Raw genomic sequence first — 56,219 nt, forward strand, 5'->3', positions numbered from 1 at the left:
GATGCGCCGGTCGAGGCGCCGATCGTGGTCAGCGAACCGCTGACCGCCGTGATCGGCACATACGTCACGAACACCCCCAAAACGGCCAGCGTGATCGTCAACGCGACGGTCCGCGTGCTGGCAGCGCCAGCCTCTCCGCCTTGCCGCTGCGAGTGCGCGGGGGCGATTCGTCCCGCTCTACTTGCGTTCGTCGCCATAGTTGGTTCCCTTCGCCTTCATTACCTGAACGTGAAGATAAATTTACCACGACGTTGAGATTCTTCAAGCTGCTATATTTGTGGGCATGGCCACAGCAAGCACTCGACGCGACCGGGTCGACTCGATGCTGGCGTTCCTCGCCACGCTTGAGCCCGAGCGTGATGCCTCCGCGAAGGCGATCGCCTGGCGACTACGGCGGGCCGCCCGCAAGTTGGACACCGAGGTACGCCGGCGGCTAGCCCCCCTCGGCATGGAGCTATGGGAGCTGGAGATCCTCAGCGGACTGCGCCGCGCGGGCGGCACGCTGACCGTCGGCGAACTGCTGGACGTGGCCCAGCTCACCTCCGGCGCGATCACCAACCGCGTCGGACGCCTCGAGCGCAACGGCTACGTCCGACGCGACGTCGACCCCGCCGACCGCCGCCAGGTTCTCGTCACGCTCACCCCCAGTGGCCTCGAACGCCAGCAACAAGCGGTCGAGGCCAACGACGCCGCGGAACAGGAAGTCTTCTCCGCCATCGACCCCGCACTACAACAGCGGCTGTCCGGCGACCTGCGTGAACTGCTACTCGCCATCGAAGGACCAGACCCCAACGCCTGAGGCCTGACAGCACCGCGCCAGCCGGGCCGTGCCGACGGCCCACGTCCTCGACGCCTGGTCGACGCGGGATACGCGAGCGACTCGCTCACAAGTCCGTCAGTAGCGTTGACGGTAGGGCCCGGCTGTTTCTCTGGCGTACGCGGACTCCATCGCGATGCTGGACCTGGCGGGCGAGCTCCTATGGTGTCTGTCTGAGGTCGAATAGGGCGGCGGCCGCGTTGCGCGCCACCTTCGCCGGTGAAGGGTCGTGGTCGGCGCGAGCTGCCACGGCTGCTGCGTCGTAGAGCAGGTGCAGTTCGCGTCCGGCCGCGTCGTGATCCGGTACGTCGGCCTCGGCGGCCAGTCCGGTGAGCAGAGCTCGAACCCATGCGCGGTAGTCGGCGTGGGCACGCTCGATGAGACTTCCGCGGGCCGCCTCCGCGCTGGCGGCCAGGAAGGGACAGCCGTTGTAATCCGGTGCGGCGAAGATTTCGCCCTGGATCTCGAAGACCCCGAGCAGTCGCTCGCGGGGGGTGTTGAAGCGGGCCAGCCCCTGGGTGATGGCCTGTTCGATGGAGGTCCGTCGTACGTCGAGGTAGGCGACGACGAGCGCTTCCTTGCTGCCGAAGACGGTGTAGAGCGACTTCTTGGACGCCCCGGCTCGCTTGGAGATGCGGTCGACGCCGACAGTCTGCACGCCCTCGCGGTAGAAGAGCTCGTCAGCAGCGGCGAGGAGGCGTTCTCGCGCACTTGTGCTGTGCATGCCGGTCTCAGCGCGAGACATCGAGCGGCTCGCCGGGGCCGGAGAGTGCGGGCGGACGGTCGCTCCGCTGCCGGTCGTCATGTCGTCGTACTCCGTTCGTGATGCGTGACTGATATGTAAGCCGGTTTACCTCTGTCGCAGCATGATCGCGTCGATGACTGAAGTCAAGTAGACTTTGGTTATGTCATGGATGGCGACGGCGAGATTCGAGGCCCGCTCCGCACCGGCTGGGCTCGCGCTGGTGCAGGAATTGGTCAACACGCACGCCGTCGAACGTGACGGAGCGGACCTGCTCGCCGATCACGCGACGACACAGCAGTGGCTGGAGGAGGCCAGCCGCCAGTGGGCCGGCGAGCGCGGGCTGAAACCACCCGACCCGGCCCTGTCCGAGACAGACCTGCAGGCGCTGCGCGAGCTGCGGGCGAGCGTGCAGGACATGCTCGCGATCCCGCCGGACGAGCGGCCGACCGACCCGGTCGCCGTACCGTCCGCCGTCACCCACCGCGCCCAGGTCTACCTGGTCACCGACGAACAGAACCGGGTGGCCATGGTCCCGGTCGGCGCAGGTGCCGGCTGGCTCGCGTCAGCCATCTGGTCGGAGATCCTGCTGGCCCAGCGCACCGGCACCTGGTCCCGGCTCAAACTGTGCCGCGAGCCCGGGTGCGTCTCCGCCTTCTACGATGCCTCCCGCAACGGCAGCGGCGTCTGGCACAACGTCCGCAGCTGCGGCAACATCGCGAACCTGCGCGCCTCCCGCACCCGCAAGAAGAAACACTCCGCAGCCGACGGCACCGTCACCAGCGCGGGAAATGTTGCCTCGACGAACTAGGCGTGACCGCGCGCCCGAGCGCGCGAACCCCACGAGTTGGTCGGCAGCCGCCTGGCCAGCAGGGAACCGCTCAAGTTCGAAACCCGTCAGGGTCCGTCCGGGATCGACTGCAGGGCTGTTCTGAGGACGGCGTCGAGTATCGCCTGGGCCTGGTCGCCTGAGGGGAGGGCTCGCGCGATCGTGATGGCGCCCACGATCGAGGCGACGAGGGCCCACGCCTGCTGCGCCTGTTCCTCCTCGGTGCCGGGCATGGCGGGGGCCAGGGTGGCGATCACATCGACCATCCGGCGGCGGTATACCTCGCGGACGGAGTCGCCCGCCCGTGCCACGTCCGCGCTCAGTGACGGCATCACGCAGCCGTGTCCGGGGTCCACGCGGTGCAGGTCGCTGAGGTAGACGCGGAGAACATCGCCGAGCATGCGTCGCCGCTCGGCCGGCTCCTTGTCGGCGAGGCCGGCGAACTCGATGCCCAGTTGCGTGGCCACGACCTCTTCGAGGACGGCTTCCTTGTTGGCGAAGTTGGAGTAGACGGCCCCCGAGGTGACCTGGGCCGACGCGGCCAAGCCGTCGACCCCGACGCCGTGGAAGCCGTTCTCCTTGAGCGTACGGCCCGCCTCCTGCACGATCGCGGCCTTGGCCTGCGCTCTGTGCTCCTTCGTGTACCTCATCCCGGCCTCCTTCATGTCTCCGGGCGCCTGGACTTTAGCGTAGCGCTCGCTATATAACGAGCGCTACACCAAGTGCGTCGATCACGCGCGTCCAGGTGAAGGCGGCAGAACGGTGTCGTGCGTCGAGAGCAACCCGAGCATGCGTTCGTCAATTCGCTCGGGTCCCCAGGGCTGCACCTGGACGCCGGGCTGCGGCTCGTCGCCGCCCTCCACGAACATTGCCTCCGCGCCACCGGGTAGATGAACACGAGCGTGGCGGGGCGGATGCCCGGGTTGTGGAAGCGGTGGACGTTGCCGCGCGGCAGGAACACCACATCACCGCTCGACGCGGTGAAGGTCTCGTCACCGCTCAGGAACTCCAACTCGCCGTTGACCATGTAAAACGTCTCGTCGGTCCGCTCGTGGATATGCGGTGGCGGCCCGCCACCAGGCGGCACCATCGCCTCTACCAGACCGATCTGCCCGCCGGTCTGCTCACCGGAGAGCATGACCGCGTAGAGGTCTCCGTTGAACCAGGTCGTCGCCCCGTCCCTGTTCGGGACGCACAGTCCGCCCTTCTTTGCGTACTCCAGGTCACGCTGCCTTCTGGCACGCTAAAAGTCATCTCGGATCCAATCAACCGTTGATGCGTCGCCGGGTTGCAGCACTGGGGACGCGTTCGGAATGGGAAGTCACCGCCGACCCGGCTCCTGCGCGGCAGCTCACGTTTCAGGCGCCGGGCCGGAGCGGGTCGTGGATGACTTCCGGGTGTTCAGTGGCGCAGGAACCCCAAGGTCTGCTGCACGAACAGGGCGTGGTGCTGGAAGATGCCGCCGTGCCCGGCATCGGGGTAGATGCTCAGTTCGGCGTTGGGGAGTAGCTGTGCCAGCTCGAAGGAGTTGATCGTCGGCAGCATGATGTCCTCGTCGCCGTTCACGACCAGGGCGGGCTGGGTGACGGTCGCCAGTCCGCCGGGTGAGGTGCCCTGCTCCCACTTGGCGAGCGCGGCGATCTGGGCGCCGATCGACTCGTTCGTCATTGGCGTGTCCCGGTCTTGCAGGGTGCGCTCGTCGAGGCGGGCCAGGAAGGCGTCGGCGGCTGCCTGACTGGTCGGCGTAGGCGAGAAGAACAGGATGTGCTTGGGGTGCTTGCCCTGGTTCGTGGCCTGCTGAATGGCGCTCTGGAGCAGGGGGCCGGCGTTCGCCCCGCCCTTGCCGCCGGCGGGGCCGGTTCCGGCCAGAATGAGGCGCCGGACGAGGTCGGGACGCTTTTGGGCGACGACCTGGGCGACCATGCCGCCCAGGGAGAAGCCCAGCAGGTCGACTGTGCTCAGTCCGAGGGCCTCGAGGAACGCCACGGCGTCGTCGGCCATGGCCTCGACGTTGTCGGGGGTCGTACCTCCGGATCGGCCGACGCCGCGGTTGTCGAAGGCGATCACGTGCCGCTCGGAGGCTACGCCATCGATCACCGCGGGGTCCCAGTCGTCCAGCACGGCCGTGAGGTGGTGCAGGAATACGACCGGTACGCCGCCTTCGGTGCCCACCTGCCGATAGGCGAAGGGGACTCCGTTGACATCGACCGTGACGGTCGACGCGTCCTTGTAGCTCACTGTCATCTCTTCACTCTCCAACTTGTGCCCTCGTGTCGGCGGCATGCTCGATGTCGTAGGATAACGACCGCTATATAACGAACGCTATCCTATGGGGGAGGCGTACACCAGCAGGAGAGTGAAGGGTCACAGATGCGATACACCTACGAACGCGAAGTCACCGGTTCGACGAAGGTCCAGGTACTGGTAGTGGGAGCCGGGCCCGTGGGGTTGGTCGCCGCCTGCGATCTGGCGCGCAGGGGCGTCGAGGTGCGTGTCATCGACGCCGCCGACGGATCGTCGTCGGGCTCTCGCGCCAAAGGGCTACAGCCCCGCAGCCTCGAAGTGCTTGATGACCTCGGTGTGGTCGGACGGATCATGGCGTCTGGACGCTCCCGGACGCCGATTCGCAAGTACAAGGGCACGACTGTCCTGGGAACGAGCGAGGTGAACCCTGATGCCCAGGAACCGAGCTGCTCCACCCCCTACACCCGCACCATGCTGATCCCGCAGTGGCGCGTGGAGGAGGTGCTGCGCGAGCGGCTCGGGGAACTGGGCGTGACCGTGGAGTACGGGTCGCGGCTTGAGGGACTCGAGCAGGACGGCGAATACGCCCATGCCACCATCCAGAAGGGGGGCGAGCGTGAGAACGTCTCCGTCCCCTATGTCGTGGGCAGCGACGGGGCGTTCAGTGAGGTGCGAAAGCTTGTCGGCGTCGGCTTCCTGGGGCAGACGGACGAGACAGTCAGAATGCTGACCGGCGATGTCGAACTGAGCGGCTTGGACCGCGACTTCTGGCACTGGTGGCCCAGCCCCGACGGGAAGCTCCTGGCGCTGTGCCCGCTGGCGTCGACGGACACCTTCCAGATCCAGATCGGTGTGTCCGCCGATGCCGCGGAGGAGTTCTCGCGGGAGCAGATTCAGAGCCTGATCGACCAGCGGAGCGGGCGAAACGATATCCACGTCCGGCGCGTGGTGTCCCAATCCATCTGGCGTTTCAACGTGCGGATGGTCGACCGGTACAGGGTGGGCCGGGTCTTCCTCGCCGGTGATTCGGCCCACGTCCACTCGCCGGCAGGGGGCCTGGGCATGAACACCGGTATCCAGGACGCATACAACCTCGGCTGGAAGATCGCTCACGTGCTGGGCGGAGCCCCCGAAGCACTCCTCGATACCTACGAGGAGGAACGGCTCCCCATCGCCGCCGACATTCTGAGTCTCTCCTCGAAGCTCATCTCCGAACGCCTCCAAGGGGGCGTGCCGAGTGAGGGGCGAAGCACCGACACCTTGCAACTGCATCTGAACTACCCCGCCAGCGCACTCAACGACGGCCCCGCGCGATCTGATGCGGTCGTGAACCCTGGGGACCGCGCACCTGACTCGCTGGGCCAGACAGCCGACGGCACCGCCGCCCGGTTCTTCGACCTCTTCCGCGGTCAGCACCTGACCGCGCTCGCCTTCGGGCCGCAGAGCCGCAAGACCGCCCAGGTTCTCGCCGAACGCTTTCCCCGGGAACTGCGGTCGTTCGCTGTCCTTCCGCCCGATTCCCCCCACGCCGGCCTGGATGCGACCTCGATGATCGACCACGAGGGCCACGCCCACCGCGACTACGGCATCGACGGCGACACTCTCCTGATCGTGCGGCCTGACGGTTACGTCGGCATGCGTGTCACCGACCCGGACCAAGTCCACGCCTTGGACTACCTCGGACGAATGCTCCCTCCAGGAAGACCAGTCAGCAGCTGAACCAACCGGGTTGATGCGATCGTCTTCGTTGGGACGGTGGCACTCATGCCAGGGAAGTAATACGAGCGGGCCAGGGCCAAGGCGGTCCAGTTCGTACCGAGCAACGGGGCGACTACGCCAATGAGTGGGAAGGCGATGAACACGGTGGGCGGCCGGCTGGGGATGATACCGGCAGCTACAGTAACCGCTGCGGCAGCGTGGAGTCATTCGTGGAGCGAACTGCCCGGTACGGATGAGAAATCCGGGCACCGGAGATAGGTTCCTTGCAACGCATCACGCCTGAAGACGGCAGATGTGACGGTGACCTTCCTCCTCGTAATGAGAAGGTCGTCGGTTCGATTCCGACAGGCGGCTCCACCCAAACCCCCAGGTCAGAGGCCAGTTCCTCCGCCCGGGGGTTTCTTCATTCCAAGGCGCGTGGCATGGTTCGTGGCACGAAGCTGCTTACCATGTGCGGCATGGCTAAGGGCGATGGCAAGAAGAAGCGCCAGCCTGGCAACGATGAGTCGCTGCCGTCGGGGTCTATCAGGGTGCGTGTCTACGCCGGGGTAGATCCGGTGCAGGTCATCGACCACCAGCACGGTTGGCGCCCGGCCGGCGAGCCGGTTGAACACCGAGTCGATCAACGGCAGCAGCCGCCCCGGTTCACTGCTGCGCTCGTTACCCAGTGCCGGGAGCAGCGTGCCCAGCTCGCCGGCCCCGGACAACACCTCAGCGCGGATCGCGGCATCGGTCTGCGCCAACCAGCCCTGCAGGGCACCAATCACCGGCGCGAACGGGACAGACGCCTCGCCAAAGTGCACGCATGTGCCCCACAGGACCTGGGCCTCGTCGCCCAGACCGGTGCATACATCGCGGACCATCCGGGTCTTACCGGCGCCGGCCTCACCGTGCACCATTACCGCGCATGGGTGACCGCTCGCGGCGCTCTCCAGCGCCGCCGCGAGCAGTTGCTGCTCGACTCCCCGGCCGGCGAGCCGAAGACTCGGCCGTACCCTAGCGGCCCCCACGTACCCAGTTTCGCCCCCGCCGCCCACCTCACGCTACCGCCCGTGACCACGAGGTCCGTCGCGCTTGAAGACTTCGGCCGAAGGCACCCGGCCAGAAGCCTCCAAAATCATGATATGCGGGGGGCAGAACCGGCCCAACGAACGACGTCACGAGCGCGTCGACAAGCATCAGCCGCCACGCGGACGAATACAGTCAACTAGTCGGGTCGCGATCGTCCGGTCCGGTGACCGGGCGCGGCTGTGGACCAGCTCCGATACGCGGTGGCCGGGAGCGGCCCCGCGGTGGTGATGCCGAAGAAGGACCGCGGCTCGTATGTCCCGTTCGAGCGACTCGCGGACCAGTACCACGGTGTGAGGCTCACCCGTCCGACGAACTCGTCCCTCCAGGTGATCAGGTAGTCCACCTCACCCGCCTGCTCCATCGCGAACCGTTCCAGATGGTGACGGCCATCCAGCAGCCGGGTCACTGCCTCTGGCGGGTTAGAAACCCGTATCGCCGCAGGCCCCTGACGAATAGGCTCGCGCTCGTGACCGACGGCGACTGGAGGGATGGCGGGTTCAGGCAGCGTCGGCCCTCGGTGGAGACTCTCGCCTGGGTTGCGGCGTCGATGGGTCGGGGCAGTCGCATCGTTGGCTATCGCCGATTGACCGGTGGCGTCTGCTCCGCCGTGAATCGGCTGACTGTCGAGCGACGTGGAATGCGAACGTTCGTCGTACTGCGGCAGTACCCGGGCGGGCTTGGCCTGCAGGGGAGCTTGGAGAAGGAGATCGCCAACCTTGGTGTGGTGGCGGGAAGCGGGCTCCCGGTTCCGAGCATCCTGGCTACTGATGTTGCTGGTGCTTCGACGGGGGGCGCGCCATCGTTGCTGATGACACGGTTGCAGGGGCATGTTCACCTCAATCCGGCGGAACCTCGGTCGTGGATGACGAGGATCGCGGAGATTGCTGTATTGCTGCATTCCCTCGATCTCCCCGCGAAGATGTTCAGACCTTGGACGGATTCTTGGATCGCTCCTCTAGACGGGTTTCAGGTGCCGGTCGACGCACAGAAGCCGGCTGTGTGGAAGGCGGCGTTTGGTGTCATGGCGCCGCCGCCGCCAAAGGACACTGCCGTCTTTCTGCACTGCGATCTCCTGCCTGTCAACATGCTGTGGTCGCGCGGGAGGATTACTGGACTGACCGACTGGAACTCCATCCATCGGGGGGCGCGCGCGATTGACGTCGGGCACTGTCGGCGATACTTGGCGGCGCTCTACTCGCCGGAGTGGTCGGAGCAGCTTCGGTCGCTCTATGAGTCGATCGCCGGGGTGACTCTCGATCCGTGGTGGGACCTGTATGCCCTGCTGCACTATGACGATAGCGGGCCGAAGTGGATCCGTAGTCAGGTCGCTGGGCGCCGTCCCGTCGATGTGCCCGGCATGACTTCCCGGGTCGAGGTCGCTATCGAGACAGCGCTACGGCGCCTCGGATAACTGCGGGTTCCCTGCTGGTCGCCCTTCCGGTTCTGGCATGCCGCACAGACCCCTGCACGAAGGCCGGTCGCACTCGCATCAATCACCGGCTAATAATGGCGAGCAAGCGGGCCCGCAGCAACGGCGGCGGTGGCGCCGCCACTGGCCGTGGCGGTACGGGCGCCGGGTGCTGTGGGCAACGATCGGAGGCTCGTCCGCAGTACCGATCAAAGCGCGGTGAACGGATGGCCGGAGACAATCAGTCTCCGGCCATCCATCTCCAGTCCACCAGCCGCGGTGCGCGGCTATCGCGCAAGTGCGTTAGCTTTCGCAGGCCGCGGCCGCCGCCGGGAACGCCGCGTCGATGGCGTCGAAGTCAAGGTGCGAAATCGCCGGTGTCCCGGCCTCCTCGCCCTTGCGCAGGGTCCCGCCGGCCATAGTGCCGTGGCCGTTGATCAAGGTGTCCGGCGTGACCCCACCCGCCTCGGCCAGGACCTCGATTCCGGCGTCGCACAGCCCGGTGAACTCGAACGCCAGGTCGTGGAACGACACCCAGTTGGCCGACCCGGCCATCCCCAGGGCCGCCCGGTCGTTGAGTGCGGTCTTGAAACAGAAGTGTGCGTTGGCCGGTCCAGCCGCCAGCGCGACAGCCGCCACGGTCGCGATCGCGGCGGTCACCAACCGCCGTGCAAGTCTCATCCCCATCCGAGCCTCCCCTTCCCGGTAGCGGGCCAGTTGCCCACAACCTAGAAGACACCGTAGCCGCGGTCGGCGTCGTATGGCGAGAGTCCGCACTGTTGGCTTGTTGACGCCCACCTCGTGAGTTCGTCGCGCTTCGCGACCTCGGGTCCGCGGCACTGCTAGCGGCGGACCCGCATCATTCGAGGCGAGCGATGAATCGATCGGCCGGCCAGTGGCCGACTGTGTCATCTCTATCAGCCCTGCCTTGGGTGGATTGCCATCGAGTCGTACAGCAGGTCGAGGTCGATGCCGACCACAGCGTCCGCGTTTCGTGACGCGCGATGGCTCAGCCAATGGTCACGACCTCGGGCGGCGAAGGCCTCTAGGTTGTAGACGGCGCGGTCCTTCTCCCCGCCGGCACGGCCAGGTGCGCTTCGGTGATCGCGCCCCCGTACTCAGAGCACTCGGCGTTCGAGGGGAGTCGCCGACCCCCGCCTCGAATGCGACCTGCCTGGGGATGTGCGGGTGCCGACACCGAAACCGCGACTCCGCATGGACGTCCCACCGAAGGACCGGCGGAGTGGGGGGTATCGCCAGGCCAGGTCCTTCGGCTTCGCCCCAGCTGGTCAGGCTATTCCAAACGCGCCAGTCCGATACCCGGCGGAGCTATAGCCGTAGCTGCCAACATCCTGGCCGGGACTTGACACCAATCGGCGAGCCTCAAGTGAACGACGTTGGACCAGTCCCGGGCGAACCTCGGCACCGGCCTCGGCCAAGATGATCCGAACACGCCGGTGATCCCGGGAAACGCGGTAAGCGCCTTGTTCGGACCGGCGCCCGATCGCGCGACGACGGTGGGCGGAGGTCTGGTTCCGCCCGCCGTCGTCCCGGGTGATCAGTTTCCGCGCGGCGCGATCCTACGGTCGCGGTCGCCGTTGCCGATCATGAGTTGACCGCGTGGCTTGATGGGTCACGGGCCTGTCAGGTGGACCGGAGGCAGGTCGTCGCCGGTGAGCGCCAGGTCAAACGCGGCGGACTAGATGACGACCACCTGGTTGCCGGTGCACGTGAGCGTGGAGATCGGCGCGATCGTCAAACGAGCCGGTCGTCTGCCCGTTGCAGGTATCACCGGGCACCTTCGGGCGCGGCCGATCACCGCGCACGAAGGTCGCCGGCGCTTCGACTCAGCCGGTCGCCAGTCTCGGACAGCGTTGGAAGGCTGGGAAGTTCGGGTCCGGGGTGATCAGCTCGAGGTAGAGCGGACCGTCCGGCGTCTGGTCGATCACGACGAAGGCACCGGTGCCCACCACCTTCGCCGCCGGGTGGTCATAGTCGAAATTGATCAGCAGGCCAGGTCCCGCCGGACCGTCGAACGGCACGACGCCCTGGATGAACTCAGTCGAGTTCAGCGGTTGAGCGAAGTTGTTCGCATTGCTGCCGCCGGAGATGCCGGGCGGTTCCAGCGGGTCTTGGCCGGAGCACCACTGGCCGACGATCTCATGGACCGTCGCCGAGGCCGGTGCGCTGGGCAGCGCCACCGCTGCGGTGGCGACCAGGCCGATCGCGAGAAGACGTGAGATGGCGCGTCGCAGGTGTGTTCCCCATTGCGGTCTCTACGAGGCCGGTGTGCGAGGGGCCGGGCGATTGACCCGGTCCCTCGCGTTGACTCGGCGGGCGGTTGTCCGCCGCTGTTGTCAGGTGTTCGTCAGGGATCTGTCAGGAGGTGACAGGCACCGTGATCGTGTCGGAGACCACGCCATCCTCAAGCAGCGGGCGACTGGCCGCTACTCCCACCTCGCCAATCCCGGGCCGACGCGCGCCTGGAGCCGCCCCGCGTAAGGCAGCCTGCTTCGCAGGAGCGGCCACCGCGACTAGAACATATGTTCCCTTGAGCTTAGATAGTGGGATGTGGTCGCCATCTGGCGTCTGCGTTGTGGACGGTGTCGATCACGTGCTGCCGAGGGCGCTGCGCGAGGCCAGGCCGATCTACCCCGCGACTAACGAGCAGGTTGCAGGAGTGTCCTGACCGCATGTGTCGGGATGGCCGATGGGCGGCCGTGATTCTCGCCGAACCAGTCCCAGGGGTTCAGCCGCCGGCTATGCGACCAATTCGTCGTTGAGGCGGGAGTTAGGTCGGCTAGGGCTGGTTCGGATGATGAGCCTTGCTGTACCTGGGCTGCACCGTGACTCGCCTCGAATTCGCTATCGGCATCGGATGAAGCCTTGATCGAATTCGACGGTTGGGGTCCCATCGACGATCGTCGTCCGGAAGCGAGCATGGAACATCTCGTTGCCAATGATGTTTCCGGCGGCGTCATAGAGGGTTCCGCGTTCCAGCAGCGTCCCACCGAAGGTGAAGACCCCCACGAGCGGGTTCTCGTTGACCGTCATGGGCTCGCGTTGTGACGCAACCAGGTATGACCCATCCGGGAAGTCGACCCGATACAGGAACGTGATTACGACCCGGAAGTGTGTTCCGGAATCCGTCTCGACCCGTTGTCCGGCGAAGGTGCCGGTTCCGGTGAGGATCCCGACGACGCCCTCCCCGGCGCATGTGTCGCTTACCTCGTCGGGCCCTGCTTCGAATGAGATTGCGAACCGCTCTACCGTGGCCTGAGCAGCTGCAGATGCTGGGACGACAAACAGGGCCCCGACGGCGACAGCGCAGCCGGCGATAAGACTGATGAAGCGTTGGTTGCGCACGACAGACCCCCCACGGGTCGATTGCCGACCGAGGCTCCATCAACGCACACGCGATGCGGCGGGTCAACAAGTTGGCTGATGCTCCCCCGTATGCCGTCACCAAGGTCGACTTCCACAAGGACGATCGAGCTCCTCTCCTGGTGATGGGAAACACCGAGGACCCTGCGGGCCACGCCGTCATGCACGATGATCCGACAGAACGCGCAGTCTGACTGCGCGTTCTGTCCAATGGCCATGGACGCAACGGCCGCCGGCCTACGTCGCCATGTCAGTCGTCGGGCTCCACGGTGAACCACCAGTCACCGCTGACGTGGACCTGCAGCCTGACGCCAAGTCCTGTCTCCGTGCGCACCTCTTCTGGGGCGTCGGCTGGGGTGCCGGGAACGTAGGAGTAGTACCAGTTCCACCTCCAGGAGCTGTCGCGGAGGTGGAACGACGTGCCGGGGCCCCAGCCGCCCTTCTCAATCCGGTGCACATTCACGCCAGAGTGCTCGATCGCGTCGGACACCCGTGTGAACGCACCCTCGCTCTCAGCGTCGAACGGCAGCCCGGGGTCGTCGGGATTCGCACAACCCGAGTCGCGGTCCAGGAACGCTCCGTGCGACCAGGTGAACACGCGGCACGCCGGACGACCCCACGCCGCTTTCTCGTCGATATACCTGGTGAGCCCCAAGTCGTCTGCCACCGGCAGAACCTGACCCTCCAGGTCCTCCACGTCGTCAAGCTGCCTTTGGCGCGGGAACACCGGCGGCTCACCCTGGTTGATAAGCGAATGGACGTCGTACCCGCCAGGCATGACGAACCTGCCGCCGCCGGGCAGCTCGATTGGGCCTGCCGCGGTGAGTCCGACGACCGCGGCCACGACCGCGGCCACGCTGCGAAGCGCCCGCCGGCCCCGGCTGCGGCGCAGCGCTCGCCGGGCGGCGGCGAGGGTACGCCCGGCGTCGGGACCGGCATCCGGGTAGCCCGGGGCGCCCGCCCGCAGCCGGGCGACGACGTCGTCATCATGAAGCTGGACGCTCATCGCAGATCCCCCTCCGCGAAGATCTCGCGCAGCCGGGCGATCCCGCGCGCGTGGTGGGACTTAACCGTGCCGACCGAGATCTCCAGCTCGTGGGCAACCTCGGTCTCGGTGAGGTCGAGCAGGTGTCGCAGCACCACGACACGCCGCTGCGCCAGCGGCAGCCGGGCCAGAGCCTGCACCACGGCGTTACGGGCGACGACGGCACCCGTGTTGTCAGGCCCGGCCGGTTCGGGCAGCGCGCCCGGGTCGACGACGACCTCGCGACGCGTGCGCCGCCACCCATCCACCCGCAGGTTGACCAGCACCCGACGCGCGTACGCCTGCGGGTCGCCGTCGCGCGCCACGCGTCGCCAGGATCGATACATGCGCTCGTAGGTGGCCTGGACCAACTCCTCCGCACGGACCGGGTCACCACACAGCAGCACAGCAGTGCGTAACAAATATCGACCGGACGCGACCACGAACTCGGCGAACTCCTGATCACGCGTGCCCGCTGTCCCGACGCGGACGGGGGCATCCCCGGGCACATCAACCACCGTGGGCACCACGGAGGCGGGGCCCACGGCAGATGGTTCGCTGTGCATGCTCACACTAATCACCACGCAGCATTATTGCTGAACGTTGTCAACGGGCTGAGAAAGATCTACCCCAAGCCACGCCCACAGGAGCCATCCGCGCATCGCTGGCGCCAGCAAGGTCAAGCGACCGATTCCGCCGCTGTCCGGTGCACTCACGATGAGTGGACTCCGACCTGAGCTAGCGTGTCGGCGTGCTCCTCACAAGCGACAACATCCGAGAGGAGTTCGTAAGGACCTTTCCGCAGGCAGCCGCCGCTCTTGAGGCCGACGACGGCGCAGATCCCGCGGGGCGCGTCGACTGGGTGTTCCGCCACGATGTGATGCCCCACGCGATTGGCGACCCGGCTGCCCTGCGCGATGTCTTCGCCTGGATTGAGCGATTGCTGCACAGCCGACATGGGTCAGAGCGATGCTGCAAGTTGGGTCAGTACAGCCTGGAGGAGTGGGGAGCCTTGGGCGCCTTCTTGTACTGCGGCGAACAGATGCCGGCGCGGCTGTTGCCCGGCGACCGGGTGAACTGTCAGGGCGGGTGGCAGGTTCTGCTGGGCCAGCCGGGGAAGGAGCGTGACTCCCTGGCCGAGCGCGACCAGTTGTGTCACAGCCAGCCAGTCGTCGACCTGGTGGCGAATGTCCGGGGTGAACCCGGCCGCGGCGCAGGCGGTGGCCGTGATGGAGGCGCAGCAACCACCAGGAGACCCAGTGATCCATGGGTCCTTGGCGAGCTCTCGTAGGTCGATCGCGGAGTCTCCGGCACGTGGATGATCAGCTGGTACTGCGATGTCCAGCACATCGGCGCCCAACTCGACCCGGTGGTAGCGCGGGTCGCCGACGGTCGGGGAGCCGTCGAAGGCGACCGCGATTGCGACGTCCAGGCGGCCGGCGTCCACCGCGTCGAACAGTTGTGGCGGCTCGCTCTGGCGGACCGTGACGACCAGGTCGGGATGATTGGTGGCGAGGCTGCACAAGGTCGCCGGCAACAGGCCTGCCAGGGCGGTGGAGAAGGCGCCGATGCGTACGGTGCCGCGGAGCGTCTCATCGAAGGTCTGTAGGTCGTGGCGGGCGTGCTCGAGCTGGGCGAAGACCGCGTCGGCGTGGGCCAGCAGGGCCTCGCCGCGGGGCGTCAGCGCGATCCGGCGGCCGTCCTTGCGCGTGACCGGGAACCCGAGGTCGTGGGACAGACCGGCGAGTTGCTGGGACACCGCCGACGGGGTCAGGTGCAACGCCCCGGCGGTCGCGGTGACCGTGCCACGTTCGCGAAACTCCCGGAGTACGCGGAGTCTCCGCAGATCATCCATGAAGTCGTGGCTTAACGGTTTCATGTACAAAGAGTAGATGGACCGGAAGGTCTTTGCCGCAACAGACTGGTCGGCATGACCACACCACCGATCCGCCTCGGCATTGTCGGCCTCGGCGCGATGGGGCGGCATTTGCTGGCCGACGCGCTCGGCCACCCGGATTTCACCGTCACTCACGCGGTAGATCTCGCGCCGGAGACCATCGCCTTACTCCAGGCCGAACACCTGGGCGTCAGCTTCAGTACTTCGATCGCTGACGTGATCGGTGCCGACGATGTCGACGCGGTCTATCTCGCGACGCCACCCGCGACCCACGCGGCGCTGGCAGTGCCGGCGTTCGAGGCCGGTCAGGCGGTGTTCTGTGAGAAACCGCTGGCCGTGTCAGACGCCGATGCGGCGGCGATGCTCGCGGCGGCAGCCAAGGCGGGGCAGGCGGCGGGGGTGAACTTCGTGTTGTCCGATCGGCTGTCGACCCGGTACGTCGAACAGGCGATTGCCGACGGCCAGGTCGGCGAAGTACTCGGAGTCGAGATCAGGTTGGCGTTTCCGGTCTGGCCGCGAGGCTTCCAGGCGGAGGCGACCTGGGTCGGCGAGCGGGCGCAGGGCGGGTTCGTGCGCGAGGTGTTCTCGCACTTCGCCTATCTCACCGACCGGCTGATCGGCCCGCTGCGCGCGGTGCACACGGAGTTGGAGCACCGGAGCGTGGCGAGCGAGACAGCTGCTTACGGGCTGCTGAAGGCAGGGAAAGTCCCGGTCCAGCTGAGCGGGATCGTCGGGGCTGCCGGCCCGGAGACCTACGAGTGGATCCTGCGCGGAACCAAGCAGTCCTACAAGCTCACCGCCTGGCGCGACCTGTTCGTTGCCGAGGGCAATACTTGGCGTCCGGTCGAGCTGAGCGGCGCGCCCGGCTCCGAAACCACCCGGCTGACGCTGTTCGCGCAGGCCATCCGTGGTGACCACTCGCCGGACCTGGCAGGCTTCGCGGCGGCCGAACGCGTCCGGCAGGCCGTCGAAGCGTTCCACCGGTGAAGGTGATCGAGGCGGTCGACCGGGACACCCTGCGTCTGGTCGAGCGGGCGTCGATCCCTTTGCAAGCAGGCGAAGTGCGGATCGCGGTGGTGGCGGCCGGCGTCAACTACCTCGACATCCAGGAGCGTACTGGCGCCTATCCGCGCGAGTTCCCGTACGTCCCCGGCGGCGAGGGCAGCGGCGTGGTCACCGAGGTCGCGCCGGACGTATCCACGCCGATGGTCGGCCAACGCGTCTGCTGGCAAGGTGTCCAGGCGTCGTACGCCGACGAGGCGGTGGCGCCGGCCTGGAAGGTGATCCCGCTGCCGGCCGAGGTCAGCCATCAGCAGGCCGCTGCGATCTTGCTGCAGGGGCTGACCGCGCAGTACCTGACCACAGACTCGTATGCCGTCCAGCCAGGCGACCTGATCGTCGTCCACGCGGGCGCCGGTGGTGTCGGCCTGCTCCTCACCCAACTGGCCAAATCCCTTGGCGCAAAGGTCATCACCACCGTCTCCACCCAGCAGAAGGCAGCCCTGTCCCAGGCCGCCGGTGCCGACCAGGCAGTCGCCTACGAAGACCTCCGGTCCACGGTCGCCGGCCGAGCCGCAGCCGTCTACGACAGCGTCGGCCGGACCACCTTCGAAGACTCCCTCCACGCCCTCGCCCCGAGAGGCACCCTCATCCTCTACGGCCAATCCAGCGGCCCAGTCCCACCCTTCGATCTGTCCCGCCTAGGCCCCATCGGCTCCCTGACCATCACCCGCCCCACCCTCCGCCACTTCGTCAGCACCCCCGCCTCCCTCCACAGCCAAGCCGCCCTCCTGTTCGACCACCTGAAAACCGGCACCCTCACCCCACCCATCACCACCACCTACCCACTGGCTGACGCGGCCGAAGCCCACGAGGCGCTCCAGTCCCGCAGCACCACCGGCAAGCTCCTCCTGCTGCCAGCCCCCACAACTCTTGCCGCTCCGGATCGGGCTCCCAGACCAGCCCCCGAATAGACGAGAGGGCGCACACGCACACCCCCCGACTCGCGTGTGCGCCCTCTCTTTCCAACCCGTTCACCGCCGAGCCCACACCCAGGCCATCGGCTCGCCGCCCCTGCCCGCCTGACCAGCTCGACCCCACCACCGGAGATCATCATGGAACTCACACCGTCATCCACCGCGGTCATCGCGGTCCACCTGCAGCACGACATCATCGGTACCGACGGGGCTTTCGGCGGAGTCTTCGCCGCCCAGGCCGCTGAACGTGGAGTCGTCGCAGTCACCGCGGAACTGCTCGACGCGGTGCGCAGGCCCAAAGCCACCGTCGTCTACCTGAGGGTCGCGAGTTGTAGCGGCGGCGTGGAGCCATTCGTGGAGCGAACTGCCCGATACGGATGAAAATACGGGCACCGGAGACAGGTTCCTTGCAACGAATCACGCCTGAGGACGGCAGATGTGACGGTGAGCTTCCTCCTCGTAATGAGAAGGTCGTCGGTTCGATTCCGACGGGGGTCCCCGCCTCGCCCGACTGCAAGCCGGACTCAACACGCGGGCCGAGACAGCGTTGGGTGGCGCGAAGCGCTTGCCTAGGGCAACACGGCAGGGTGGGCAAGCTGGCACCGGACCTGCTCGGGCCGGTCGGACTGGAGCTGGCCCGGGCCGTCGAACAGTTGCCCGGCCAGCACGGCATGCCCGGCGGATCCCGCTAGGAATTGAAGTGGGACGGGTTCCTTCACTGAACAAGTCAACCGTTGGCCTGCGGACGCCTGAGGTACCGATGGTCGGCCGATACCGCGGATCAGGTCCTTGAGGGCACGGCCCATCCGGCAGTCCTGGACCGTCACGACTTTGTCGAGGCTCCTCCCACCTACCCGGCGATCCCGGATCGGCTGCCTCCAGCTCCACCCCCACCGCTACGACGGCAGGGAGATGGACGGTCTCTCACTTCCATCCGAACCAACAGCGCCTCGTGGCGCACCGAAATACGGCCAGAACCACTTCAGGTTGATACAGCCGCTTCAGGACCCGGAGGTGCGGAACTGGGCGACCAGGACCTCGATGCGGTCGGCGTCATGCCCAGGCCGTAGCCGATTGTTGCGGGCGAGCATGGCCATTCCGTGCAGCGCTGCCCAAAGGACCTCGGTGAGAGTGTCGACGTCGCGCGCAGTAGCAACGGTGGCGACTGCCTCGCGCAGCTCGCTGAATGCCTCGTGCAGCGGCGTCGGGGTGTCCTGTGCACCGAAGTGCAGTCGCGTGGGCCGGGTAAACATCGCGTCGTAGAGCGCAGGGCTCTTCGCGGCGAAGCCGCTGTAAGCGGCGGCAACCCGGCCGATCTCGTCGTCGTGCTCGGCGCTACGACGACGGGCCGCGCGCAGTGTCTCGGCGAGTTCGCCAAAGCCGTCCAGTGCAACAGCCTCGACGATGTCGTCCATCGACCCGAAATGCTTGTAGAGCACCGGCTGGCTGTACTCGATCTCGGCGGACAACCTGCGCGTGGTGACAGCATCCCAGCCTTCGCTCTCGGCCAAGTTACGCGCTGTCGTCGTGATGAGCCGGCGACGGGCGATGCGCTCGCGCTGCCGGCGGTCCTCGATAGCCATACCTCACCGTAGCACTGATAGATGTTCTAGCAGTGCTATTGACGTAAGCGCATCGCGGGGTTAGCGTTGCTAGCGCTAGCGATGCTAACCACATGAGGAGACCGACATGACCACACCCGAACACCAGCTCGCCGACCTCTTCGTCGAGATGCTCAACACCCACAACCCGGACCTGGTGGACCGATTCGTCGCCGAGGATTACATCAACCACAACGACTTCGTCGCCGACGGACGCGAGGCCAACCGTCAGTTCTGGACTGCCTTCTTCACCGGCCTGCCCGACGTGAACGTCACGATGGACGACCTGATCATCTCCGGTGACCGCGCCGTGGGCCGCTTCATCTACCGCGGCACCCACACCGGGCAGTTCCTGGGCGTCCCCGCCAGCGGCAAACCCGTCGAAATGCGCAGCATCGACATCTGGCGCGTCCAGGACGGCATGTTCGTCGAGCACTGGGACGAGCTGAACCTGATGCAGATGTTCCAGCAGATCGGCGCCCTGCCGCCGCTCGGCAGCCCCGAGGCCCAGGCATGACACTGCTCTCGCAACTCGCCGCGCTGTTGGCGATCGTCAGCACCGGCATTGTCTACGGCACCGACGCTTTCTGCGCCCTCGTCCTACGATCCGCGCTCGCGCGAGTCGACGACGCCACCCTCACCGCGAGCGTGGGCAACGTGCACCGGTTCGCCGACCGGCGAATGCCCGCTCCCGGAATCCTCGGCATCATCGCGGCCGCCGCCGCATCCGTGCTCGCCGCGGCGGCCGGCCGGCCCGCCGAATCAGCGGTCGCGGGAGCAGCATTTCTGCTGCTGGTGGTCTGGGTGTTGCTCTACCTGCGCATCAGCGCACCCATCAACCGCAGACTCACCGCGGCCGCCGACGCTCACGAAACTCCCGCCAACGCCCGCACCCTGCAACGGGACTGGGACCGCATCGTCGTCCCCAGAGCCGTCCTGCAGGGCTTAGCCGTCCTCGCCCTGGGTGTAAGCCTCATCGGCTGACCCGGCGCTCCGCTCCATGCTGCACCCCACACAGGCCATACCGAGAGGATTCTGACGATCGTGTACCAGCTCAGGATTTACACACTGGGCACGGCCGAAGCGCTCCGGGACTACGCGACCGTGCACTGGCCGCGGCACATCCCGAGCCTGCGCGCCTACGGCGTTACCACGGACGGGATCTGGACCGACCACGACGCCGGCGCGAACCGCCTGGTCGCCCTGATCGCGTACCCCGACGGCGCCGAACCCGGCGAGGTCACCGCCGCGTACCTGGCCAGCCCTAGGTTCGCAGCAGACATGCAGGGCTTCACAAAGTCATCTCCGGGTCCCCCACGTTCTCGGTGCTGTCGGCGAACGCCTCCGCTCCAGCGAGCCGAGGGGCCACCTGGCCGTACTTCCTGCCGGGGGCCGCGTTGCTCGCTCAACTCGTCCGCTGCCTGCAGATCTTGAACTCGAATACCGTCCTGCCACGCATGAAGGCAGCGTTCGACCAGACGCACTGCCGGGCGCGCGGTGGGTTGGTCTGGATGCCTCTGGAGCTGACCTGCGACCTGAACGTGCCGCCGCAGCACTACGGGATGCTCCTGCACTTCTTCATTGCCCTCACCGCTGAGGAGAGGCTCAACTTCGACCCCTTTTACCGGCAGTGGCAGGCCGACGTCGAGGCGGCGCTAGAGAACTGGATCGGAGCGGTGCTGGAGGAGCAGGACCGGGAGGAACGGTGGTTCGCCGATCCGAACGACCGGCACTCTCAAACGTATGCGGCAATGGTGAGGCTCTGGAACACCCTCGCGGAACGGCCGAAGGAGCCTGACCCGATCTCAGGGAACATGGAGATCGAATCCCTCGACGCGCTCCTGGCAAGCCCATGGTGGGAAGACCTACTCGCTGCGGACGCAGCGTTGGGCAGCAATCACGATGTGCCCACGACCCTCGGGAAGCTGGACGCGGACGTCGTCCACTGGCTGCTCCTGCGCGGTTACATGCACACCTACGTCTCCTCGCTTGCGGTCAAGCCTTGGTCACCCGAGGAGGCATCCGGCCCGGCCAACGAGGCGCTGGCGCGACTGGAACGCGTGGCACATCCCGCGCGCTGATCAGTGATCGAGTCTTCTAGCTGCTCGTCTGCGCCGGCGGAGGCGGGCTCGGCTGCTATCCCGCACACTGGGAAGAGTTCAGTCAACTAGCCGGGTCGCGATCGTCCGGTCCGGTGACCAGGCGCGGCTGTGACCCGCAACCGTCACGACATCAGCGACCGGTTCCCCGACATCGTCACCGCCGCCGTCGGCCGGTTGAGCTTCGACGCGCTCCAGCAGCGACTCGTCACCAGCCCCGCCAAGGCGCGCGGCAAGGCCGCCGAGCTGCCCGCCTCGTTTGCCGCGTTCGACCTGCTCGCCGCCGGTGGGATTGATCTGCGCACCCAGCGCTGGACGGTACGCAGGCAGCGCCTCGAGCAACTGGCGCAGCGGTGGGCCCCACCGCTGCAACTGACTCCCGTTACGGCCGATCTCGACGAAGCCACCGAATGGTTCGAGGGGCTTCCCGCCGCGATGGGCGTGGAGGGACTGGTCGTGAAAGGTGCAGGCACGCGCTACACCCCGGGCCGCCGCGACGCCTGGGGCAAGGTCAAACACCGCCAGACCCGCGAGGTCATCGTCGGCGGGGTGTTGGGCTCGATCACCCACCCCGAGGTCGTCATCGTCGGCCTCTACAACGCCGAGGCCGAGCTGGTCGTGGTCGGACGAACCGTCCCGCTCAAGCCCGAGCAGTCGGCCCAGCTCGCCGCCGTACTCGCCCCCGCGCGGCCGGGACACCCCTGGCCGGACCAGATCACGTCGTACCGGTGGGGTCGCCCCGACTCGAAGAAACCATTGACCAAGGTCGAACCAACCGTCGTGGCCGAGGTCACCGCCGACGCCGCAACACAGGCCGGACAAGCCTGTCACCGGATGCGCTACGTCCGGCTGCGACCGGACCTGCGGCCCGACGACCTACCCACCGTTGCAGGCGAGGTTGGCGGCGGCTGATCGGCCGTGGATCGTGGCTGGAACTCGAAGAGCAGTAGCGTCTGCTGACTCCAGGCCTCACAGCCACCTCGATGTCCTAGGCAACTAATCTGGCGCCGGTCACTGGGTGTGTAGTGGGACGCCTGCTTCGAGGTGGGTTATGGCTTGGTCGAGGAGGGCGAGGAACTCGTGCAGGTGGGTGTTTCCGGTGGCGCGGTAGGTGGCCATGACGATGCCGACGACCGCGCCGGCCCAGGCTCGTACGGCGAAGTCGTCGGGTGAGCGGCCGATGCGTTCGGCGGCGAGTTCCGCGAGCAGGTCGATGCTGTCGTACAGCTGGTCCATCATCCTGGCCCGCAGCTCGGGGGCGTTCAGGATCAGTTCCTGGCGCTGGGACTCCAGCTCCCACTCCTCTTCGCTCATCAAGGTGATGCTGTCGCGCACCGTGCCGCGCAGAGCCTCGGTCGGGCCGAATTCGGCCGGCTGGGACCGGAAGAGGTCGATCATCACCGGGTCCAGCCGGTCGAACAGAACCGTCTCCTCCTTGGTCGGGAAGTACCGGAAGAAGGTCGCGGGAGACACCTCGGCAGCGGCGGCGATTTCCTGCACGGTCGTCTCGGCGTACCCCTGCTGTCGGAACAGTCGGAGTGCGTGCTCCTGGATGGCCGCCCGGGTCTTCGCCTTCTTGCGTTCGCGCAGCCCGGTCGGCTTCTCCTTGGTCATGACTTGATTGTGACAACTTCCGCCGGGCCCTCATCGACTGACACGGCCGATCGACGCGGCAGGTAGGCAACGGCGAGCAGCAGGCCGAGGACGGAGACCGCGCAACAGGTCCAGAGAGTGGCGTTCATGCCGTGTACGAACGCCTCCCGGGCCGACTGAGCGAGCGAAGACGAGCCGGTCTTGGCAGCGATGGCAACGGCGCCGGATGCGCTGTCGCGTGCCGCGTCAGCGACCGCGGGCGGTAGGCCCGCAACGTCCAGCTTGTCGCGGTACGCCGAGTTCAGCACTGTGCCGAGGAGCGCGACACCGATCGTGCCGCCGACCTGGCGCAGCGCCTGGATCAAACCTGAGCCCGCGCCACTGCGTTCCGCGCTCAACGCTCCAGTCGCCATTTCCATCACCGGCGGCAGCGTGAAGCCGATACTGAGCCCGACCACGCTCACCCAGATCGCCGCATAGCCGTAGCTGTCACCCACACCGGTGAACGCTCCCGCCACGAGACCGCCGAACATCAGCACGAATCCCACCGCGACGGTCACCCGAGCGCCCACAGCGACGACGAGCCGCTCGGCCACCTTGGCCCCGACCAGCAGACCGCCAATGATCGGCAGCAATCGCAGCCCCGTCTGCAAAGCGTCGGCACCCTGGACCGCCTGGAACAGTTGCGGCAACACGAACAGCAACCCCATCAGCGCAAAGGACGCGACAGTCGCCAGCACTGTGCCCCAGGTGAACTCGCGCGACTTGAACAGACCCAGGTCGACCAACGGATCCACGGCACGCGTCTGCCAGGTCCCGAACGCCGCCAAAAGCACCAGCCCGAGCGCGATCCCCCCGAGCGTCAACGGATCACCCCACCCACGCTCACCGGCCGACACGAACCCGTAGGTGAGCGCCACCAGCCCCGCGCCGGACAAGCCGATGCCGAGTACGTCGATCCGTCCGGAGCGGTGACCACGGATCGCCGGGACGAGCAGCGCGACGGCTACCACACCGATCAGCACCAGCGGCACGTTGATCAGGAAAATCGATCCCCACCGGTAGTGATCCAGCAGCCAGCCGCCGAGCACCGGCCCCAGCGGGATGCCGAGCGAGTTGGCCATCACCCACAGCGTGATCGCCCGACCTCGCTCCTCCGGCGCGAACAGAATGTTGATCAACGACATCGACAGCGGGATCAGGAACGCCGCGCCGATGCCGAGCGCCGCCCGGAACACGATCAGCTCCCCCGGCGACGACGCGAACGCGCACGCCGCCGACGCGGCCCCGAACATCACCAGTGCCCCGATCAGCAACCGCTTCTGCCCGAACCGGTCCCCCAGTAGCCCGGCCGGTAGCAACAGCGCGGCCAGCACCAGCGTGTACGCGTTCGCGAACCACTGCAGCTGACTGATCGAGGCATCCAGCTCGGTCGCCAGCGTCGGCAGCGCCACGTTGAGCACGGTCAGGTCCAGCCCGACCACGATCAAGCTGACTGACATCGCCCCGAGCGCCCACCACCGGCGCGGGTCGAGTGCGGTCTCCATCGCAGCTCCTTTCTGAGATCAACTCTCAAATTAGAGTAGGTCTCAGAATCTGCAATATCCAGCCCGCACAAAGAAGCGCCGCAGGGCCGGGGCTTTGGGCCGCAGGACGCGGCCGATGGGGTGTGGCATCACTCGTGGCACGAAACCGCGGATACCTATGGGGAATTTCGCGCGCAGTGCGGGCGGCCGCGTGGACAAGAACGCTGGCAGAGAGCGGATGTGACGCTGTAGGTAGGTCCTCCTCGTAATGAGAAGGTCGTCGGTTCGATTCCGACAGGCGGCTCCACCCAAACCCCCAGGTCAGAGGTCAGTTCCTCCGCCCGGGGGTTTCTTCATTCCGGCACTCGTGGTGCGGGTCGTGGTGCGAGTGGGTTCTATCATCCACCGCATCGCCAAGGAGAAGGCGAAGTCCAAGCGGTCTGCGGGCCAGATCGAGACCCTGCCGTCCGGCTCCCTGAGGGTCAAGCTTTACGCCGGGGTAGACCCGATCTCCAAGACCCGCGTGTACCTACGCGAGACCATTCCAGCCGGCCCAAATGCCGAGAAGGAAGCCGAGAAGGTGCGTGAGGTCGTCGAGGTGTCCCCAGTGCGGTACCGGGGAAGGTGCGTTCACGATCTGCGCCGACCCGTGGCCGGTATCGAACCGGACGCCATAGACGACCACCTGTCCGGCCGTCTCCAGAGCGAACCGCCGCGGGAGCTCGAGAGCGTCCACTTCCGCAAGCTATCCGGCCGTACCGACGGAACCCTGAAGATCCCCAGGGGACTGTCTCGGATCCACTACGCCTTGAAGGGGATCAGGTCAGGGATCACGACGTCGTTAACCAGATCGGTCCGGGTCCGCTCATCGTGCTGTGCTTCGCTGCGGAATCTCACCGTCGCCTTGGCGGCCCGGTCCATGTCGGATGTCCACAGCACGACTCTGCGGGCGCCGCCGGCAGGCATCGCTGGCAGCTGGAGCACGGAGCTCAGTGTCCCGATCGGGCCGGGAGCGGTCGCCTCGGTGAGGCGGATGATGCTGCTGTCGGCCGCCTCGTCGAAGTCGCGGACGATCGCCAAGGTCAGTGAGTCGACGGCCCGGTCGACGCTAAGCGTGTATTCCACGCCCCACCCGGCACCGCGCCCCTGAGGTTGAAGGCGAGCCGCGGCGCCAAACGATCATGTTCGGCCGCCTGCTCGATCTGAACCAGCTTCTTGTTGTCCAGGGCGGCCTGTTCGGCGATCTCGTTCGCTCGCTTGGCGGCCGTCGTCGCTTTCCGGGCCCATACCAACGCCAGCACTGCCGGCGGCACCGCGCAGACAGCACCACCCGCGGCGACCGCGCTCCACACATCACTCATGGCTGCACTCTGAGCCATGCCACCGACAAGGACGAGATCCACCGCCGCACGGAGGCATCAGCTGGCGAGCCTTACTGCTCGGGAGCGGGAGAGATCCTGACTTTCCTGCACGCCGGACGTTCGAACGGTGAGATCGCCAAGGAACTCGTGATCAGCGACAGGCCGTCAGCGTGCATGTCTCCAACATCCTCCGGAAGATCGGCACCGCGATTCGCTACGAAGCAGCGGCTCTCGCCACGCGCGTGGCCGTCCACCCTGCCATCTGACGATCGGGCCAGCTACCGACACGGATCCGCCGTACCTGCAGGGGCGCGCAGGTACGACGACCCGCCTAGATGTCCGGCGCATGACGACGCCGGTACAGCCATATGCCGGCGAACGCGAGGGCGGCGCCACCGAGTGCGGATGCGCCTGCCTGCCGGGCCTCGGCCGCGTTGTCGGCCGACGGACCCGGGTCGAGCGCCGCCTCCGCGGGTGGCACCGACACGGGGACCTCCTCGCAGGCAGGGTGGTAGGCCCAGTGGCAATCCGGCGTTGTTGTGGAACCGGACGCCGGCTCCGGGGCTAGTAGTGCCGACGCTTCGGTAGCGGTGAGCGTGGCAGCGCCCAGCGCAAGCGCGGACACTGCGGCGGCCCAGTACTTGCGGTTCATGATTTCTCCTTTTCGGTTGGTCGCGGCGTGCGGATTCAGGTCGGGTGCGGCGCCGAGTGGTCGCGGCGTCGCTGTACGCCGAGGGTGATGCCGAGCGCGGCTCCGCCGAGGGCGATACCGCCGAGTGCGCCGAGGGCGATCGAGGTTGTGTGGAGTGCAGTCGCTTGATTGACCGGTTCGACTGGTGCCGGTCGTGTGGCCGGCTGGTCGGCGTACCCGGGATAGCCGGATCCCTCGTCCGGCCACGGCTCGACTTGCTGCGTCGGCTGGGGATCCCCCGGACTCGCCGTCGCCGGTACGACGGTTGCGAAGGCGAAGGCGAAGGGGATGACCGCGATCGCCGTGATGCGGTGGTTCATGATTCGGTCTCCTGTCCTCGAGTCCGGCGGGGCCGCTCGCTGCGGTCCGGGTACGCCGGTCGCTCGGTGTTCCTGTTGTCGCGCAAGGCGGTATCGCGACGCCTGAGCGCGGTATCACGGCGGTAACTCGGCCGTTGACGACCTGCTTTGGGAGGTCGACAGTCGAGGGGTGGGCATCGATGTACTGGGCCCGATCACGATCGAGGGGGATCAGAAGGCTCTCGGGCGACGTGACCGGGTCGTGGTCGCAGCGCTGGCGGTGAACCCTGGGGAGGTCGTCAGTGCAGAGCAGCTCGCCGACGTGTTATGGGGCGGCGAGCGGCTGCCGCCGTCATGGCAGAAAGTCGTGCAGGGCTGTGTGGTCCGGCTTCGTAAGGTTCTCGGCGCGCATGCGATCGAGACGTTGCCGCTGGGGTACCGGCTCGTCGTTCCGCTCGATGAGATCGATGCCCAGCGATTCGATCGCGCGGTGGTACGGGCTCGTGAGCTGCTGGCGGCCGGCGAACCTGAGCGATCGGCCGTGGTACTCGCGGATGCGCTCACGCTGTGGCGCGGCCGGCCGCTGACGGAGCTGGAGGGCTGGGCTCCGGCCCGGATTGAGGCTTCGCGACTGGTCGAGTTGCGGCATATCGCCGATGAGTTGTATGTCGAGTCGGCGCTGCGGTCGGGCCAGCACGACAAGGTTCTGGCTAAGGCGCAGTCCCTTGTGATGGAGGCTCCGCTGCGCGAACGTCGCTGGGTCCTGCTTGCGACGGCGCAGTACCAGGCGGGTCGTCAGGGCGAGGCGTTGCGGACAATCCAGCGCCTGCGGACCGTGCTGAACCGAGACCTCGGCCTCGACCCGAACGAGGATGTCGACGCGTTGGAGCAGGCGATCCTGCGCCAGGACCCGTCTCTCGTCGCGGAGAGTGCCCTGCCGGAACCGAGCCCGATCTGCCCGTACCCGGGCCTGAAGCCGTACGACGTCGATGACGCGGCCACGTTCTTCGGTCGCGATTCCGACATCGCGGCCTGCCTGCGCAAGTTGACTGATGCCTCGGTACTGGCGGTCGCTGGACCGTCCGGGTGTGGCAAGTCCTCGCTGGTCCGGGCCGGGGTGGCGGCAGGGTTGCGTCGCGACGGCAAGCAGGTCGTGGTGATGACTCCGGGTCCGCATCCGGTCGCCGCGCTGGCGGCTGCGATGTCTGGTACGACGGCGCCGGTGCTGCTCGTGGATCAGTTCGAGGAGGTGTTCTCGCTGTGCCGGGACACTGCCGAGCGGGAGAGTTTCCTGGCTGCGTTGCATGCCCACCAAGCGCCGCTCGTGATGTCGATCCGCGCCGATCGGCTCGCTGACGTTTCTGCCCATCCGGCCTTCGCGCGAACGGTCGAGCGCGGTCTTTACCTGCTGTCGGGCATGACGCGGGACGACTTGCGGGCAGCGATCGAGGAGCCTGCCCGGCTGTCTTCGCTGGTTGTTGAGCCGGGGTTGGTCGATCTGCTGGTCAATGAGGTCGCCGACCAGCCGGGCGCGCTGCCGTTGATGTCGCACGCCCTGCGCGAGACCTGGCAACGCCGCGAGGGTCGCACGCTCACGGTCGCGGGTTATAACGCCTCGGGCGGTATCCGGAGTGCTGTCGCTCAGTCCGCCGAAGAGGTCCACGAACGGATCTCGCCGGAGCAGCGCGCGGTCCTGCACGACCTGTTGCTGCGCCTGGTCGCACCTGGCCCGGAGGGTGAACCGATCCGCAGCCGCCTTCCGCGCCGGCTCGTCGTGACTCGCCCCGAGGACAACAAGATGATCGACCTGCTCGTGGCGTCGAGGCTGCTCACCAGCGACGCCGGCGTCGTCGAGATCGCGCACGAGTCACTGGTTCGCGCCTGGCCCCGGCTCCGAGGCTGGCTCGAGGACGACCTCGAGGGCCAGCGCATCCTGCACCACCTCGCGGTCGCCGCTGACTCGTGGAACAACCTCGACCGGCCCGACAGCGAGCTCTACCGCGGCGTCCGCCTCGCCAAGGCATTCGACTGGCGAGAACGTACAACGCCCACGCTGACCGCGACCGAGGAAGACTTCCTTGCCGCAAGCAAACGATTGTCAGAGACCGAGCTACGTGCGGCCGAAACCCGTGAACGCTTACAGTTGAGAGTCAACCGCCGCCTCCGCGCCGCCCTCGCCACCGCGGCCATCCTGCTGGTCGGCGCACTTATCGCCGGCCTTGTCGCCGTTCGCCAAGCCGACCGCGCCGAGCTAGCAGCCAGCCGCGAACTGGCCCGCCAGGTCGGTGCCCGCGCCCTGGTGACCGAGGACATCAGCCAGTCGCTCCTCCTCGCGGCCCAGGGCGTCCGCCTTGACGACGCCCCGGACACGCGAGCCAACCTGGTTGCCGCCATCAACAAACACCCAACCCTGGTCCGCTCTATCCGCGCGCCGCTCGGCCGGACCGAGAACATCGATGTCTCACCCGACGGCACCCGGATCGTCTCCGGCGATGAGAAGGCGACTTTCCACCTGTATGACGCGCAGTCAGGAGAGGTGCTCAAGTCGTACACCTTCGCGCCGGTCGCGGAGGATGCGGTCATCTTCACCCGGCCCCGCTTCAGTCCCGACGGGCGCCTGATCGCTGCGATTGCCAGCGACAACTATGGCAACCCGGTCGACCCGGCGTGGCCGGTCCGGTTGCTGGACGCCGGCACTCTCCAGCCGGTGAACCCGCAGCCCGTCGTCCCGCCGCCCGACGTACCGCGGCTGAACAGCGTGGTGTTCAGCAAAGACGGCCGGTACCTCGCGCTCGGCGCGCAGAAAGAAGGCGTCGAGGCGGAGATCGCGCGGGCGTTCGCGCTGGTATGGAACCTCGGCGCGCTCGATCAGCCACCACGAAGGGTCGACCTGGGGTGGGCGTGGCAGAGGGCGGCGCTCAGTTCTGACGGCCGGACGGTGTACCGGTCCTGGCCGCTCACCGCGTTCGACGTGGCCACCGGCCGGGAGCGATGGGCGCGGCCCGACCTTGTCGGCGACGACCCTGTCGCTCCCAGCATCGGTCTGCCGATCGTCGAGGTCTCCGACAGCGGCGACCTGCTCGCCTTCCTGCATCCCGGCCCGGTCCGGAACGACCGAACCATGACGACGATCGTCGATGCGCGGACTGGGAAGACCGTCAGGAACTTGCGCAGTACGGCGGATCCACCGCGCGCTGCCGATTTCTCGGCTGACGGCAAGTTGCTGGCCACGGCTCACTACGGTGGCGAGGTCGTCATCTGGGAACTGGCCACCGGCCGTGCACTGCAACGCTTGCGCACCGTGGAGGTGTCCTGGGCGGTCGCGTTCAGCCCGGACCAGCGGACGGTCTACACGGCCGGCGACCAGGGTATCGTCCGTGCTTACGATCTCGGCGGGCAGCGGCGGTACCTTCGCTGGACCCAGGCCGCCCCGCCACGCCGGTACCTCCACGTTCTTGCCTCAGGCAACGGACAGCGGACCGCCTATCTGTGGAACGAGGCCGGCACATCCTGGCTGAGCATTGCCGATGCGGCCACCGGCCGGATGACGCCGCCGACCCGCCTCGACCTCGAACTCCGGCAGCAGTCGCACCCACCGGCCTCCTGGCACCCGAACGGAGAGCGCCTGCTGATCAACGACCAACAGGTGGTCGTGATGGTCGACGCCCGGACCGGCAAGATTTTGAAGGAACATCGCGGGGGTGTGGGGTCGGCCCTGTACTTCGGCGACGGCAACCGGATCGTCGGCGGCAGTCCCCAGGGCAGCATCTTCTTCGACGGCGACTTGACGCCGACGGGAGGTCTGAACGGCTTCACCGCAGACTGCTGTACAGCATCGTCCCCGGACGGCAAGACCGCCGTGCTCTTCGAGGAGGGCATCAGTGGCGCCACGATGTCCTGGCGCATCGTCGAGGTCGCCACCGGCAAGGTCGTCCACCAGGGCAAGCTGCCGACCTGGGTCAACGCAGTTGCCTACTCACCTGACGGTCGACTGATAGCAGTCACCGGGACCGAAGGTGTCGTCACCATCGACCCCCGATCGGGTGCGGTCAAGCCCGCCCCGACGATCGCCCAGAAGGCTGAGGGCGTGACCATCCGCTTCTCCCCGGACGGCACCCGCCTCGTCTCCGGAGCAGCGGACGGCACTGTCACGATCTGGGACCCGCACACCCTAGAGAGCCAGCTCACCATCACCACGGCGACCGAAGGGAACCCGATCCCCGTTGCGCCGATCTTCACGCAAGGCAGCGACGTTCTTACGATTCCGGCGTACGACGGCAAGACCTACCGGTGGAACATCAGCACCGGCCATTCCCTCGCCTGGGCCTGCACCATGGCCGGCCGCAACCTGACCCCCACCGAATGGACCCAGTCCTTCCCCAAACTCCCCTACCAAAGAACCTGCCCCTGACGCCAACCTCGACGCCGAACCGAGGACACACTCGCCCGGTGGCGGTCGGCGCGTCGCGTCCAATTGTGGCCGACGCGCGACGAAGTCCCGGCGTGTCGACGACACCCCAGATAACGACACGGTGATCACGGGCAGGCGACGTGTCCCCTACAGTGACGACGTCGTGGACTTCGTTATCGAGGCTTAAGGGAACACATGTTCTATCGTCGCCTCATGGGCGGCAATAAGCGGTACCCGCGATACCCCGGGCCGGACGCCACGCGCCGGCACTGCTGGGTGCTGGCCACGACGACCGCGCGCGGCCCGTGGCCGGCCCTGATCTTGGAGTGGCGCCGGACGAACTCCGACGACTGGCAGGCCCGCGTCGTCTACGTCCCGGATCCGCGCAACACCCGCGCGGTCGAGATGTGGGTCGCGCAGCAAATGTTCCGGCCTCTGGAACCGTCGGCCCCGTCGCGGGCAGCCCAGGACGCGGCCGGTACGCCGCGGCCGAAGACGCGTCGCTGTCCAGGGAGGCGTTCTGATGGCTGGTCCGACGATCACGCTCGACGGTGGCCCCGGCCATGGCCAGATCTACATCGAGGAAGAGTTCCGCGACCGGATCAAGGCCGCGCAACGGATAGGCCGTACCCAGCCTGGCGCGGCCGGGTGGGCACTCGGCTACGTACCAGGCGGGATCGGTCTCAGCGGCGGCAAGCTCTGGAGCTGGCAGGGCGTCAACTGCCACCCCGCGAACCCGCCGACCCGGAGCTCGCCCCGTTCGGCGCCGCCTTCGCTGTCGAGGTCCATCGCGGATCGGTCACCACCTAGTCGGCCGGGGTGAGGGTGCCACCACCGACCAGCGAATAGGCATGAGTGGTTCAGCTACCTCGAACGCGGCCCAACCGAAGGTGGGCGCTGGGTCGCGGCGAAGTCGCTCAGCCGTGATGTCTGATGCCGCGTGGTGCAGGACGTGGTGCGAACTCTTGAAAACTCATAGTGGAATTCGAGTGGGCTGGGTTCGTGTTGCTAGAAGCGCTGCTAGAGGGCGAATGCGACGCTGAGCGTCCTCCTCGTAATGAGAAGGTCGTCGGTTCGATTCCGACAGGCGGCTCCGCCCAAACCCCCAGGTCAGGACCCAGTTTCCTCGCCCGGGGGTTCTTCGTTCCCCGCCTCGATCGCCCAAGCTTCTTGGCCGCGTCCCAGAGGTTCTGGTCGATCAGGTGCCCGTAGAGGTCCATCGTCATGCCCGCCGACGCGTGCCCCAGGATGCGCTGAACGACTTTCGGGTCAGCGCCGGAGCCGAGCCACACCGAGGCGGCCGTGTGCCGCAGATCTCGACACCCGGAGCGTCGGCACACCGACCGCTTTGATCGCAGCCGACCAGCGAACCGACCGCTTCCAGTTGCCCTCGCTCAGAGGGCCGCCTTGAGGAGGCTCGACGGTAAACTCCGGGTTCGACCTGTGCAGGGTCAAACTGGAACGGAAGGATCTGGTAGACGTGCGTGAAGCGGATGCCGACATTCCGGACGTGTCGCTCTCGGATGGCGTGGTCACTCTCCGGCCTTGGTCGAGAGATGACGCCGGGTTCATGGCGGAAGCATTCGCCGATCCAGCGATCCGACGCTACAACGGGGCCCACGACCGCCTCGGACGACCGGCTCCGCCGCTCTCGATCGAAGACGCTGAAGCGACCATCGACGAGTTCGCGTCGAGTTGGCGGGCGTTCGTCGCGACGGAGCCACCATCTGGTGTTGCATTCGCGATCACGGACGCAGCCTCTGGTGGCCTGGTCGGCTGCTGTGGCGTCGATGACTGGTCGAAGGCAGACGTAGCGCAGTTCGGCTACTGGATCGGGCCGAGCGCGCGAGGGCGCGGGTACGCGACTCGGGCGGTGGTTCTGCTCACACGGTGGTTGTTCGAGCTCGGCGCAGCTCGCGCCTTCCTGACGGTCGAGGCGGACAATGAAGCGTCAGCTGCTGTGGCGCGCCGAGCGGGGTTCGTGCACGAGGGAACGATGCGCGCACACAGCGTGTGGCAGGGCGAGCGCTGCGACGTGATGTGGTTCGCGGCGCTGCCGCTCGAATGGACGATGCGCAAGCCGGACGAACCAACGTGATGTGCAAGGCGATCGGAGCCGGGCTTGTCGAATCCTTCGGCGAGGGCAACGAGTCGGTGATGTACGCCATGGCCGAAGGCAATACCTGACCCCAGCCTGACCCCAACGACCTGCACCGGCGAGCGACGATGAGCACCTGGCCGACGACCTCCGGAGCGCAGACGAGCGGGTCGCGATCAGAGTGCCCGCCTCTACGGATCAGAAGGTAGTGCCCCCGAAAGGCCCCCGATAGGCCCTGAACAGCCGTCAACGACCCCCGGCCACTGAGCACGATCACTGCTCAAGGCCGGGGGTCGTGGCGTGGTTGGGGCTCAGGGCAACGGACTTTTAATGAGAAGGTCGTCGGTTCGATTCCGACAGGCGGCTCCACCGACAACCCCAGGTCAGACGGCAAATCCGACCCGGGTTTCATCGTGTCTGGGGCTCATCACCAGCACTTTGCTAACGGCTTTGTTAACGCAGTGCTGCCGCCGGGCGAACGGTCGCCGACGACGCTTGCGTGTCATTTCGAGCGCATGGGTGTAACGCAACGCCGACGCGGGACGCGCGAGGCGTGGCGGTCACGGGACGGTGCCGCGTTGAGCGCTCGACTGCTCGTAATCTGAGGCGTAGGTCTGCTCGGTCAGACGATCAGCGAAGCGTTCAGCAGCCATCTGTGAATGGTCCCGAGTCCCTGCGGAGTGCCAACCGACACGCTGTCACTGGCGTGAGGCCGCGGAACGAGGCATGTGCGAGCATTCCGTTTCATGCCAGCGCCTGGAACTCGCGAGCTGACCGGGTGCTACCGCAAAGTGCCGGTGGCGATGGACTCGCGCAGGACCTTCTAGAGGACTGCTTAGCTCGGCATTGCAGCTATGGGGGGACTATCCGCCGCCGGGTCACCGACAGACCGGAGGGACGCGCTCTTGCAAACGATTCGCGGCCTCCGGGTACTTCCCCGGCTCGCTGCGACGGCATACTCATCGACATGGAGCCTTGGGATGCACTCGACGCTGCGACGGAGCTCCACATAGCGCAGCGTCGCGTGACTCCGCGGCTGGACCTGTTGGGGGGCCGGTAGGGTGCGCGGCCGTGGCGCCCGATCCGGGTTTGACGCCCTTCAGCAGGTCCTCAATTCCCACGCTGTTCCCTTCCGGACCGAGCGCATCCCGGCGGTCTCGGTGGCTGATGTTGTTTCTGACCTGAACCTGCCGGCGGTCTTGGAACTCCTGTACACACAAGGTGGGCCGGTGCCGAGCAGCTCCGTTCCGTGGGTCGTCGAGGAGCTGTTCTTGTTCTCGATCAGAGAACTGGACACTGCCCAGGATGGCTACCGATGGGCGGGCCCACAGAGACGGAGGTTGCCAACGTGGCAGTCGAACTGGGTTGTGATCGCCGAATTGAGCACTATTACTCAGTCCGCGCAGGGCTCTCCGCGCGCAGACTGAGCTGAAACAGCACTGCGTGCGCCCCAGGGGCAGGTCTGGGGTGCACCACGGGATCACGGCCGGTCGCCTCCGCCGGTCCCTGGAGCATCACCGACAGGGGAGGAGCGCAGTCGGCATGACTGTGCGGGGGAAGCAAGCAAAGATGTTCATCGTCGCGATCGCGCTCGCCGTCGCGGCAGCAGGTGGCTGTGGCGGGCAACAATCAGGGAGCGGGTCCGCGTTGCCTTCGGCAACGTCAACGGTATCGCCTGATCTGGTCAGGGTTCGAGGCGTGTCCACGGACGACGACGGCGGTTCGGAGTCGTTCGAGGTGATCGCGGACGGAAACAGGCGATTCCGGCTGACGGTGCTCACCGGCTCGGAAGCGGGGTACTACCAGGTCTGGGACGGCAAGGCACTGCTGCTCTACAACCCCGACGAGGACCCGCAATACCGGCGGATCGAGAATCCAGGCGAAGACGAGTCCCCCGACCTCACCTTCTTCTACCGGACGGACACCGAGGAGTTCGAACAGCTGTGTCCAGCGGCGAAGCGGCTCGGCACGCGGACGTTGTTCGGGCGGAAGGCGGTCCGCTACCACTGCGACAAGGTGGAATCCAGTGACCAGATGCCGGACATGGACGCCAGAGAGATCGCGCTGGACGAGAAGACCGGCCTGGTGATGGTGTACGGCAGCTCGGATGTCATCACCGAGGTGACCTTCGACCCGGTGATCGCGGCCGACACTTTCTCAACCGAGTTGCCGCCGGGCGCGGACTCGTCCGTGGCGACCCCGGAAGGCGAGTCGACCGACGTGCCGCCGGATGCCGAGTCGACTGAGGTGCCGCCGGATGGCGGTGACGTCGAGCCCAACGAGATCGGCAGCTTCCGGCTCAACGCGGTCGGTGGCGGGTTCGTCAACAGCACGTCGTACCGCGGAAAGCCGTTCGTGATCGTGGCAGGATCGGCGGACGGGATCCGGACTGCGCTCGGCCGTCTGCTGCCGATGACGCGAGCCGGTAAGCCTCCGGTCGTGGGCTTCCTGCTGGTCATGCCGCCGGAGGACTGGAAGGGCTCGTTGTTGAACCCCAAGGACGTGGACCAACTGGCGGCTTCGATCTCGAAGTCGGCGGGAACGTTCGCCGCTCCGGTCGGCCTCGACTTCAAGGGCGCCGCCAGTTGGGTGTTCTCGGGTGACATGACGGTCCCGCCGGATCTCACGCAGGTGACGATCGCGCTGGTCGCCTCGGACGGAACGTTCGCACACGTGACGCCGGCCCGCGAAGTGACCGACGCGAACCTGCGCAACTGGATCGCCGCGCTCTCCTGAGAGCGCAAAGCCAGACCTCCGCCTAGACCTTCAACTCGGTGTTGCCCAGGGCTCAGCGTGTTCGCTACACACCGGCAGCTTCAGGCGCAGTAGCGCGCCGCTATGACATGGCACGACTTCGGCCGTCCCGCCATGAGCCTCGGCGACCTGTCGGACGATGGCCAGGCCCAATCCGGATCCGGGATGCGCGCGGGCAGCGGGTGAGCGGTAGAAGCGGTCGAAGACGAATTTGAGGTCGCTGTCGGGGATCCCAGGGCCGGTGTCCGCGACGTCGAGAGTGCCCTCCTTGACGCTGATCAGGACCCGGCCGCCGGACGGGCTCCATTTCACGGCGTTGTCGACCAGGTTCGCAACGGCGCGTTCCAGGGCGTCGGGGTCTCCGTGGACGAGGGTGGGCGCGCAGGTCAGGTCGAATCCGATCTGTGCTGCCCGACGTGTCGCGCGGGCCGCGACGCGCTCGGCGACGAGGTCCAGGCGGACGTCTTCAGTGTGGAAAGCGGGCTGGCCGTAGCGGGCCAGGTCGACCAGGTCGTTGATCAGTGCTCTGAGTTCGCCGGCCTGATCGAGCGCTTCGGCGGCGAGGTGTGGGGCCTGCCGGTCGGCCAGGTCTTCCGCCAGCAGTTCGAGGTTCACGGTCAGGCTCGTCAGTGGTGTGCGCAGTTCGTGCGAGGCGTCGGCCACCAGGCGCCGTTGGGCGCCGACGGACTCGTCCAGCGCGGCGGTCATCCCGGCGAACGCGGAGCCGAGCCGGCCAATCTCATCCTGGCTGTCGGCGGGGATCGGGATGGCCAGGTCGCCGGTCGTGCGGATCATTTCGACGGTCTCGGTGAGCCGACGTACGGGTCGCAGGACGCGGCGTGCGGCCAGGCGCGAGGCAAGTGCCGCCAGGAGTCCGGCGGCCACCGTCGATGCGGCGAGCAGCCAGGCGAGTTGGCGCAGGGTGGGTGCGGGATCAGATTGCGGGATCGCTGTGCGCACGAGCGTGCCTGGTGCTCCTGGGAATGGGGCGGTGTAGACGCGGTAGGCGACACCGTCGTACACCGCGTTACGGAAGTAGGCAGCGGCGGTTCCGTTCGCGACGGTGACGTCGCGGTCTGTGAGGTCGACGAACTGCGCCGATGGCCCGGCCCGGACCGGGTCCGGCACGATTTGCAGCTGGGTGCTCCCTATCCCCAGTGGAACGGCTGGGAAGGCCCCCTCGTTGGACGTCCCCCTGAACTTCTCCTTGATGGCTTTCGCCACGTCCGGTGCCTGGCCGGCGGCCGCCACCAGGGACCTGTCGATCTGGCCACGGAGGCTGGCTTCCACGGCCGGATACAGGACCACTGAAACGAGCACCAATGCGCCGGCGGCTATGGACCCTCCGGCGATCGCCAGCCGGGTGCGCAGGTTCATGGCTCCTCGCGCAGGACATACCCCAGGCCGCGCACCGTCTGGATCAGTCTGCTGCCGCCGTCCGCTTCGAGCTTGCTTCGCAGGTAGCTGATGTAGACCCACAGCGCGTTCGACTCCGGGCCGAAGTCGTAGCCCCAGACGGACTCGAAGATCTGGGTCCGGCTCAGCACCCGGCGGGGGTTGCGCAGGAACAGCTCCAGCAGTGACATCTCCGTCTTGGTCAGATCCAGGCGTCGGCCGGCGCGTTCGGCCCGGCGGCCGCTCAAGTCCAGGTCGACGTCGCTGAAGTGCAGCACCTCGGCCCTTGCGCCGCTGCGCCGCAGCAGGGCTCGAAGTCGTGCCCGCAGCTCCTCCAGGGCGAAGGGCTTGGCCAGGTAGTCGTCGGCCCCCGCGTCGAGCCCGGCGACCCGGTCGGTGACCAGGTCCCGGGCCGTGAGCATCAGGATCGGCGTGTCGTACCCGCCCGAACGCAGCGTCCGGCATACCTCAAGCCCGTTCGGTTCGGGCATGAGGACGTCGAGCACCACCGCGTCCGGGCGGAACGCGCCGTGCTCCGCGAGGGCGGACGCCCCATCAGCGGCGGATGCCACGTCGTAGCCGTCGCGGCCCAACGCATGCTCCAAGGACCGCCGAACAGCCGGGTCATCGTCCACGACAAGTATCCGCATGGTCGTCCATCCTCGCCGTCGATCATGAAGTTGTGATGATGATGTGAGACTCGGCGGCTGTCAGCCGTTGGCCAGTGACTGCTTCAGATCCCCCAACGCGGTCGTGAACCGATCGGCGCTGACCCCGAGCGAGTGAGCGATATCACCGAAGGCCTTGGACGTCGGAACGATTCCGCCGGGAGCCGATACCACGGCGACCAGGGCGGCCTTGGCCTTGGCTTGACTGACGCCGAGCGCCGCGGCCAACCGTGCCGCTGCGGCGTTGCTCGCGAACGGCGAGTTCCGTGGGTCGTCCGCCCCTTTCTTGTCCTTACCGGCCTGCTTGCCATCCTTCTCCGCCTTGCCGGCCCGCTTGCCGTCGTCGGCACGAGTGCGCCCAGGCTTGAGGAACAACGGTTCCACGGCGGTCTTGACCCGCGAGGCCGGCAGCCCCAGCTTTGCCGCGACCGCCCTGACGAATGCCTCCGGCGTAACGTTGTTCGAGCCGGCCAGCGACTTCTTGGCCGCGACCAGCGCGGCGTTGAGCCGGTCGGTCGTCACCCCGAGCTTCGCCGCGATCTTGGCGAGGTCGGCATCCTTGGCCGGCTTGGACTTTCCCTCCACCTTCACCGCGGCACCGGATTTCGCGGCGCCGGCTTTCGGATGAGAACCGGACGTCGCCCCCGACGCAGTACCGGTTGTGGCCAGCGCGACGAGCGTTACCGCGGCCGCGACCAGCCGTGTGCGTTTGATCATCGTGATTCCCTTTCGTCCACTGAGCGCGCCGGACGAGAACCGGCGCCGTGGCGACAACACAAACAGCGCGGCCTCAGGTGTGGTTTCAGCCAGCTTTAGAGCTTCCTTAGAAGGGGCCGGCAAGAATGTCTGCGTTTCTTGGTCGCGTGAGAGTCGGCGGGCCTCATTGCGGTGGCAGGTCGGTCCCCCGCCACGTCCATGACCTTGCGGCCGACCTCAAGCGGGTCCAGCACCTTTGCCACAGACTGCGTCGGATATCCACGCCTTCCGATCCTTGCCTCCTGAAGTCCAGGTGGCATAAGAATCCACTAACCCCTGCCCCGCGAGAGGCGGGGCGGACCACCCGATCGGAGCGTGATGCTGGTCGCTGGGCTGGCGGCAGCGGACGGCCAGCAGGCTGGACTTGACCATGGTGCGTTCGGGCTCTCTGGACAGCAGGTGTTGTCGAACGTCGGTCGTATTGTCGGCGCACGGTATTTACGTCGCCTGTGGAGCGGGCCATGCCGAATCGTCTGGCTGACGAGCGCGACGCGCTGACACAGCAGCTCGACTTCCACCGCGCCACCCTGCTTCGCAAGCTGGACGGGCTCGATGGCGAGCTGCTGCGCCGGCCGATGACGGCGTCTGGACTCAGCCTGCTGGGGTTGGTGAAACACGTGGCCGAGACGGAGCATGGCTGGTTCCTCAAGATCTACGGAGGGTTGTCCGAGCCAGATCTGTTCTCGACCGACAGTGACCCAGATGCGGAGTTTCGCGTCGGTCCCGATGAGACGGCCGACGCTCTGGTCGGGCAGTACCTACGGACCTGCGAGCGGGCCCGGGCGATCGTGGCCGCCGGCGGGCTCGACGACGTGGTCACGACGCCGTGGGGAGCGGAGGTCAACTTGCGGGCGATCCTGGTCCATATGGTCCAGGAAACCGCGCGGCACAATGGTCACGCCGACATCATCCGAGAGGCTATCGACGGCACAACAGGCCATTGAAGCCCCGTCTCACAATCTGCCAGCCCTGCCTTGAAGACCTCAACGCCCAGTTCCAGTGGAACGTCGTGTCAGGCCCGACCGATCCGTAAACTGCTCACCGACTTTCGAAACAAGGCCTAGGCGTCTGATCGCGCGTTGGCCCCCGTCCCCCTGGCCGCTCGATTGTCCGGTCTCACGAAGCTACGCCGGCTCGCCTGGTCAACAGTCGCGAGGCGGCGAGAAGGCTTGGGCTGGAGTGCCTCGTACGAGCGCGAGCGTCTTGGCTCCGCTGACCCCGATGTCCAGGTATCTCCTCAGGTCTGCTGCTCCGCGCCGGACTTCGGGGATGGTCGGATCGCCTGCTTCCCAGGCGCAAGAGGCAATGGGCGGTCTCGCGCCGATGGAGTCAGCCGGTCCTGGTCGAAGAATGTCGCCAGACGGACATGCAGCCGTCGTGCCGGGGAGCTGCGATGGCCGGTGTCGGGAAGTGGCGCCGGCGCAGCGGGGGCGAAGCCGGCTAGGCGCCAGCGTCGATAGGCGTTGACCGGGCGGTGGTCCTCGATGTACCCGCCGTCCGGCAGCCGGACGACCCGGCCGGTCTCGATCCCGTGCACCGCAATCTCCAGATCCCGTCCCTGCAGCCCCACGCAGATGCGACGGGTCAGGACCAGGGCGGCCGGCGGACCGACGATCAAAAGCACCTGGAACAGGTGGATGAGCGAGTTGACCGAGAGGTGGAACAGGACGGCCATGGTGTCGGCGCCGGCCGCGGCCCACAGGACGCCGTAGAAGACGATGCCGGCAGCGCCGATGCCAGTTCGGGTCGGGTTGTTGCGAGGTCGTTCGAGGAGGTTCTGATCAGTCCGGTCGCCGATGATCCAGCTCTCGATGAACGGGTAGACGGCGACCAGTACGAGGAACAGCGTGCAGAGTGTGACCGGTAGCAGGATGGCGAGGGTGACGGTTCTGCCCCACCAGACGACCTCCCATCCCGGCGCCAGCCGAAGCGCGCCGTCCAGGAACGCGAGATACCACGCCGGGCCGATTCCTGCCGAGGCGTTCGCCGGGTCGGCCGGGCCGTACATCCAGACCGGGTTGATGGTCGCCGTGGCGCCCATCAACAACGCGACGCCGACCACGAAACAGAACAGGCCGGCGCCCTTGACCGCGGCAACAACCGCCGGGCGACCCACGACATTGTCGTTCGTTCGCCCGGGTCCGGCGAACTGTGCGGGCCCGTGCTTGAGGGCGAGGACCGCGAGGGCGATGAAGAGCGCGACGAGTACGGCGGGCAGGACGTACACGTGCAACGGATAGAAGCGGGCGATCACGTTGCCCGGGAACTCCCCGCCGAACAGGAGGGCCGAGAGGTCGGAGCCGACGATCGGGATAGCCTTCACGACGCCATCGGTGACAGCGAGGCTCGAGCCCGAGAGCATGTCGTCCGGAAGCGAAGTACCGGTGAGGCAGGCGCCAAGCGTGACGATGAGCAGCCCGAAGGCGACCAGCCAGCTCAGCCGCCGTGGTCGACGGAACCCGCCGGTGAAGAACAACCGCAGCAGATGCAGCATGATGGCTGCCACCATCAGCAGTGACGCCCAGTGATGGACTTGGCGCACCAGCAAGCCGGCGCGAACCTCGAAGCTGATCGCCAGGGTCGAATCCAGTGCCCGCGACATCGACACGCCGCGAAGGGGCGCGTACGGGCCGTCGTAGACGACGTGGTCGACCGACGGTTCGTAGGGGACCATCAGGACCACGCCGGTGACCAGCACCACGACGAAGCTGTAGAACGCGATTTGGCCGAACAACAGCGACCAGTGGTCGGGGAACACCCTTCCCCGCAGGTTTCTCATCGAGCGGTGCATCGGCTCCTCCTCTCGCCATCACTGTCCACTCCGGCCGCGAATCCGCGGCTACCTGTAAGACTGCGCAGCCCCCCGTTTCGTGACATCGCCGTCCCAGATCACCTTGCAGACAAGGCCGCAGTCAGGCTTGTAGGCGGCAAGAACCGCGGCCACCTATGAGCCAAATCACAACCAGAACGGGAGGAAAGTGTCGACGACGCCAGAGCGCACGGGCTGATCTTGCAGCCCGGGGGATCCCAGGCGGTCCCACCGACTGGCGGAGGTCCGGCGCAAAACCTTGAGCTGATTCGACGGCTGCACCAGGAACGCGATTGAAAGCGCTCCACAGACACGCGGTCCGGTTGGTCAGCTCGGTGACCTGGTTGAACACCCTGCGTCCGATGTCGCCGGCTAGACGCGAGTTCATGGCACAAACCATGGCACGCGCGTCGGCTGCCTACGGCCACCGGTAGGCCAGTTGGACTGGCATCTGACCGCCTTGGAAGTAGGCGGCATCAGCCGCAGGCGGTGACCAGTGCCGAATCCATCTCTATCAGCATCGCGGGCGCCTTCGGCGTGCCTCCCACGCGGGGCCAGCCGCATTGATGTGCCGATCATCGCGCTTCCGTCGACAAGCGCGGCACCGGTAGGGTCATTGTGTGGACCTGAGGAAGGTTGATGAGGTCGCAGTCTCGCCGCAGAGCGAGGATCGGGTGCTGATCTGGTGGCGGCAGGCCGGCGGCTGGTCGTCCTTCGCTTACGTTGACGAAGACTCCGGCTGGGTGGACCCGGGGGATGTGCTCTGGTGGCTGCTCAGTCAGGGTGCTCGGCTCGAGTTGGTGCGTCCTGCATTATCTGCTGCTTACCCTGCCTTCGATGTTGACGCGGAGGTCGACCGCGTAACGATGCCTGATCGCGCCGAGAAGCGGGCGAAGGACGAGCAGCGGAGGCGCGACGCCCGGGCCGAGTTCATGCGTGCGCGGCGCCAGCGCTGATTGTCCGGATCTGCCGCGTTTGGTGGATCGGTGACGTCTCACTGCGTCTCCTAGGTGTTTGCGGTGGCCTCCCACAGGTCGGCCAGGACCTCTGGCTCGGTCAACGGATCGAGCGGGCATCCAGGCGTTCTCGCGCCACTGTGGCAACGCCGATTGGCCTCAGCGAACCCGTGGGCGGCCGTGATGCGAGGGCATGTCGAGGACCGGTTGCGCCACCGACACCGGTTACATCAGAGTTGGTGCGTGATCACGAGCCCGGGAGACACCGTCGCGTTCGATAATCTTGGCTGGGTTGACGGAGGCGCTGTCTGGCGCTTCGACGGTGCGACTGGGACGCAGGATCGTGTTCCGGTTGGCGGCGCCACCCACCTTCGACTGTCAGCCGCGCCGGCGGCCGATTCCGTCGTTGTGGAACATGGCTTTCGTGGCCGTTTCGCGGTGTCGGTTCGCTCGTGGTCTTCGCTGGCTGAGCCTTTGGTGCGTGTTGACGTCAGCGGCTGGACTTCGAGCGTCGCTGGAGATCTCGACGCGTTTGAGGGTCATCAGCGGGTGTTCGTCAGCTACCTGGATGATGTTGCTACCGGCGCGCCCGGGTATTTCCTTGCAGAGGTGGGTGATCGGGACGTTCGGGTTCGTCGCCTCGACTGGTTCGATCACGACAGGTACGACCCTGTGTGGCAATCGGTCATGTCCGTGGTTGCGCTTCCCGGCGGGGAGTATGTGTTCGGGGTCCAGCGGTCGTCGGACCTTGTCGTGTGCGACCCGACCGATCTATCGGTGATCCGCGACGTTCCACTCGCGGGGCGTTTCGGCAATCCGGCTCCGTTCCTGCGGGCTGGCGGATCAGAGCTGTGGGCTGTCGACTACGACACCGTTGTAAGACTCGACACCGATTCGCTGACGGTTGAGGATCGCTGGCTTGGTCAGCCGCCGCAGACCCGTGGAGTATGGATGTTCCTCGGAGATGTCTGGATGCCGCGGCACGAGCGAGAACTGATGATCGCGCGGCCTGGAGCGGGCGACGTGGTGGCGATCGACGCTGAGAGCCTGCGGGTTGTGCGAAGGTGGCTAACCGGGAGGGAACCCCTGACAGTTGCCCTGCTCGACGGCCGGCTGGTAGCTCGCGACCGGAAGACGGGCGATCTGCTCACTGCCGAGACTGCGGCGTAGCCGAGGCGCCGCAGCGGGTGAGTCCCCCGCGAAGCGCAGGCTCATGCCGTGAGCGAAGCGCGACCTTGCCGATGGAGCGTGCTGTCAGTCCCCGGTTTTTGGATCGCGCGGCCGGTGTGGTGCCGCCGGCGGCGTCCCGTGCCGACGAGACGAATCGATCAGCTGGCACCGCCATCGGTGTCCGCACTGGGAACGGCTGCACTACCTGCCCCTGTGCCCGGTTGCAGCGGATTAAAAGGCTGCGCGTTGGCGTGTCATCTGCTCTCCTAAGACGTCACTGGTATCGCTGACGACCCCCGCTGACCAACTTCTCCCGCGCCAGTTGACTCCAGTTCGCGTCACGAACCGTGTCATGCCGTTGAGCGCAAACCGCAAGTCCTGCACGGTGTCGGGTTCGCCCGTCGGCGAGCGCGGCTTACGGGGTAAGCACTAATGCCCACCCGGGACGCGCCGGTCACGATATCCGGCGCTGTCGTCCGACGAGGCCGAATCCTGGTCACTTTCGGCGCCGATCGGTCGGAAACGGGTACGTCGACACCGCCTGACGGCTCAGCGAGCCAGGTACGTGGCGGTGCTCCCGGCGGGGTAGATGCCCTGCACCTTCTCGGTCGAAACAAAGCGCCGTATGGAGAGCGGCGACGCGGACGAGATCGCCCTTTGGGCGGTTCGCGCCGCGACAGCTTGGTCGATGTTGGTCTTCCACCGCGATCTTGAGAACCACGTCTGGGCGGGATACCAGCACAACACTGCGATCTACGGCATCGCCGCAGGCCAGCGCCCAAACGAGCGCCGAAGCCGAGGCGATAAGTGCGGTAAGGCCGATCTTTGAGAAGCTGGATGAAGAGGTTCTCCATGCGTGGGTCGAGGCTGGTGCCGACATTGGGCCCCGTATCGGCGTTCAGACGGTGGATGAGAACCTGCTGAAAGCCTTGGCCAAATTCCACCTCACCCAGTTCGAACGGCGCCGCAGCGAGAAACAGCTGGCCCACGAGAACCGCATGCGAGTTTGGACTTTCGTCCTCGGTGGGTTCACTGCAGGTGCTGCTGTCACCACTGCCGTAGGCGGGCTATTGAAGCTGCTCGGTGTGCTCTGACCCATCCGTCTCAGCTCGACGCCAGAGACCGGCCCCTGCATCGGACGGAAGCATCACCGTAGGGTGCTCGGCCCCGGCTGCGTGCGTCTGCCGAATTTGGCTCTTTTGGATCAAGGCGCGCCTTCGGCGCGCGGCGCGGACGTGCGCATGCGGCCTCCGGCCGTTCACCGCCCGCGCCCGCTCTCGGAGTTCTTCACCAGAGCCAAGAGCATTTGCCTCCGGCGGGGGCCTCACGACTCCGGGATGACGGGTCGATTTGGCCGGCTAGGTCGGAGTGGAGATCGGGGTGTGTCTTCCCGCCTGCCGCTCAGCCCAGTCAGGACCTCTCAGGAGCCACCAGAGGGGCCAAGGTCGTTCGTCCAGTGGGGCGCTCCACCTTGCTTGGCCCCTCTGGCGTCTCCTGATCGCGCTACGCGTGGGCTGAACGGCAGACGGGAAGACGCAGGCTCGATCATGCGCTGAGGCAGCGCCAGTATCCGGATCTGTGCCGATGGCGCCCGCCGAGCGGAGGGATCGTCCGAGGTCTCCTGTAAGGACGAGATCGTGTGATCATCCAGCAGGGGCCAAGCCAGCTGTAGCCAGTTCCGGCAGTAGAGGTCGTTGGGTGTACTCGTCGACCAGATCCTCGTAGCCTCGCTCGACCTCGCTTTCGAGCGAGTCCCACGCGCCTACCATCTCGGCGACAGTGAACGTCTTCCGCCAGCCGCGCTGGTGCAGAAGTTCGCCGACCTCGGCTTCGCTGGAAGGGTTCATTGCAGCAACTGTCTCATCTCCCGCCCGCGTCTACCGGAGGGTGTCCCTGGACCGGGGGTGAGGAGTTCGCGACGGCGGGGTTGCTACGTTAATCGGTTGCACGCCACCGAGACGGGGGTGTCAGATCCCGGCTATGACGATTGTGCTGAGTACGCCGACGGCCGACGGGGTGCGCGAGGCTATTGCGGCGCTGCGGGAGTGGCAGCACGACGAAGCGCCGATGCAGCTGCATCCCGGGGACATCGGCTGGAACTACCGGTTCGGAACGGCCGAGACGGCCGCGGTGGTCCGGACCTGGAGCCGGAACGGACGGATCCTCGCTGTCGGGATGCTGGATTCGCCGACGCTGGTGCGGATGACGGTCGCTCCTGACGCTTTCCAGGACGAGGACTTGGCGCGGCGGCTCGTCGAGGACTTCTCGCTGCCTGAGCGCGGCGTGCTGCCGGAAGGAGCGGTGTCCATCGAGGCGCCGCAGGGCCTGCTGCTCCACGACCTGTTGACCAAGGAGGGCTGGGGTGTCGGCGAGCCGTGGACGCCGCTCTTCCGCGACCTCGCCGAAGCGGTGGAGAACCCCGACGTGTGGATCAAGGCGATCGGCTTGGAGCAGGCACAGGACTTCGCCGACGTCCTGCGGTCCGCGTTCAACACCACGAGGCCCACGCGCGAGTACCGGCACGAGATGTCCGCGGGACCGTTCTACGCCGACGCCCGATGCCTGGGTGCTTACGACGACCAGGGCAACCCCGCGGCGGTGGTGACGGTCTGGTCGGCCGGCCCGGGGAAGCCGGGACTGGTCGAGCCGATGGGCGTCCATGCGGACCACCGCGGCTGCGGCTATGGCCGGGCGATCACGGTCGCCGGGGCGGCCGCACTGCGGGAGATGGGCTCGTCGAGCGTGCGCGTGTGCACGCCGAGCTCTAACGTCGGCGGCGTCGCGACGTACAAGGCGGCCGGGTTCGCGGCGAGGCCGGAGATCGCCGACCGGATCCGGAAGGTCTGACGTCGGGGTCTCCCGGACCATCTCACCATGCGGCAGCACCACGTACGGCGGCCGTGCGCGGCAGAGCCTCGTGCGGCAGCCGTACGAGGTGCTCTGCTCTCGACTCGATCGAACGTCCACTGCTCCAACTCCGAGGGAGTCCGGCCGACGAGGGCGGTTCCATCCGTCATCCGCATAGCGCATACCAACGACGTACTGCGCAAATGACCGTCCGTCAGCCGTACAAACCAGCCAACCACCTCGAAGCGCCGAAATCAGTAACAGACGGCATGGACTGCCGTGGACGGCCGGAGCGAGTTCGGGTCGGGTTCACGCTCAGCGCTCGATAGCAGGTACCCCCGCGTGGACCGCCAGAGATGGCCGGTCAGCAACTTTGAATCTTAGGGTTCGTGCCCCCGAGGTGCCCTGAAGGCCCTGAACAGCCGTCAACGACCCCCGGCCACTGAGCACGATCAATGCTCAAGGTCGGGGGTCGTCGCGGGGTTGGGGCTGAGGGCAACGGACTCGTCATGAGAAGTCGTGAGTTCTAATCCGTCTGTTCCAGTCAGAGGCATAGGGGGATCGGCAGGTCGGCGGTTACATATTCGCCTGACTTCACCCGAACGGGGATCGGCGCAATCCCTGGGCCTTTGATGTCGTAATTGCCCGGTGCCAGTTCGAACTCGTATTGCTGATGATCCTTGTCGCTACGGAAGGTTTGGCGCCTCACCAGGTTGCCGTTCTGATACACCTCCACTACCCGACTCGGCGTGAGATTGTGATCTGGCCCTGGGCCGTAACACGATGGCAGCAAGCCGCCGGCTGTGCCGGGACCGCTGGGCTGGGCGGCGCACGCCGCGAGCGTGAGAGCGGCCACACCGGCAAATACCGATGCTGCCAGACGTGACCGCCGTCCTTCGTGCCTCATGTCGCCGCCCCGATCCTGGAACCAGTGCTTTCTCCCTATACGCTGCCATGCTCAGTCTCGTTGTCCCATAGCGCAGTACCGCGCCCGCGCTCCCATCGAGGTCGCTCGGCTTTCACAAGGACGTGCCCCTGAGATGCCCCCGAAGGGCCCCTGAACAGCCAGCAACGACCGCCGACCCCTGAGTACGATCAGCGCTCCCGGTCGGCGGCCCGGCACGGGGAGGCGCTAAATGGAACGGACTCGTATTGAGACGGTCGTCGGTTCGATTCCGACGGGCGGCTCATAGAGAAACCGCGGGCACGCCGTACTTGACCTGGGGTTCCGTGCGTCTGGGGCCGGATCTAGCTAACAGATCTGCTAACACGGTGCCTGCCTTCGTCGCCGCCGATCGGAGGCTCACCGGGTGGCGACCATGAGCGCGATGACGCCGAAGTTCATCCGGATGACTGTCGGGCCTGCTCCAGGTTCGACTGGTGGGGGCCGGAGAGCCAGTCTTGACCCAGACGGGCGTCGACCGGTTCCTCTCCTCGCCGTAGCGCGTCGATGTAGGCACGATCGGCGGCCAGGCGGGCCGCCACCTCGGGACCCTCGGCAACGGCCCCGTGGCCGGGGACCAGGACATCGGCGTGCCGGGCGGCCTCACCGAGCCGGTCGAGTGCCGTCTCGTAGGCGCCCACCTGATCGGGGCGGCGAGGGTCGAGGAGCGGGATCAGGACGTCGGAGAGCATGTCGCCGGCGAGCAGGACGCCACGGTCCGCGAGGAGGACCGCGGCGTGGCCAATGGCGTGCGCCTGATGCTCGACGATCTCGCCCGGCACGGGTCCCCCGTCCGCGGGCAGCGGGGTGAGGAGCCCGATCAGCTCGACAGGGATGCCCGACGCGCTCTCCGCCGCCATCGTCTGCGCCCGATCTCGGGCTTCACTGGCAGCCTGGGCGCCGCCGGGGGTGGCGTAGCGCGGCACGTCGCCGAACCGGGAGTGCCAGAGCAGGTGGTCCCAGTGGGGATGGGTGGAGAACCCGGCGACCACCGGAATGCCGAGCCGGTCCACGTCCTCGGCGAGCTGGTTCAGATCGGAACCGTCGATGCCGGGATCGACCAGGATCAACCCACCCTCCCCGCGCACCACGATGGCATTGCTCCAGACCCACTCGCTCTGCCGGACCCAGACGCCGTCGGCCACCTGATTCAGCATCCGTTCACTTTGTCAGGTGTCTCCGACCGGCGCGAGTTGCAACGCCACGCCCTTCGGGTCCGGATTGGGGACCGGCGGTGGTCCCCGAACGCACTCACATAGCTCCCTTCTGTTGCTCAGGTTGTCAAGGGCTGTGTCCGGGGAGCCTTCGATGGTGCGTCGGCGCTGGTCGGTGTCAACGTCGTTCGTCTGGTGGGGCGCTCCACGTTGACGCCTCCGGCGCGCCGACGCGAGTGGGGCGGCTGGCCCCGGATCGCGGTGGGTTCTCGGCCGGGGGCGGGACGGGTAGCCTCACGGGTGCGGGTCCGGGAAGTGGCTTGTCCGAAGCGCCGACGTCCGGGGTCAGGTCGGTCACGCTGGATTGCAGAGTCGTCCCCGAGTGCCAGTCTGGGAGAATTACCTGGTCGCCCAAGCTGCCCAGGCTGCGCTGGGTCTTATCCCGACAAACGTGCACGCCATGGGCGTCGAGGTTCGGGGAACGAATGTCGCCTTGGTTGCGCAAGTCCCGCTTGACGCTCCCGAGGGCGACGAAGACATCGAGGACATCGTTGATGAGTTGAGCGATCTTGTCGGGCTCGACGTAGAGGTATCCGCACGCTTCGACGCCAGGCTAGAGCGTCGTCTGGATCCATACGACGGCGTGCGCTCCGAGCTGGGCTACCTGCCGTGGCCGCTGTCCTGGCCCTCAGCCCATGTCCTCACCTATCTCGGTGCGAACGTCGTCAGCGGCGGCGGTTCGCCGACGCATCGCACGACGCGAAGTGTCTGGGCTGTGCACCGAGCCTCGCCGGATGGGAAGTCTGGGCAGGAGGGCGGGGACGCGGGCGGCGTAGTCGTCGTAGGACGCTCCAAACGTGTTGCGGAGGTCGCGCTCCTCGAACCTGATCCCAACGGCGATGTAGCCGGTCGCGGCGAGGGCGAAGAGAAGATGCGATGCGCCCATCCGTGGTGTCGCCCAGAAGGCCAGCACCAGCCCCGTCATCAACGGGTGCCGCACGACGGCGAAGAGACCGCCGACATATAGGTCAGAGGGGAGACCGGGGTCTCGAGCGGCCGTCCATCCGGCCTGCCGCAGCCCAACGAGTTCGAGGTGATCGATCGCGAACGTTGCGGTGATCGCCAGCGCCCAACCGGCAGCGAAGAGTGACCAGGCGATGACCGTGACCGCGCCCTCGGCGTGCCAGATCTGCTCACCCCAGGGTTGCCAGAGCACCAGCAGCAGCACGAGGCAGATGTCTGTGGCGAGCACGTAGGAAGTGCGTTCGAGCGCCGTCGGGATCAGCCGACTCAGCCATGACTTCACCTGACGACGCGCCATCACCGAGTGCTGGACGGCGAAGAACAGCAGGAGCGCCAGGTCGATGGCGACCGCGCGAGCGGTAGTCGTGCGGTCGGGCCCGTCGACGGTCCTGGGGACGACCACGCCGGCGAGGAAGGCCATCGTCCACACGGTGACAACGACGAACCCCAACCAGGCGGCGGCCGAGAGGAGGAGATGGGCAGGGCGTCTGGACATGTCTCCATGCTGCGGGGTGGCCGTCCCCGGCGCAGCCGTGGAATTACCTCACTTGTGCGGTTGGCGCGCGACGTACCAGGCTGCGACTTGGGAACGAGATCTGAACCCGAGCCGCAGCCGGATCCGCTCGAGGTGCGACTCGGCGGATCGTTCGGTGATGCCCAGACGGTCGGCCAACTGGCGGTTTGTGAGGCCGTCCGCCACGAGGGCCGCGACTTCTGTCTGGCGGGCGGTGAGTCCCGTGGGAACGGTCCTTCGTAGCCGTGGCAGTCCGAGGAAGCGTCGCACCTGTTCGACCAGCGACTCCACATCCCCGATGGCGGGAAGGTGCGAGCGACCCACGAGCTCCACGAGCTGGGCACCCGGGATCGCGTCGGCGAGCGCCCTGCTCTGGTCGAACGGAGCGGCTCGGTCTCCGCTCCGGTGCAGCACCAGCGTCGGCGCCTGCACCCGCGCGAGGCTCGGAAGCACGTCCAGGGCGTAAGCGAGACGCAACAAGGCGACCGCTGTCTCGGGCGAGGAGGCTGCGCGCTGGTAGCGGGCGAGCGCGAGGCGGGTGCCGGCATCAGCCTCGGGTGCGAAGAGATCGGTGAGCAGGTCTGATCCCAGACCCCAGTGAGAGGCAAGCAGCCCGAGCATGTGCCTCTTGCTGTCCTCGTCGCCGATGGCGTCACCGGTCGCCCAGCCGCCGTACAGCACCAGACGCGAAACCTTCTCCGGGTGATCGGCGGCCCACTGCGCGGCCACCGCCGCCCCAAGCGACCAGCCCAGAACCTCACAGCGGGTGACGCCAAGCGCCTCGGTCACCGCGGCGATCGTGGCAAGCTCGAGCGCCATCGTGCGAGGGCCGTCGTATGCGTCCGAGAGGCCACAACCAGGGCGGTCGTAGCGCACCAACGTGCGGCCCGACGACAGCGACTCGTGGAACATGCGCTCGGCGGGGATGGCCCATCCGAGCTCGAGATGACTGAGCCATCCCGGCGCAACCAGCAGGAACGGCCCGCTGCCTGTCAGGGCATAGGCCACCCGCCCGCCATCGGCCAAGTGCGCCATCCCCAGGCGCTGTTCCTGTGCAACCACGACACCAGTGAACAGCAGTGAGGTCGCGATTGGCTCAAGGGTCTTGGCCGGCACCGCCCCTACCGCAGCTCATCGGCATGTGCGCGGATCGCGGCCGGTGAGTGCACGTTGGCCTTGGGCGACCCGAGAATGCTCAACCTCTGCGGGATGGCGGCGTGGTGGTCGGTGAAGAACCCGGTCAACGCCTCCTGCAGCGCGGTGGTCTTGGCGCGCAGCCGGCCCTGGCCATCGCCGCGAGTACGGTCGGGTCGCGCTGGCCGGGGATCAGCGCGTGCATCGTCCAACTTGTAAGGCGATGGTCGGTGTTAGCTGCTCTGGCTGGCCTGCCTTGATTTTCGACCCGCCGACTGGTCGTGCGTAGCCCGGTACCCCTGCCATCCGAGCATCTGCGCGTCACGAGCGCCTACGGCGTCGCAAGCGTTCGAGCAGGCTCGATGGTCCTCAGAGGGTCGTGCGACTAGTGAGTGCGGCCGGGTCGGCCGTTGGGTGTGGCCACCCCGCCCGGCCCAGCGCCAGGAACGCTTAGCCGTCGAAGCCGGGCCTCTCAGAGCCCTGAGGTCGCGCAACGCCACCGCCCCACCAACCCAGCGAAGGGTTCGGCGAGGCGGCGGCCAATCGTCGTCAGTCGTGGCAGTGCGTGAAGAAGAACTCCGTTCCGTTCGGCGTTGCGTTGAAGTGGTCGGTGACGTGGTTGCTGAACGTCGAGCCGTCCGACCCCGTCCCGCGGATGTTGAAGGTGAAGGTGCCGTTCACCGCGCCGCCGTTGGCGTTGAAGCCGCCCCAGACCGTGAGCTTGCCGCTGTAGCTGGGCAGGCTCGGGTCCTCGAGCGGTACGGCGACGAACGTGCCGGTGTCGGTGAAGGTCTCGTGGCTGCGACCGTCGTCGAACGCGGTGATGTGAGAGATCCGGTTGACGGTGGTCGTGACGGTGTACAGCGGCCCGCCACCCTCGCAGGTGGGCACGACGTCTACGAAGGTCTCGACGACGTTCTTCTCGGTGACAGTCTCGGTCATGGGCGGCTGCGCGAACGCCGGCGCGGCGATCAGCAGCAGTCCTGTGGTCAGCAGACCGGCAAACAAGCGACGGAACATGTGTTCCCCCCATTCGATCGGAAGCATGCCCTGCCTGATCAGGGCACCTCAGGTTATGCGCGGCAGTCCGAGCCCCCCTCGCATGCGACGCGCCCCTTCATGTTGCTCCGATGCTCTGCGCCTGTCCAGGCATCCGCAGAGCCATACCCAGCGTCACTCCGTGGCCACAATCGACCGGTCTGTGGTAGTGCTGGCACGACCGCGCACGGGTGATCGGATGGCACGTTTGAGGTGATCGCTCGGCACGCTCCCAGGCCGTTATGCGGCGGCGCAGGAATCGAAAGCTGCGCAGCACGTCGAACCCATAGCTGCGCAACCAAGAACTCAGCCGCGGAAAATCGCCAAGCCGCGCGACCAACTGGCCGCTGCTCACGGCGAACTCAGGGCAGTCGAGTTCGGGCGACAAGTTGCCCATGGCCACAGTGTCACCCTGTCCGAGCTCAGATGAGATTGCGGCGCGCGGCGGCCAGCAGGTCAACCACGCCGTTGTGGACATGTCCACAACGCTCACGGCCAAGCAATACAGCACAACCCAGCATCCGGCTCAAGATAAACGGCGAGCTCGTCATCGTCGCCGCGGACGGCCGGATCGGGTTCGGCGCCTTGCAGCGGCGCCTCGTCACGTCGCCGGCCATGGCGCGCAACCTGGTCGCCACAGTGCCGGCCTCCTACGTCGGCTTCGACTTGCTGGCGATCGGCGGCGTCGACCTACGCACCCAACGATGGACCGTGCGCCGGCGCCACCGTCCCACCTTCTCTCAGGTGCGGTACGACGGAAGGCGATCGGCGCGCCGGTCGTCCCGGAGGGCTGCGCGCGGTTGGTGATCGACGATGTGCCCAGCGCGACTCATCGACGACCTCAGCACAGTTCGGACGCAGAGGCGCGTGAGGTCCGATGCTCAAGGGGCTTGACGCTGCTCTCGCAGGGCTGTTCGACGAAGCAACAAGTCGCTACTGTCGAGGACAGAGAGAGGGGAATCGGCTGGCGTCGTAAGCGCTCGCTGTCAAGATGGCCTCTGCGAGGGGGTTGCTTTTGCCGCCTCGGGACGGTCCTGGCTGGCACTCCTTCCTGCCGGCCTGCTGGTCTCCTAGGTTGTGAGGTGCATCGATCATGAAGCGTTTCCGCATCGCGTGCGCGCTTTCGGTGCTGGCAGTGTCGCTGTCGTTGGTGAGCCCGGTGCCAGCCAACGCCACGTTCCCCGCGAGGAACGGGCTGATCGCGTTTGGTGCCGACACCGGCAGCGGCACTCAGCTCTTCACCGTCGGGCGGAACGGCCACGACCTGCGGCAGATCACACACGGCCCCGGCGAGGCCACGACACCCGACTGGTCCGCTGATGGAGAGTGGCTGGCCTACTCGCTCGACGAGTGCACGATCGCCCTCGTCCGTGCGGATGGGACCGATCAGCGCGTCATCCCGTCGCAGACTCCCGAAGGGTGCGAGACCGATCCGGCGTTCACACCCGACGGCAACCATCTGGTCTTCGAGCGCTTCGACGCGATCGCGGACGACGACGCGATCTGGATCATGGACCTCAACGGCAACGGTCGTCGCCGCATCGGTACAGGTCCGGGCGGCGCCGCAACCCCGGAGGTTTCACCTGACGGTCGGACGATCACCTTCCTGTCGTTCACCCCGAATGACCTGACTGCTCTGTTCGCGATGAGCATCGGCGGAGGAGCCGCCCGGCAGGTCACGCCCACCCTGTACGGGATCGCGTTCAAGCACGACTGGGCGCCCGATGGCTCCCGGCTCGTGATGAGCGACAATGCCGACGACTTCGATCACCCGGCGAACCTCGTGACGATCCGCCCCGACGGGACCGGTCTGCGCTACCTGACGGACCTGCAGACCCCCGATCAGAGGGCCCTCGCCGGTGGCTACTCGCCGGACGGCAAGTGGATCACCTATCGGCTCGAGCACGGAGATCAGAACGCGTTGATGATCGTGCGTACCGACGGCCAGGGAGCGCACGCGGTCCTGCCGTTCTCGTCGTTCAGGCCGCGGTTCATCGACTGGGGACCCGCGGCGAAGTGACGAGGCCTGCTCGGTTGCGTCGGCCCGGGCCGACATGCTCCCTGCTACCCCGGGGCCGCGAGCCGATGCCGTCATCGCGCAGATCAACGATCTCACCGAGGCAATTCGCGCCAGCTAGGTAGCTGTGACCGTCTCGCGGCCGGGTAGTCACAACCGGCGTACCGAAAAGTCCTCGGAAGAAAATCCGGGAGGCGGTGTCGGAGCGGGACCGATGTGTTCGTAGCAGGAGTGAGCGGCCGCCCACGAGGGCGCCCCACCGTACTCAAGGAGAGCATCATGACCGCTACCTACACCTTCGACGTCTTTTCCAGCCTGGACGGCTACGGCGCCGCCAGCGCCAACTGGGGCGGCTACTGGGGCAAGCAAGGCCCGGAGTTGCTCGACCACCGCCTCGCCTTGTACGGCGAGGAGCAGCGGATGGTCCTCGGGGCCAACACGTATCGGGCATTCGCGCGGATGCTGGCATCGAGCACCGAGGAGTCCGAGGTGCGTGACCCATGGGTCACCCGGATGAGAAACCTGCCGACAACGGTGGTGTCGACCACCCTTGAAGGACCCCTCGACTGGCCGGACGCGACCCTTGTGAGCGGCGATGCCGTCGACGTCGTGGCCCGGCTCAAGGAGGAGTCCGAGGTGCCGTTGCGCTCGCACGGCAGCCTGTCGCTGAACCGGGCGCTGATGGCGGCCGGTCTGGTCGATCGCGTCCAGGTGACGCTCTTCCCTGTGATCACCGGTCAGACCGGAGTGGACCCGATCTTCCAGGGTGCGGCCGATTTCGACCTCGAGCTGATCGAGAGCCGGACGCTCGACGGCCACATCCAAGAGCTCATCTACCGGCCCACCCTGCATGTCTAGATGTGGTCATGCCGACCTCAAGCTCGCCCTCATGCCCCGCGGTGTACGGCGGCGTCAGTCGCGCCGGAGCGGGTTGGGTGATGCCTCGTCGGGGCGAGCGGATACTCGGCGCATGACGGCCAAGGCAGCAATTTCGGCAGAACTTGCGTGTCTCAAGCATGATGCTCATTAATCGCGGTGCGAGGTGTCGTGCGTGCTTGGGTCCTGTGGTCGTCCTCATCGGATTTGCTCTATCGGCGTGTGGGACCGCGGTAGTGAATCCGTCGGTGCCGACCCGTACCGGGTGGGCTCTGTCAACGGCCGTGGTTGGTGCTCAGGGCAACGGACTCTGGTGAGGCGGCAGGCTGCTCGATGCGTTGCGCCGTCTCTCCATGCCCTGACTGGTCGGGCCGGCGTGCAACGATGTCGGCATGAGCGAGGGGATCGTCGTCGTCGCGTACGACGATGCGTGGCCGGCGATCTTCGCCGAGGTCGGAGTACGGCTACGTCGAGAAATTGGGGACACGGCCCAACGCATCGACCACATCGGGTCGACGGCGGTGATCGGTCTCGACGCGAAACCGATTGTCGACATCCAGATCTCGGTCGCCTCGTTCGAACCGCTCGACGCGTTCCGGGCTCCGATCGAGCGGGCCGGGTTCATCCACCGCCCGGACAACCCCGAGCGCACCAAGCGGTACTTCCGCGAGCGGCCCGGCGAGCGCCGTACCCACATCCATGTAAGGCGCGCGGGCTCCTTCTCCGAGCAGTTCTCACTCTTGTTCCGGGAGTTCCTTCGCTCCCATCCCGACCACGCTCAGAAGTACGCCGAACTGAAACGTCGACTGGCGAAGCAGTACTCGTCCCCAGAACAGCGTTCCGACTACGTGGAAGCGAAGACGCCCTTCATCTGGCACACCATCCACCTCGCTGCCGAGTGGGCACAGTCGACTGGATGGGAACCCCCACTATCCGACTGCTGACGACATCTCGGAAGGGGAGGGGTGCGTCTTCCCGTCTGCAGTTCAGCCCAGTCGCGACCCCTGGGTCTACAGCGGCGGCGCGCCACGAGCGGCGGTACCGGCAAAACTGGCGTCGATTACCGAGTTGCCGTCGAGCTAGCAGCTAGCGAGGCTGTGGTGAGGTTGTTGGCGTCTCCCATTCGTCGAGGGAGTGCCTGTTTCTCTGCCGGATGCGTGATCGGTACCGCGTTGAGGTCGACCGACATCAGCCAGTCGAACAAGACGACGGCGTCAGCCCTCCAGAGCTCCAAGCGAACCTTCGGCAAAGACGGATCCATGGTGCGAATCATGCGGCACGACGTCCGCACATGAAGCATCTGGCGCGGCTGACCGTCGCCTCTTGCCCGTCTTGGACACCACTCGTGAATGTGCAGTGCGACGTGCTGGTTGTC

Annotated in this window: 59 protein-coding genes; 26 read left to right on the forward strand and 33 right to left on the reverse strand. The window is 66.9% G+C overall.

Annotated elements, in window-relative coordinates; genetic code table 11:
- Positions 1-283 precede the first annotated feature (283 nt).
- Entirely contained in the window at positions 284-799 is a 516-nt protein-coding gene (locus tag EV644_RS17845; protein WP_132189429.1) for a MarR family winged helix-turn-helix transcriptional regulator, read from the forward strand.
- Between the two features lie 178 nt (positions 800-977).
- On the opposite strand, the gene EV644_RS17850 is transcribed toward EV644_RS17845, so the two are convergent.
- The gene (locus EV644_RS17850; protein WP_132189430.1) at positions 978-1,541 is read right to left on the reverse strand and encodes a TetR/AcrR family transcriptional regulator; all 564 of its coding nucleotides are present in this window, start codon (positions 1,539-1,541) and stop codon (positions 978-980) included.
- 181 nt (positions 1,542-1,722) lie between these two features.
- Here EV644_RS17850 and EV644_RS46340 point away from each other — a divergent pair, with 181 nt between their 5' ends.
- Complete coding sequence (locus EV644_RS46340; protein ID WP_132189431.1) at positions 1,723-2,370, forward strand: CGNR zinc finger domain-containing protein; 648 nt, start codon at positions 1,723-1,725, stop codon at positions 2,368-2,370.
- An 86-nt stretch (positions 2,371-2,456) separates the two neighbouring features.
- Here the strand turns inward: EV644_RS46340 and EV644_RS17860 are convergent, their stop codons facing one another.
- From EV644_RS17860 to EV644_RS17870, 3 genes are all read right to left on the reverse strand, one after another.
- The gene (locus tag EV644_RS17860; protein WP_158292855.1) at positions 2,457-3,038 is read right to left on the reverse strand and encodes a TetR/AcrR family transcriptional regulator; all 582 of its coding nucleotides are present in this window, start codon (positions 3,036-3,038) and stop codon (positions 2,457-2,459) included.
- Positions 3,039-3,049: 11 nt separating this feature from the next.
- On the reverse strand, positions 3,050-3,526 hold the full coding sequence (locus EV644_RS47790) for a cupin domain-containing protein (RefSeq protein WP_132189433.1): 477 nt from the start codon (positions 3,524-3,526) through the stop codon (positions 3,050-3,052).
- Positions 3,527-3,789: 263 nt separating this feature from the next.
- Positions 3,790-4,632 carry an alpha/beta fold hydrolase gene (locus EV644_RS17870; RefSeq protein WP_132189434.1) on the reverse strand — a complete coding sequence of 281 codons (843 nt, stop codon included), beginning with the start codon at positions 4,630-4,632 and terminating at the stop codon, positions 3,790-3,792.
- 126 nt (positions 4,633-4,758) lie between these two features.
- Here EV644_RS17870 and EV644_RS17875 point away from each other — a divergent pair, with 126 nt between their 5' ends.
- Positions 4,759-6,351 carry an FAD-dependent monooxygenase gene (locus EV644_RS17875; RefSeq protein WP_132189435.1) on the forward strand — a complete coding sequence of 531 codons (1,593 nt, stop codon included), beginning with the start codon at positions 4,759-4,761 and terminating at the stop codon, positions 6,349-6,351.
- A gap of 371 nt (positions 6,352-6,722) precedes the next feature.
- On the opposite strand, the gene EV644_RS17880 is transcribed toward EV644_RS17875, so the two are convergent.
- Complete coding sequence (locus tag EV644_RS17880; RefSeq protein WP_132189436.1) at positions 6,723-7,388, reverse strand: AAA family ATPase; 666 nt, start codon at positions 7,386-7,388, stop codon at positions 6,723-6,725.
- A gap of 213 nt (positions 7,389-7,601) precedes the next feature.
- Here EV644_RS17880 and EV644_RS44580 point away from each other — a divergent pair, with 213 nt between their 5' ends.
- Complete coding sequence (locus tag EV644_RS44580) at positions 7,602-7,760, forward strand: hypothetical protein (RefSeq protein ID WP_158292857.1); 159 nt, start codon at positions 7,602-7,604, stop codon at positions 7,758-7,760.
- A 128-nt stretch (positions 7,761-7,888) separates the two neighbouring features.
- Positions 7,889-8,833: a phosphotransferase family protein gene (locus tag EV644_RS17885; protein WP_158292858.1), complete on the forward strand. Its 945-nt coding sequence runs from the start codon at positions 7,889-7,891 to the stop codon at positions 8,831-8,833.
- Positions 8,834-9,133: 300 nt separating this feature from the next.
- Here EV644_RS17885 and EV644_RS17890 read toward each other — a convergent pair whose 3' ends face one another.
- The 6 genes from EV644_RS17890 to EV644_RS17915 all read right to left on the reverse strand — a co-directional run bounded on the left by EV644_RS17890 (position 9,134) and on the right by EV644_RS17915 (position 15,117).
- A complete protein-coding gene (locus EV644_RS17890; protein ID WP_132189438.1) occupies positions 9,134-9,517 on the reverse strand; it encodes a hypothetical protein in 384 nt (127 codons plus the stop codon).
- A 1,160-nt stretch (positions 9,518-10,677) separates the two neighbouring features.
- Complete coding sequence (locus EV644_RS17895) at positions 10,678-11,031, reverse strand: hypothetical protein (RefSeq protein WP_132189439.1); 354 nt, start codon at positions 11,029-11,031, stop codon at positions 10,678-10,680.
- 664 nt (positions 11,032-11,695) lie between these two features.
- A complete protein-coding gene (locus tag EV644_RS17900) occupies positions 11,696-12,196 on the reverse strand; it encodes a hypothetical protein (protein ID WP_132189440.1) in 501 nt (166 codons plus the stop codon).
- Between the two features lie 268 nt (positions 12,197-12,464).
- Entirely contained in the window at positions 12,465-13,220 is a 756-nt protein-coding gene (locus tag EV644_RS17905; RefSeq protein ID WP_132189441.1) for a hypothetical protein, read from the reverse strand.
- A complete protein-coding gene (locus EV644_RS17910; protein ID WP_241998323.1) occupies positions 13,217-13,756 on the reverse strand; it encodes a SigE family RNA polymerase sigma factor in 540 nt (179 codons plus the stop codon). The genes EV644_RS17905 and EV644_RS17910 overlap by 4 nt, the downstream gene beginning before the upstream one ends.
- 443 nt (positions 13,757-14,199) lie before the next feature.
- Positions 14,200-15,117 carry a LysR family transcriptional regulator gene (locus EV644_RS17915; RefSeq protein WP_241998326.1) on the reverse strand — a complete coding sequence of 306 codons (918 nt, stop codon included), beginning with the start codon at positions 15,115-15,117 and terminating at the stop codon, positions 14,200-14,202.
- A 51-nt stretch (positions 15,118-15,168) separates the two neighbouring features.
- Between EV644_RS17915 and EV644_RS17920 the strand changes: the two genes are divergently transcribed.
- From EV644_RS17920 to EV644_RS17930, 3 genes are all read left to right on the forward strand, one after another.
- Complete coding sequence (locus EV644_RS17920; RefSeq protein ID WP_132189442.1) at positions 15,169-16,122, forward strand: Gfo/Idh/MocA family protein; 954 nt, start codon at positions 15,169-15,171, stop codon at positions 16,120-16,122.
- Positions 16,119-17,108, forward strand: coding sequence for a quinone oxidoreductase family protein (locus EV644_RS17925; RefSeq protein WP_132189443.1), 990 nt, complete (start codon positions 16,119-16,121; stop codon positions 17,106-17,108). The genes EV644_RS17920 and EV644_RS17925 overlap by 4 nt, the downstream gene beginning before the upstream one ends.
- 141 nt (positions 17,109-17,249) lie before the next feature.
- Positions 17,250-17,492: a hypothetical protein gene (locus tag EV644_RS17930; protein WP_132189444.1), complete on the forward strand. Its 243-nt coding sequence runs from the start codon at positions 17,250-17,252 to the stop codon at positions 17,490-17,492.
- A gap of 620 nt (positions 17,493-18,112) precedes the next feature.
- Here the strand turns inward: EV644_RS17930 and EV644_RS17940 are convergent.
- On the reverse strand, positions 18,113-18,694 hold the full coding sequence (locus tag EV644_RS17940; protein WP_132189445.1) for a TetR/AcrR family transcriptional regulator: 582 nt from the start codon (positions 18,692-18,694) through the stop codon (positions 18,113-18,115).
- 106 nt (positions 18,695-18,800) lie between these two features.
- Here EV644_RS17940 and EV644_RS17945 point away from each other — a divergent pair, with 106 nt between their 5' ends.
- The 5 genes from EV644_RS17945 to EV644_RS17965 all read left to right on the forward strand — a co-directional run bounded on the left by EV644_RS17945 (position 18,801) and on the right by EV644_RS17965 (position 21,723).
- Entirely contained in the window at positions 18,801-19,229 is a 429-nt protein-coding gene (locus EV644_RS17945) for an ester cyclase (RefSeq protein WP_132189446.1), read from the forward strand.
- Positions 19,226-19,696 (forward strand): DUF1772 domain-containing protein, encoded by a 471-nt coding sequence (locus tag EV644_RS17950; RefSeq protein WP_132189447.1) that lies wholly within the window; start codon positions 19,226-19,228, stop codon positions 19,694-19,696. Before EV644_RS17945 ends, EV644_RS17950 begins: the two co-directional genes overlap by 4 nt.
- A 120-nt stretch (positions 19,697-19,816) precedes the next feature.
- Positions 19,817-20,146 carry an NIPSNAP family protein gene (locus tag EV644_RS47795; protein WP_369410503.1) on the forward strand — a complete coding sequence of 110 codons (330 nt, stop codon included), beginning with the start codon at positions 19,817-19,819 and terminating at the stop codon, positions 20,144-20,146.
- Between the two features lie 77 nt (positions 20,147-20,223).
- Positions 20,224-20,793, forward strand: a complete 570-nt coding sequence (locus EV644_RS17960; protein WP_132189449.1) for a hypothetical protein — start codon at positions 20,224-20,226, stop codon at positions 20,791-20,793.
- Between the two features lie 129 nt (positions 20,794-20,922).
- Positions 20,923-21,723: an ATP-dependent DNA ligase gene (locus EV644_RS17965; RefSeq protein WP_132189450.1), complete on the forward strand. Its 801-nt coding sequence runs from the start codon at positions 20,923-20,925 to the stop codon at positions 21,721-21,723.
- Positions 21,724-21,822: 99 nt separating this feature from the next.
- Here the strand turns inward: EV644_RS17965 and EV644_RS17970 are convergent, their stop codons facing one another.
- The 7 genes from EV644_RS17970 to EV644_RS17990 all read right to left on the reverse strand — a co-directional run bounded on the left by EV644_RS17970 (position 21,823) and on the right by EV644_RS17990 (position 26,302).
- Positions 21,823-22,425, reverse strand: a complete 603-nt coding sequence (locus tag EV644_RS17970; RefSeq protein WP_132189451.1) for an acyl-CoA-like ligand-binding transcription factor — start codon at positions 22,423-22,425, stop codon at positions 21,823-21,825.
- Positions 22,422-23,951, reverse strand: a complete 1,530-nt coding sequence (locus tag EV644_RS17975) for a DHA2 family efflux MFS transporter permease subunit (RefSeq protein WP_132189452.1) — start codon at positions 23,949-23,951, stop codon at positions 22,422-22,424. The genes EV644_RS17970 and EV644_RS17975 overlap by 4 nt, the downstream gene beginning before the upstream one ends.
- 508 nt (positions 23,952-24,459) lie before the next feature.
- Positions 24,460-24,666 carry a hypothetical protein gene (locus tag EV644_RS44585; RefSeq protein ID WP_158292859.1) on the reverse strand — a complete coding sequence of 69 codons (207 nt, stop codon included), beginning with the start codon at positions 24,664-24,666 and terminating at the stop codon, positions 24,460-24,462.
- Between the two features lie 65 nt (positions 24,667-24,731).
- A complete protein-coding gene (locus EV644_RS44590; protein ID WP_158292860.1) occupies positions 24,732-25,055 on the reverse strand; it encodes a hypothetical protein in 324 nt (107 codons plus the stop codon).
- The gene (locus EV644_RS44595) at positions 25,013-25,333 is read right to left on the reverse strand and encodes a hypothetical protein (protein ID WP_158292861.1); all 321 of its coding nucleotides are present in this window, start codon (positions 25,331-25,333) and stop codon (positions 25,013-25,015) included. Before EV644_RS44595 ends, EV644_RS44590 begins: the two co-directional genes overlap by 43 nt.
- Positions 25,334-25,622: 289 nt before the next feature.
- Complete coding sequence (locus EV644_RS17985) at positions 25,623-25,943, reverse strand: hypothetical protein (protein ID WP_132189453.1); 321 nt, start codon at positions 25,941-25,943, stop codon at positions 25,623-25,625.
- A gap of 35 nt (positions 25,944-25,978) precedes the next feature.
- Positions 25,979-26,302, reverse strand: a complete 324-nt coding sequence (locus EV644_RS17990) for a hypothetical protein (RefSeq protein ID WP_132189454.1) — start codon at positions 26,300-26,302, stop codon at positions 25,979-25,981.
- Between the two features lie 169 nt (positions 26,303-26,471).
- Between EV644_RS17990 and EV644_RS17995 the strand changes: the two genes are divergently transcribed.
- Together EV644_RS17995 and EV644_RS18000 are read left to right on the forward strand one after the other, a co-directional pair.
- Positions 26,472-30,692 (forward strand): nSTAND1 domain-containing NTPase, encoded by a 4,221-nt coding sequence (locus tag EV644_RS17995; RefSeq protein ID WP_132189455.1) that lies wholly within the window; start codon positions 26,472-26,474, stop codon positions 30,690-30,692.
- Between the two features lie 523 nt (positions 30,693-31,215).
- Positions 31,216-31,515, forward strand: a complete 300-nt coding sequence (locus EV644_RS18000) for a hypothetical protein (RefSeq protein ID WP_132189456.1) — start codon at positions 31,216-31,218, stop codon at positions 31,513-31,515.
- A 94-nt stretch (positions 31,516-31,609) separates the two neighbouring features.
- Here the strand turns inward: EV644_RS18000 and EV644_RS47800 are convergent, their stop codons facing one another.
- Positions 31,610-32,032: a tyrosine-type recombinase/integrase gene (locus tag EV644_RS47800; RefSeq protein ID WP_369410500.1), complete on the reverse strand. Its 423-nt coding sequence runs from the start codon at positions 32,030-32,032 to the stop codon at positions 31,610-31,612.
- A 140-nt stretch (positions 32,033-32,172) separates the two neighbouring features.
- Here EV644_RS47800 and EV644_RS18010 point away from each other — a divergent pair, with 140 nt between their 5' ends.
- Entirely contained in the window at positions 32,173-32,790 is a 618-nt protein-coding gene (locus EV644_RS18010) for a GNAT family N-acetyltransferase (protein WP_132189457.1), read from the forward strand.
- A 1,698-nt stretch (positions 32,791-34,488) separates the two neighbouring features.
- A complete protein-coding gene (locus EV644_RS18015; protein ID WP_132189458.1) occupies positions 34,489-35,526 on the forward strand; it encodes a LolA family protein in 1,038 nt (345 codons plus the stop codon).
- 30 nt (positions 35,527-35,556) lie between these two features.
- Here EV644_RS18015 and EV644_RS18020 read toward each other — a convergent pair whose 3' ends face one another.
- From EV644_RS18020 to EV644_RS18030, 3 genes are read right to left on the reverse strand one after another with little or no spacing between them, the layout of a single operon-like run.
- A complete protein-coding gene (locus EV644_RS18020) occupies positions 35,557-36,921 on the reverse strand; it encodes a sensor histidine kinase (RefSeq protein ID WP_132189459.1) in 1,365 nt (454 codons plus the stop codon).
- Positions 36,918-37,589, reverse strand: coding sequence for a response regulator transcription factor (locus tag EV644_RS18025; RefSeq protein WP_132189460.1), 672 nt, complete (start codon positions 37,587-37,589; stop codon positions 36,918-36,920). Before EV644_RS18025 ends, EV644_RS18020 begins: the two co-directional genes overlap by 4 nt.
- A 60-nt stretch (positions 37,590-37,649) precedes the next feature.
- A complete protein-coding gene (locus tag EV644_RS18030; RefSeq protein ID WP_132189461.1) occupies positions 37,650-38,324 on the reverse strand; it encodes a hypothetical protein in 675 nt (224 codons plus the stop codon).
- A gap of 500 nt (positions 38,325-38,824) precedes the next feature.
- Between EV644_RS18030 and EV644_RS18035 the strand changes: the two genes are divergently transcribed.
- Complete coding sequence (locus EV644_RS18035; RefSeq protein WP_132189462.1) at positions 38,825-39,307, forward strand: DinB family protein; 483 nt, start codon at positions 38,825-38,827, stop codon at positions 39,305-39,307.
- A gap of 293 nt (positions 39,308-39,600) precedes the next feature.
- Here EV644_RS18035 and qcrB read toward each other — a convergent pair whose 3' ends face one another.
- Positions 39,601-41,154 (reverse strand): cytochrome bc1 complex cytochrome b subunit, encoded by a 1,554-nt coding sequence (qcrB, locus tag EV644_RS18040; RefSeq protein WP_132189463.1) that lies wholly within the window; start codon positions 41,152-41,154, stop codon positions 39,601-39,603.
- 638 nt (positions 41,155-41,792) lie between these two features.
- Between qcrB and EV644_RS18045 the strand changes: the two genes are divergently transcribed.
- The 4 genes from EV644_RS18045 to EV644_RS18060 all read left to right on the forward strand — a co-directional run bounded on the left by EV644_RS18045 (position 41,793) and on the right by EV644_RS18060 (position 44,392).
- The gene (locus EV644_RS18045; protein WP_132189464.1) at positions 41,793-42,128 is read left to right on the forward strand and encodes a hypothetical protein; all 336 of its coding nucleotides are present in this window, start codon (positions 41,793-41,795) and stop codon (positions 42,126-42,128) included.
- A 243-nt stretch (positions 42,129-42,371) separates the two neighbouring features.
- Positions 42,372-43,298 (forward strand): YncE family protein, encoded by a 927-nt coding sequence (locus EV644_RS18050; protein ID WP_132189465.1) that lies wholly within the window; start codon positions 42,372-42,374, stop codon positions 43,296-43,298.
- 625 nt (positions 43,299-43,923) lie between these two features.
- Positions 43,924-44,127 carry a hypothetical protein gene (locus tag EV644_RS18055; RefSeq protein ID WP_132189466.1) on the forward strand — a complete coding sequence of 68 codons (204 nt, stop codon included), beginning with the start codon at positions 43,924-43,926 and terminating at the stop codon, positions 44,125-44,127.
- Between the two features lie 76 nt (positions 44,128-44,203).
- A complete protein-coding gene (locus EV644_RS18060; protein ID WP_132189467.1) occupies positions 44,204-44,392 on the forward strand; it encodes a hypothetical protein in 189 nt (62 codons plus the stop codon).
- A gap of 549 nt (positions 44,393-44,941) precedes the next feature.
- Here EV644_RS18060 and EV644_RS18065 read toward each other — a convergent pair.
- Positions 44,942-45,145 (reverse strand): hypothetical protein, encoded by a 204-nt coding sequence (locus tag EV644_RS18065; protein ID WP_199239884.1) that lies wholly within the window; start codon positions 45,143-45,145, stop codon positions 44,942-44,944.
- A gap of 133 nt (positions 45,146-45,278) precedes the next feature.
- Between EV644_RS18065 and EV644_RS18070 the strand changes: the two genes are divergently transcribed.
- Positions 45,279-46,145 (forward strand): GNAT family N-acetyltransferase, encoded by an 867-nt coding sequence (locus EV644_RS18070; RefSeq protein ID WP_132189468.1) that lies wholly within the window; start codon positions 45,279-45,281, stop codon positions 46,143-46,145.
- 544 nt (positions 46,146-46,689) lie between these two features.
- Here the strand turns inward: EV644_RS18070 and EV644_RS18075 are convergent.
- From EV644_RS18075 to EV644_RS18115, 8 genes are all read right to left on the reverse strand, one after another.
- The gene (locus EV644_RS18075; RefSeq protein WP_132189469.1) at positions 46,690-46,875 is read right to left on the reverse strand and encodes a hypothetical protein; all 186 of its coding nucleotides are present in this window, start codon (positions 46,873-46,875) and stop codon (positions 46,690-46,692) included.
- A 611-nt stretch (positions 46,876-47,486) separates the two neighbouring features.
- On the reverse strand, positions 47,487-48,245 hold the full coding sequence (locus EV644_RS18080; RefSeq protein ID WP_132189470.1) for an MBL fold metallo-hydrolase: 759 nt from the start codon (positions 48,243-48,245) through the stop codon (positions 47,487-47,489).
- A gap of 685 nt (positions 48,246-48,930) precedes the next feature.
- Positions 48,931-49,761, reverse strand: coding sequence for a methyltransferase family protein (locus EV644_RS18090; RefSeq protein ID WP_132189472.1), 831 nt, complete (start codon positions 49,759-49,761; stop codon positions 48,931-48,933).
- A gap of 48 nt (positions 49,762-49,809) precedes the next feature.
- Positions 49,810-50,841, reverse strand: coding sequence for an alpha/beta fold hydrolase (locus EV644_RS18095; protein ID WP_241998330.1), 1,032 nt, complete (start codon positions 50,839-50,841; stop codon positions 49,810-49,812).
- A gap of 59 nt (positions 50,842-50,900) precedes the next feature.
- Entirely contained in the window at positions 50,901-51,125 is a 225-nt protein-coding gene (locus EV644_RS45400; protein WP_199239885.1) for a hypothetical protein, read from the reverse strand.
- Between the two features lie 337 nt (positions 51,126-51,462).
- A complete protein-coding gene (locus tag EV644_RS18105; RefSeq protein WP_132189473.1) occupies positions 51,463-51,933 on the reverse strand; it encodes a hypothetical protein in 471 nt (156 codons plus the stop codon).
- Between the two features lie 97 nt (positions 51,934-52,030).
- Positions 52,031-52,348, reverse strand: a complete 318-nt coding sequence (locus tag EV644_RS18110; protein WP_132189474.1) for a hypothetical protein — start codon at positions 52,346-52,348, stop codon at positions 52,031-52,033.
- Between the two features lie 25 nt (positions 52,349-52,373).
- Complete coding sequence (locus EV644_RS18115; RefSeq protein ID WP_132189475.1) at positions 52,374-52,568, reverse strand: hypothetical protein; 195 nt, start codon at positions 52,566-52,568, stop codon at positions 52,374-52,376.
- 476 nt (positions 52,569-53,044) lie between these two features.
- On the opposite strand from EV644_RS18115, the gene EV644_RS18120 reads away from it, so the two are divergent.
- The 3 genes from EV644_RS18120 to EV644_RS18130 all read left to right on the forward strand — a co-directional run bounded on the left by EV644_RS18120 (position 53,045) and on the right by EV644_RS18130 (position 55,788).
- On the forward strand, positions 53,045-53,971 hold the full coding sequence (locus EV644_RS18120) for a TolB family protein (protein WP_132189476.1): 927 nt from the start codon (positions 53,045-53,047) through the stop codon (positions 53,969-53,971).
- A 276-nt stretch (positions 53,972-54,247) separates the two neighbouring features.
- Positions 54,248-54,826, forward strand: a complete 579-nt coding sequence (locus EV644_RS18125) for a dihydrofolate reductase family protein (protein WP_132189477.1) — start codon at positions 54,248-54,250, stop codon at positions 54,824-54,826.
- Between the two features lie 410 nt (positions 54,827-55,236).
- Complete coding sequence (locus EV644_RS18130; protein ID WP_132189478.1) at positions 55,237-55,788, forward strand: GrpB family protein; 552 nt, start codon at positions 55,237-55,239, stop codon at positions 55,786-55,788.
- Positions 55,789-56,219 lie beyond the last annotated feature (431 nt).

This window comes from Kribbella orskensis (genome assembly GCF_004342085.1).
GTDB classification, from domain to species: Bacteria; Actinomycetota; Actinomycetes; order Propionibacteriales; family Kribbellaceae; genus Kribbella; species Kribbella orskensis.

Coding starts and splice junctions, on each gene's coding strand:
- EV644_RS17845 (WP_132189429.1), top strand. CDS start 284: ATGGCCACAGCAAGCACTCGACGCGACCGGGTCGACTCGATGCTGGCG.
- EV644_RS17850 (WP_132189430.1), bottom strand. CDS start 1,541: ATGCACAGCACAAGTGCGCGAGAACGCCTCCTCGCCGCTGCTGACGAG.
- EV644_RS46340 (WP_132189431.1), top strand. CDS start 1,723: ATGTCATGGATGGCGACGGCGAGATTCGAGGCCCGCTCCGCACCGGCT.
- EV644_RS17860 (WP_158292855.1), bottom strand. CDS start 3,038: ATGAGGTACACGAAGGAGCACAGAGCGCAGGCCAAGGCCGCGATCGTG.
- EV644_RS47790 (WP_132189433.1), bottom strand. CDS start 3,526: ATGCTCTCCGGTGAGCAGACCGGCGGGCAGATCGGTCTGGTAGAGGCG.
- EV644_RS17870 (WP_132189434.1), bottom strand. CDS start 4,632: ATGACAGTGAGCTACAAGGACGCGTCGACCGTCACGGTCGATGTCAAC.
- EV644_RS17875 (WP_132189435.1), top strand. CDS start 4,759: ATGCGATACACCTACGAACGCGAAGTCACCGGTTCGACGAAGGTCCAG.
- EV644_RS17890 (WP_132189438.1), bottom strand. CDS start 9,517: ATGGGGATGAGACTTGCACGGCGGTTGGTGACCGCCGCGATCGCGACC.
- EV644_RS17905 (WP_132189441.1), bottom strand. CDS start 13,220: ATGAGCGTCCAGCTTCATGATGACGACGTCGTCGCCCGGCTGCGGGCG.
- EV644_RS17915 (WP_241998326.1), bottom strand. CDS start 15,117: ATGAAACCGTTAAGCCACGACTTCATGGATGATCTGCGGAGACTCCGC.
- EV644_RS17920 (WP_132189442.1), top strand. CDS start 15,169: ATGACCACACCACCGATCCGCCTCGGCATTGTCGGCCTCGGCGCGATG.
- EV644_RS17930 (WP_132189444.1), top strand. CDS start 17,250: ATGGAACTCACACCGTCATCCACCGCGGTCATCGCGGTCCACCTGCAG.
- EV644_RS17940 (WP_132189445.1), bottom strand. CDS start 18,694: ATGGCTATCGAGGACCGCCGGCAGCGCGAGCGCATCGCCCGTCGCCGG.
- EV644_RS17945 (WP_132189446.1), top strand. CDS start 18,801: ATGACCACACCCGAACACCAGCTCGCCGACCTCTTCGTCGAGATGCTC.
- EV644_RS17950 (WP_132189447.1), top strand. CDS start 19,226: ATGACACTGCTCTCGCAACTCGCCGCGCTGTTGGCGATCGTCAGCACC.
- EV644_RS17960 (WP_132189449.1), top strand. CDS start 20,224: ATGCCTCTGGAGCTGACCTGCGACCTGAACGTGCCGCCGCAGCACTAC.
- EV644_RS17970 (WP_132189451.1), bottom strand. CDS start 22,425: ATGACCAAGGAGAAGCCGACCGGGCTGCGCGAACGCAAGAAGGCGAAG.
- EV644_RS17975 (WP_132189452.1), bottom strand. CDS start 23,951: ATGGAGACCGCACTCGACCCGCGCCGGTGGTGGGCGCTCGGGGCGATG.
- EV644_RS17985 (WP_132189453.1), bottom strand. CDS start 25,943: ATGAACCGCAAGTACTGGGCCGCCGCAGTGTCCGCGCTTGCGCTGGGC.
- EV644_RS17990 (WP_132189454.1), bottom strand. CDS start 26,302: ATGAACCACCGCATCACGGCGATCGCGGTCATCCCCTTCGCCTTCGCC.
- EV644_RS18000 (WP_132189456.1), top strand. CDS start 31,216: ATGGCTGGTCCGACGATCACGCTCGACGGTGGCCCCGGCCATGGCCAG.
- EV644_RS18020 (WP_132189459.1), bottom strand. CDS start 36,921: ATGAACCTGCGCACCCGGCTGGCGATCGCCGGAGGGTCCATAGCCGCC.
- EV644_RS18025 (WP_132189460.1), bottom strand. CDS start 37,589: ATGCGGATACTTGTCGTGGACGATGACCCGGCTGTTCGGCGGTCCTTG.
- EV644_RS18030 (WP_132189461.1), bottom strand. CDS start 38,324: ATGATCAAACGCACACGGCTGGTCGCGGCCGCGGTAACGCTCGTCGCG.
- EV644_RS18035 (WP_132189462.1), top strand. CDS start 38,825: ATGCCGAATCGTCTGGCTGACGAGCGCGACGCGCTGACACAGCAGCTC.
- qcrB (WP_132189463.1), bottom strand. CDS start 41,154: ATGCACCGCTCGATGAGAAACCTGCGGGGAAGGGTGTTCCCCGACCAC.
- EV644_RS18055 (WP_132189466.1), top strand. CDS start 43,924: ATGGAGAGCGGCGACGCGGACGAGATCGCCCTTTGGGCGGTTCGCGCC.
- EV644_RS18065 (WP_199239884.1), bottom strand. CDS start 45,145: ATGAACCCTTCCAGCGAAGCCGAGGTCGGCGAACTTCTGCACCAGCGC.
- EV644_RS18070 (WP_132189468.1), top strand. CDS start 45,279: ATGACGATTGTGCTGAGTACGCCGACGGCCGACGGGGTGCGCGAGGCT.
- EV644_RS18080 (WP_132189470.1), bottom strand. CDS start 48,245: ATGCTGAATCAGGTGGCCGACGGCGTCTGGGTCCGGCAGAGCGAGTGG.
- EV644_RS18090 (WP_132189472.1), bottom strand. CDS start 49,761: ATGTCCAGACGCCCTGCCCATCTCCTCCTCTCGGCCGCCGCCTGGTTG.
- EV644_RS18105 (WP_132189473.1), bottom strand. CDS start 51,933: ATGTTCCGTCGCTTGTTTGCCGGTCTGCTGACCACAGGACTGCTGCTG.
- EV644_RS18110 (WP_132189474.1), bottom strand. CDS start 52,348: ATGGGCAACTTGTCGCCCGAACTCGACTGCCCTGAGTTCGCCGTGAGC.
- EV644_RS18115 (WP_132189475.1), bottom strand. CDS start 52,568: ATGGCCGGCGACGTGACGAGGCGCCGCTGCAAGGCGCCGAACCCGATC.
- EV644_RS18120 (WP_132189476.1), top strand. CDS start 53,045: ATGAAGCGTTTCCGCATCGCGTGCGCGCTTTCGGTGCTGGCAGTGTCG.
- EV644_RS18125 (WP_132189477.1), top strand. CDS start 54,248: ATGACCGCTACCTACACCTTCGACGTCTTTTCCAGCCTGGACGGCTAC.
- EV644_RS18130 (WP_132189478.1), top strand. CDS start 55,237: ATGAGCGAGGGGATCGTCGTCGTCGCGTACGACGATGCGTGGCCGGCG.